General features: G+C 62.7%; 54 protein-coding genes, 1 other RNA gene and 1 pseudogene (2 of these 56 cut by a window edge). 19 read left to right on the top strand and 37 right to left on the bottom strand.

Going from position 1 to position 55,233, the window contains the following annotated elements:
- On the bottom strand, positions 1–324 hold the 5' end (the start) of the coding sequence (locus AC1DZP_RS10825; protein WP_477302179.1) for a potassium transporter Kup. The gene continues 1,590 nt to the left of window position 1, outside the view; 324 of the gene's 1,914 nt are visible here — the first part of the coding sequence; its start codon is at positions 322–324; its stop codon lies beyond the left edge, outside the window.
- A gap of 97 nt (positions 325–421) precedes the next feature.
- A complete protein-coding gene (locus tag AC1DZP_RS10820; protein ID WP_477302177.1) occupies positions 422–1,162 on the bottom strand; it encodes a pyridoxine 5'-phosphate synthase in 741 nt (246 codons plus the stop codon).
- Positions 1,163–1,275: 113 nt separating this feature from the next.
- On the opposite strand from AC1DZP_RS10820, the gene AC1DZP_RS10815 reads away from it, so the two are divergent.
- The gene (locus tag AC1DZP_RS10815) at positions 1,276–1,692 is read left to right on the top strand and encodes a SpoIIAA family protein (protein WP_477302175.1); all 417 of its coding nucleotides are present in this window, start codon (positions 1,276–1,278) and stop codon (positions 1,690–1,692) included.
- Positions 1,693–1,726: 34 nt separating this feature from the next.
- Here AC1DZP_RS10815 and AC1DZP_RS10810 read toward each other — a convergent pair whose 3' ends face one another.
- The 9 genes from AC1DZP_RS10810 to AC1DZP_RS10770 all read right to left on the bottom strand — a co-directional run bounded on the left by AC1DZP_RS10810 (position 1,727) and on the right by AC1DZP_RS10770 (position 12,519).
- On the bottom strand, positions 1,727–2,854 hold the full coding sequence (locus tag AC1DZP_RS10810) for an ATP-dependent DNA helicase (protein ID WP_457151500.1): 1,128 nt from the start codon (positions 2,852–2,854) through the stop codon (positions 1,727–1,729).
- A gap of 143 nt (positions 2,855–2,997) precedes the next feature.
- Positions 2,998–3,387, bottom strand: a complete 390-nt coding sequence (locus AC1DZP_RS10805) for a nitrile hydratase accessory protein (RefSeq protein ID WP_477302173.1) — start codon at positions 3,385–3,387, stop codon at positions 2,998–3,000.
- Positions 3,374–4,033: a nitrile hydratase subunit beta gene (nthB, locus tag AC1DZP_RS10800; RefSeq protein WP_477302171.1), complete on the bottom strand. Its 660-nt coding sequence runs from the start codon at positions 4,031–4,033 to the stop codon at positions 3,374–3,376. Before nthB ends, AC1DZP_RS10805 begins: the two co-directional genes overlap by 14 nt.
- The gene (nthA, locus tag AC1DZP_RS10795; protein ID WP_477302169.1) at positions 4,030–4,635 is read right to left on the bottom strand and encodes a nitrile hydratase subunit alpha; all 606 of its coding nucleotides are present in this window, start codon (positions 4,633–4,635) and stop codon (positions 4,030–4,032) included. Before nthA ends, nthB begins: the two co-directional genes overlap by 4 nt.
- Before the next feature lie 73 nt (positions 4,636–4,708).
- Positions 4,709–7,870 (bottom strand): efflux RND transporter permease subunit, encoded by a 3,162-nt coding sequence (locus AC1DZP_RS10790; RefSeq protein ID WP_477302167.1) that lies wholly within the window; start codon positions 7,868–7,870, stop codon positions 4,709–4,711.
- On the bottom strand, positions 7,867–9,135 hold the full coding sequence (locus tag AC1DZP_RS10785) for an efflux RND transporter periplasmic adaptor subunit (protein WP_477302165.1): 1,269 nt from the start codon (positions 9,133–9,135) through the stop codon (positions 7,867–7,869). Before AC1DZP_RS10785 ends, AC1DZP_RS10790 begins: the two co-directional genes overlap by 4 nt.
- A gap of 241 nt (positions 9,136–9,376) precedes the next feature.
- Positions 9,377–9,973, bottom strand: a complete 597-nt coding sequence (locus tag AC1DZP_RS10780; RefSeq protein ID WP_457151506.1) for a LysE family translocator — start codon at positions 9,971–9,973, stop codon at positions 9,377–9,379.
- Positions 9,974–10,062: 89 nt separating this feature from the next.
- On the bottom strand, positions 10,063–10,638 hold the full coding sequence (gene ilvN / locus AC1DZP_RS10775; protein ID WP_013894763.1) for an acetolactate synthase small subunit: 576 nt from the start codon (positions 10,636–10,638) through the stop codon (positions 10,063–10,065).
- An 84-nt stretch (positions 10,639–10,722) separates the two neighbouring features.
- Complete coding sequence (locus tag AC1DZP_RS10770; protein ID WP_457151508.1) at positions 10,723–12,519, bottom strand: acetolactate synthase 3 large subunit; 1,797 nt, start codon at positions 12,517–12,519, stop codon at positions 10,723–10,725.
- A 441-nt stretch (positions 12,520–12,960) separates the two neighbouring features.
- On the opposite strand from AC1DZP_RS10770, the gene AC1DZP_RS10765 reads away from it, so the two are divergent.
- A complete protein-coding gene (locus AC1DZP_RS10765) occupies positions 12,961–14,763 on the top strand; it encodes an NAD(P)-binding domain-containing protein (protein WP_477302163.1) in 1,803 nt (600 codons plus the stop codon).
- Positions 14,764–14,825: 62 nt separating this feature from the next.
- Here AC1DZP_RS10765 and AC1DZP_RS10760 read toward each other — a convergent pair whose 3' ends face one another.
- The 3 genes from AC1DZP_RS10760 to tmpA all read right to left on the bottom strand — a co-directional run bounded on the left by AC1DZP_RS10760 (position 14,826) and on the right by tmpA (position 18,291).
- Positions 14,826–15,986 carry a PcfJ domain-containing protein gene (locus AC1DZP_RS10760; protein ID WP_477302161.1) on the bottom strand — a complete coding sequence of 387 codons (1,161 nt, stop codon included), beginning with the start codon at positions 15,984–15,986 and terminating at the stop codon, positions 14,826–14,828.
- Positions 15,987–16,558: 572 nt separating this feature from the next.
- Positions 16,559–17,143, bottom strand: a complete 585-nt coding sequence (tmpB, locus tag AC1DZP_RS10755) for a (R)-1-hydroxy-2-trimethylaminoethylphosphonate oxygenase (protein WP_477302159.1) — start codon at positions 17,141–17,143, stop codon at positions 16,559–16,561.
- Complete coding sequence (tmpA, locus tag AC1DZP_RS10750; RefSeq protein ID WP_477302157.1) at positions 17,140–18,291, bottom strand: 2-trimethylaminoethylphosphonate dioxygenase; 1,152 nt, start codon at positions 18,289–18,291, stop codon at positions 17,140–17,142. The genes tmpB and tmpA overlap by 4 nt, the downstream gene beginning before the upstream one ends.
- A 119-nt stretch (positions 18,292–18,410) precedes the next feature.
- Between tmpA and AC1DZP_RS10745 the strand changes: the two genes are divergently transcribed.
- Positions 18,411–19,295 carry a LysR family transcriptional regulator gene (locus tag AC1DZP_RS10745; RefSeq protein WP_477302155.1) on the top strand — a complete coding sequence of 295 codons (885 nt, stop codon included), beginning with the start codon at positions 18,411–18,413 and terminating at the stop codon, positions 19,293–19,295.
- Positions 19,296–19,299: 4 nt separating this feature from the next.
- On the opposite strand, the gene AC1DZP_RS10740 is transcribed toward AC1DZP_RS10745, so the two are convergent.
- From AC1DZP_RS10740 to AC1DZP_RS10730, 3 genes and pseudogenes are all read right to left on the bottom strand, one after another.
- Positions 19,300–19,827 (bottom strand): GNAT family N-acetyltransferase, encoded by a 528-nt coding sequence (locus AC1DZP_RS10740; protein WP_477302154.1) that lies wholly within the window; start codon positions 19,825–19,827, stop codon positions 19,300–19,302.
- Between the two features lie 44 nt (positions 19,828–19,871).
- Positions 19,872–20,179 (bottom strand): annotated as a pseudogene (locus AC1DZP_RS10735) (hypothetical protein).
- A gap of 4 nt (positions 20,180–20,183) precedes the next feature.
- Entirely contained in the window at positions 20,184–20,747 is a 564-nt protein-coding gene (locus tag AC1DZP_RS10730; protein WP_477302152.1) for a helix-turn-helix domain-containing protein, read from the bottom strand.
- A gap of 155 nt (positions 20,748–20,902) precedes the next feature.
- Here AC1DZP_RS10730 and AC1DZP_RS10725 point away from each other — a divergent pair, with 155 nt between their 5' ends.
- On the top strand, positions 20,903–22,735 hold the full coding sequence (locus AC1DZP_RS10725) for an ATP-binding protein (protein ID WP_477302150.1): 1,833 nt from the start codon (positions 20,903–20,905) through the stop codon (positions 22,733–22,735).
- 220 nt (positions 22,736–22,955) lie between these two features.
- Here the strand turns inward: AC1DZP_RS10725 and AC1DZP_RS10720 are convergent, their stop codons facing one another.
- Both AC1DZP_RS10720 and miaA read right to left on the bottom strand, forming a co-directional pair.
- On the bottom strand, positions 22,956–23,747 hold the full coding sequence (locus AC1DZP_RS10720; protein WP_095087133.1) for a GGDEF domain-containing protein: 792 nt from the start codon (positions 23,745–23,747) through the stop codon (positions 22,956–22,958).
- A 129-nt stretch (positions 23,748–23,876) separates the two neighbouring features.
- On the bottom strand, positions 23,877–24,821 hold the full coding sequence (gene miaA / locus AC1DZP_RS10715) for a tRNA (adenosine(37)-N6)-dimethylallyltransferase MiaA (RefSeq protein ID WP_477302147.1): 945 nt from the start codon (positions 24,819–24,821) through the stop codon (positions 23,877–23,879).
- Here miaA and serB point away from each other — a divergent pair.
- The gene (gene serB, locus AC1DZP_RS10710; RefSeq protein ID WP_477302145.1) at positions 24,811–25,698 is read left to right on the top strand and encodes a phosphoserine phosphatase SerB; all 888 of its coding nucleotides are present in this window, start codon (positions 24,811–24,813) and stop codon (positions 25,696–25,698) included. The two genes, miaA and serB, sit on opposite strands and share 11 nt — an antisense overlap.
- On the top strand, positions 25,695–26,267 hold the full coding sequence (locus AC1DZP_RS10705) for a GNAT family N-acetyltransferase (protein ID WP_477302143.1): 573 nt from the start codon (positions 25,695–25,697) through the stop codon (positions 26,265–26,267). The genes serB and AC1DZP_RS10705 overlap by 4 nt, the downstream gene beginning before the upstream one ends.
- Before the next feature lie 47 nt (positions 26,268–26,314).
- Here AC1DZP_RS10705 and AC1DZP_RS10700 read toward each other — a convergent pair whose 3' ends face one another.
- The 6 genes from AC1DZP_RS10700 to AC1DZP_RS10675 all read right to left on the bottom strand — a co-directional run bounded on the left by AC1DZP_RS10700 (position 26,315) and on the right by AC1DZP_RS10675 (position 31,964).
- Positions 26,315–27,832 carry a DegQ family serine endoprotease gene (locus AC1DZP_RS10700; RefSeq protein ID WP_477302141.1) on the bottom strand — a complete coding sequence of 506 codons (1,518 nt, stop codon included), beginning with the start codon at positions 27,830–27,832 and terminating at the stop codon, positions 26,315–26,317.
- 171 nt (positions 27,833–28,003) lie between these two features.
- Entirely contained in the window at positions 28,004–28,192 is a 189-nt protein-coding gene (locus tag AC1DZP_RS10695; protein ID WP_095087125.1) for a DUF2065 domain-containing protein, read from the bottom strand.
- Positions 28,193–28,198: 6 nt separating this feature from the next.
- On the bottom strand, positions 28,199–29,167 hold the full coding sequence (hflC, locus tag AC1DZP_RS10690; RefSeq protein ID WP_095087123.1) for a protease modulator HflC: 969 nt from the start codon (positions 29,165–29,167) through the stop codon (positions 28,199–28,201).
- Entirely contained in the window at positions 29,167–30,279 is a 1,113-nt protein-coding gene (gene hflK, locus AC1DZP_RS10685; protein WP_095087121.1) for an FtsH protease activity modulator HflK, read from the bottom strand. The genes hflC and hflK overlap by 1 nt, the downstream gene beginning before the upstream one ends.
- Before the next feature lie 150 nt (positions 30,280–30,429).
- Complete coding sequence (locus AC1DZP_RS10680; protein ID WP_477302139.1) at positions 30,430–30,948, bottom strand: dihydrofolate reductase; 519 nt, start codon at positions 30,946–30,948, stop codon at positions 30,430–30,432.
- Positions 30,948–31,964 carry a DUF4424 domain-containing protein gene (locus AC1DZP_RS10675; RefSeq protein ID WP_477302137.1) on the bottom strand — a complete coding sequence of 339 codons (1,017 nt, stop codon included), beginning with the start codon at positions 31,962–31,964 and terminating at the stop codon, positions 30,948–30,950. Before AC1DZP_RS10675 ends, AC1DZP_RS10680 begins: the two co-directional genes overlap by 1 nt.
- A 131-nt stretch (positions 31,965–32,095) precedes the next feature.
- On the opposite strand from AC1DZP_RS10675, the gene cobF reads away from it, so the two are divergent.
- Positions 32,096–32,875, top strand: a complete 780-nt coding sequence (gene cobF / locus AC1DZP_RS10670) for a precorrin-6A synthase (deacetylating) (RefSeq protein WP_457153340.1) — start codon at positions 32,096–32,098, stop codon at positions 32,873–32,875.
- A gap of 32 nt (positions 32,876–32,907) precedes the next feature.
- Here the strand turns inward: cobF and AC1DZP_RS10665 are convergent, their stop codons facing one another.
- The 5 genes from AC1DZP_RS10665 to modA form a co-directional block, all read right to left on the bottom strand.
- Positions 32,908–33,660, bottom strand: a complete 753-nt coding sequence (locus AC1DZP_RS10665; protein ID WP_477302135.1) for a methyltransferase domain-containing protein — start codon at positions 33,658–33,660, stop codon at positions 32,908–32,910.
- Between the two features lie 399 nt (positions 33,661–34,059).
- On the bottom strand, positions 34,060–34,401 hold the full coding sequence (locus tag AC1DZP_RS10660) for a winged helix-turn-helix domain-containing protein (RefSeq protein ID WP_095087111.1): 342 nt from the start codon (positions 34,399–34,401) through the stop codon (positions 34,060–34,062).
- A gap of 81 nt (positions 34,402–34,482) precedes the next feature.
- Complete coding sequence (gene modC / locus AC1DZP_RS10655; RefSeq protein ID WP_477302133.1) at positions 34,483–35,595, bottom strand: molybdenum ABC transporter ATP-binding protein; 1,113 nt, start codon at positions 35,593–35,595, stop codon at positions 34,483–34,485.
- Positions 35,592–36,296, bottom strand: coding sequence for a molybdate ABC transporter permease subunit (modB, locus tag AC1DZP_RS10650; protein WP_477286977.1), 705 nt, complete (start codon positions 36,294–36,296; stop codon positions 35,592–35,594). Before modB ends, modC begins: the two co-directional genes overlap by 4 nt.
- 16 nt (positions 36,297–36,312) lie before the next feature.
- Positions 36,313–37,107: a molybdate ABC transporter substrate-binding protein gene (gene modA, locus AC1DZP_RS10645; RefSeq protein WP_477302130.1), complete on the bottom strand. Its 795-nt coding sequence runs from the start codon at positions 37,105–37,107 to the stop codon at positions 36,313–36,315.
- A 149-nt stretch (positions 37,108–37,256) separates the two neighbouring features.
- Between modA and AC1DZP_RS10640 the strand changes: the two genes are divergently transcribed.
- A complete protein-coding gene (locus AC1DZP_RS10640; RefSeq protein WP_095087103.1) occupies positions 37,257–37,463 on the top strand; it encodes a TOBE domain-containing protein in 207 nt (68 codons plus the stop codon).
- Between the two features lie 38 nt (positions 37,464–37,501).
- Here the strand turns inward: AC1DZP_RS10640 and AC1DZP_RS10635 are convergent, their stop codons facing one another.
- Together AC1DZP_RS10635 and AC1DZP_RS10630 are read right to left on the bottom strand one after the other, a co-directional pair.
- Positions 37,502–38,296 carry a thymidylate synthase gene (locus tag AC1DZP_RS10635; RefSeq protein WP_477227035.1) on the bottom strand — a complete coding sequence of 265 codons (795 nt, stop codon included), beginning with the start codon at positions 38,294–38,296 and terminating at the stop codon, positions 37,502–37,504.
- Positions 38,297–38,512: 216 nt separating this feature from the next.
- Entirely contained in the window at positions 38,513–38,824 is a 312-nt protein-coding gene (locus AC1DZP_RS10630; protein WP_095087099.1) for a DUF2853 family protein, read from the bottom strand.
- 169 nt (positions 38,825–38,993) lie between these two features.
- On the opposite strand from AC1DZP_RS10630, the gene ssrA reads away from it, so the two are divergent.
- Both ssrA and AC1DZP_RS10620 read left to right on the top strand, forming a co-directional pair.
- Positions 38,994–39,354, top strand: a transfer-messenger RNA (tmRNA) gene (gene ssrA / locus AC1DZP_RS10625).
- 113 nt (positions 39,355–39,467) lie between these two features.
- The gene (locus AC1DZP_RS10620; protein ID WP_477302128.1) at positions 39,468–40,019 is read left to right on the top strand and encodes an AAA family ATPase; all 552 of its coding nucleotides are present in this window, start codon (positions 39,468–39,470) and stop codon (positions 40,017–40,019) included.
- A gap of 41 nt (positions 40,020–40,060) precedes the next feature.
- On the opposite strand, the gene AC1DZP_RS10615 is transcribed toward AC1DZP_RS10620, so the two are convergent.
- A complete protein-coding gene (locus AC1DZP_RS10615; RefSeq protein WP_477302126.1) occupies positions 40,061–41,266 on the bottom strand; it encodes a multidrug effflux MFS transporter in 1,206 nt (401 codons plus the stop codon).
- 189 nt (positions 41,267–41,455) lie between these two features.
- On the opposite strand from AC1DZP_RS10615, the gene AC1DZP_RS10610 reads away from it, so the two are divergent.
- From AC1DZP_RS10610 to AC1DZP_RS10595, 4 genes are all read left to right on the top strand, one after another.
- Positions 41,456–42,145 carry a TetR/AcrR family transcriptional regulator gene (locus AC1DZP_RS10610; protein WP_095087095.1) on the top strand — a complete coding sequence of 230 codons (690 nt, stop codon included), beginning with the start codon at positions 41,456–41,458 and terminating at the stop codon, positions 42,143–42,145.
- Positions 42,146–42,263: 118 nt separating this feature from the next.
- Positions 42,264–42,806: an SspB family protein gene (locus AC1DZP_RS10605; protein ID WP_477302124.1), complete on the top strand. Its 543-nt coding sequence runs from the start codon at positions 42,264–42,266 to the stop codon at positions 42,804–42,806.
- Positions 42,807–42,821: 15 nt separating this feature from the next.
- Positions 42,822–43,067 (top strand): DUF4169 family protein, encoded by a 246-nt coding sequence (locus AC1DZP_RS10600; RefSeq protein WP_477302122.1) that lies wholly within the window; start codon positions 42,822–42,824, stop codon positions 43,065–43,067.
- Between the two features lie 20 nt (positions 43,068–43,087).
- The gene (locus AC1DZP_RS10595) at positions 43,088–43,309 is read left to right on the top strand and encodes a ribbon-helix-helix domain-containing protein (protein ID WP_477302120.1); all 222 of its coding nucleotides are present in this window, start codon (positions 43,088–43,090) and stop codon (positions 43,307–43,309) included.
- A 127-nt stretch (positions 43,310–43,436) separates the two neighbouring features.
- Here AC1DZP_RS10595 and AC1DZP_RS10590 read toward each other — a convergent pair whose 3' ends face one another.
- Positions 43,437–45,239 carry a chloride channel protein gene (locus tag AC1DZP_RS10590; protein WP_477302118.1) on the bottom strand — a complete coding sequence of 601 codons (1,803 nt, stop codon included), beginning with the start codon at positions 45,237–45,239 and terminating at the stop codon, positions 43,437–43,439.
- A 152-nt stretch (positions 45,240–45,391) separates the two neighbouring features.
- Here AC1DZP_RS10590 and AC1DZP_RS10585 point away from each other — a divergent pair, with 152 nt between their 5' ends.
- From AC1DZP_RS10585 to AC1DZP_RS10575, 3 genes are all read left to right on the top strand, one after another.
- Positions 45,392–45,823 carry a MarR family winged helix-turn-helix transcriptional regulator gene (locus AC1DZP_RS10585; RefSeq protein ID WP_477302116.1) on the top strand — a complete coding sequence of 144 codons (432 nt, stop codon included), beginning with the start codon at positions 45,392–45,394 and terminating at the stop codon, positions 45,821–45,823.
- 123 nt (positions 45,824–45,946) lie between these two features.
- Positions 45,947–46,252, top strand: a complete 306-nt coding sequence (locus tag AC1DZP_RS10580; protein WP_477227026.1) for a hypothetical protein — start codon at positions 45,947–45,949, stop codon at positions 46,250–46,252.
- A gap of 15 nt (positions 46,253–46,267) precedes the next feature.
- On the top strand, positions 46,268–47,149 hold the full coding sequence (locus AC1DZP_RS10575) for a sigma-70 family RNA polymerase sigma factor (protein WP_477302114.1): 882 nt from the start codon (positions 46,268–46,270) through the stop codon (positions 47,147–47,149).
- Positions 47,150–47,180: 31 nt separating this feature from the next.
- Here AC1DZP_RS10575 and AC1DZP_RS10570 read toward each other — a convergent pair whose 3' ends face one another.
- Positions 47,181–51,095 (bottom strand): AsmA family protein, encoded by a 3,915-nt coding sequence (locus tag AC1DZP_RS10570; RefSeq protein ID WP_477302112.1) that lies wholly within the window; start codon positions 51,093–51,095, stop codon positions 47,181–47,183.
- A 178-nt stretch (positions 51,096–51,273) separates the two neighbouring features.
- On the opposite strand from AC1DZP_RS10570, the gene AC1DZP_RS10565 reads away from it, so the two are divergent.
- On the top strand, positions 51,274–52,260 hold the full coding sequence (locus tag AC1DZP_RS10565) for a Dyp-type peroxidase (RefSeq protein ID WP_477302110.1): 987 nt from the start codon (positions 51,274–51,276) through the stop codon (positions 52,258–52,260).
- A gap of 144 nt (positions 52,261–52,404) precedes the next feature.
- On the opposite strand, the gene AC1DZP_RS10560 is transcribed toward AC1DZP_RS10565, so the two are convergent.
- Complete coding sequence (locus AC1DZP_RS10560) at positions 52,405–53,892, bottom strand: winged helix-turn-helix domain-containing tetratricopeptide repeat protein (RefSeq protein WP_477302108.1); 1,488 nt, start codon at positions 53,890–53,892, stop codon at positions 52,405–52,407.
- Between the two features lie 142 nt (positions 53,893–54,034).
- On the opposite strand from AC1DZP_RS10560, the gene AC1DZP_RS10555 reads away from it, so the two are divergent.
- A complete protein-coding gene (locus AC1DZP_RS10555) occupies positions 54,035–54,253 on the top strand; it encodes a hypothetical protein (RefSeq protein ID WP_477302106.1) in 219 nt (72 codons plus the stop codon).
- A 78-nt stretch (positions 54,254–54,331) separates the two neighbouring features.
- Here the strand turns inward: AC1DZP_RS10555 and AC1DZP_RS10550 are convergent, their stop codons facing one another.
- A protein-coding gene (locus AC1DZP_RS10550) for an FAD-binding oxidoreductase (RefSeq protein WP_477302104.1) crosses the window boundary here: on the bottom strand, positions 54,332–55,233 show its 3' portion. Its footprint extends 511 nt past the window's final position; the window shows 902 of its 1,413 coding nt (coding positions 512–1,413); its start codon lies off the right edge, out of view; the stop codon is at positions 54,332–54,334.

The following is a 55,233-nucleotide window of genomic DNA, read 5'->3' as shown; positions in this document are numbered from 1 at the left end:
GCTTCGTGCAAGCGCCATCAGGGATAGCGTGCCGCCCTCGCCCTTGTTGTCTGCACGAAGCACGAAGGCGACATACTTTATGGTGACGATGATCGTCAGCGCCCAGACAATCAGCGACAGAACGCCCAGCACATCGCTACGCGTATCGGTGCCGGGAGAAGCATGGAGCGCTTCTCGGAAGGCGTAGATGGGGCTGGTGCCGATATCGCCATAGACGACACCGAGCGCGCCCAGCATCAGAACCTTGGTGCTGTGCTTTTCGACCTCGGAATGGCTCGATTGTTCGACGGTTCCAGCCTCGCTACCGCTACTGGCAAGGGCCATCGACCACTCTCCGACAAGCGCGCGGCGCTCTATGCATGCTGCGATACGATATCAATTGCACGCGATGGCTGCCATACTTTCAATGCGCGGCTCTACCCTACCACCCGCAGGCCTTCAGGAACCGCCCCACCGTGCCGGCCATGCCATACTCCAACGCGTCGGCTGTCAATCCATGTCCGATCGACACTTCGGCTAATGCCGGAATGCGCTTTGCCAGTGCCGGAAGGTTGCTGACCACCAGATCGTGCCCGGCATTGACCTGAAGACCGGCGGCAAGCGCGGCATCAGCGGTTTTTCCCAGTCTTTCCAATTCCTTGGCCGCTCCGGCGGGATCGGAATGATAACTGCCATAAGGGCCTGTATAAAGCTCTATGCGGTCGGCGCCGATGTCCCGCGCGGCCGTCACGCCCGCAGGATCCGGGTCCGAAAACAGCGACACACGAAAGCCGCCCTTCTTCAGACGCCTGACGATCGGAGTAAGGAACGCGGCCTCGGCGGCAAAGTTCCAGCCATGGTCCGACGTCGCCTGCGCCGGATCGTCCGGCACCAGCGTCACCTGTTCGGGCTGATGCTTTTCCACAAGCACCAGGAAATCCTCGGTCGGATAGCCTTCGATGTTGAATTCCGCGCGCGGAAATTCGTCGTCGATCAGGGACCGTATCTCAGGCAGATCAGAGTGTCTCGTGTGCCGCTCGTCGGGGCGCGGATGCACCGTCAGCCCATGCGCCCCGGCTGCGAGCGCGATGCGGCCGAGGCCCGTCACGCTCGGCCACGGCAGGTCACGCCGGTTGCGCAGCATGGCGACGGCATTGAGGTTGACGGAGAGTTTTGCGGGCATGGAAGCGGCCTCGGAGATCATTCGACGCGCCACCTATAATGCCTTTGGCGGGAACAGACAGGGGGTTTCGAGTGTTCCAAGCGTGATGAAGTGAGTCCGCGAAAGGAAGCGCCATGAATTTTCTCGATGCCGTACCGGCTATCCGTCGCCTCGAGACCAGCCGTGACGATCTTCTCGCCATCGATGTCGTCGGCCACGTCTCGGCGGCCGATGGCGAAAACCTTTTCGGGTTGATGGAGGCAGCCTATGCCCTTCACCCACATATCGACGTGTTGGTGCGCCTTGTCGATCACGATGGCGTCGACTGGGCCAATATTGCCGAAGAGACCCTGACGCAGGGCACCGCCCATGCAATGCAACATGTCGGCCGTTGCGCGACGATCGGCGAGCCGGACTGGACCGCCGACGCGCGACATGTCCTGCGGGATGCTCCGGCAATCGAATTCAAGCATTTCGAGACCGAGGACGAAGCCTCGGCCTGGCAATGGCTTGGAGCCCGGCCGACCGAAGAGCAACAGGGTCGCGGCTGAAACACGACAGCCCCGCAGGGCCGTCGAATGCCTGCTACCTGACGATCGTCAGCCGCTCGGCCGCGCGCGTGATGGCGGTGTAGAGCCAGCGCTGGCGGGTTTCCTTGAAGGCCCAGCTTTCATCGAACAGCACGATCTCGTTCCATTGCGAGCCCTGCGCCTTGTGCACAGTCAGCGCGTAGCCATAGTCGAAATCGTCGAAGCGCTTCTTCTGCTGCCAGGGGATGTCGGCATCCGGATCCTCGAAGGCTGCCTTGAGCAGCTTGATCTTGGCAACGCCGCGATCCGGATCGTCCTCTTCCGGCGACACCAGAAGGTTGATGCCGGGCTTCACCGTCTCGCGCGACGAGGTCATCACCTTCCATAGCGAGCCGTTGAGCAGGCCCTTGGCCGGATCGTTGCGCAGGCAGACGAGCTTGTCGCCGGCCTGCGGATAGTCGGCATTGAAGCCTTTGAGTTCGCGCAGCCGCTGATTGTAGCGCCGCCGCGTGCGGTTGGTGCCGACCAGCACCTGGTCGGCCTTGAGCACCAGTTCCTGGGTGACGTCTTCCTTGCCGATCACCTGGGCCGTGCCATAGTCCCCGCGCATGAACTCGCGGCCCTCGCGAACATCGAGCGCCAGCCGCAGGATCGGATTGTCGCGTGCCTGCCGGTGGATTTCGGTGAGCAGGAAATCCGGCTCGTGGTCGGTGAAGAAGCCGCCGCCCGAAATCGGCGGCAGCTGGCCGGGGTCGCCGAGCACCAGGATCGGCGTGCCGAAGCTCATCAGGTCGCGGCCAAGCTGTTCGTCGACCATCGAACATTCGTCGATGACGACCAGTTTCGCCCGCGAGATCGGGCTTTGCCGGTTGAGCGAAAAGGTCGGTGACATCGAGGTCTTGCCGGTGACCTCGTCCGATACCGATTCCTCGCCCTTCGGCCGATAGATCAGCGAATGGATGGTGCGGGCGTTGATCGCGCCCTTGGAGCGCAGTACCTGTGCGGCCTTGCCGGTGAAGGCGGCGAACTGGACCTGGCCGTCGACATGCTCGGCGAAATAGCGCGCCAGCGTCGTCTTGCCGGTGCCGGCATAGCCGAACAGCCGGAACAGCTGCGGCTTTCCGGTCTTGAGCCAGCGGGCAACCGCTTGCAGCGCCTCGTCCTGTTGGGGAGAGAATTCCATCAGCGCGAGAGACCGGATTCGCAAGGGAAAGACAAGATAGCCGCCACCACCATCGACGTGTCGGGGCGCTTCAGCGCCACGGACGGGTCAGGCTATCAGGCGCAAACAAGAACGTAAAGAGAACAGACGTGGCAACGCCGCGGTTATGGTCGGGCTGCCGCCACGACCTGTCTGGTCGGCCTGGGGTCGTTCTCCAGCAGGATCGGCTTGCCATGCGGAGTGGCGTGCGCGGCGCGCTCCCAGGCTTCAGCCATGGCATCGACATCCGCCTTGGCGGTCAGCCCTTTCGAAACAAGCAAGCTTTCCAGCGCCGCCAGCCAATGTTCGTAATAGTCATGGCCGTCAACCGCGGCACCTGGCTTCTTCACCTGCGCCGACAGTGCCTGTGCCCATTCGCCCCACGAAAACAGGCCCTTGTCATGCAGCGCAACCGTCATGGCGAATGCTTCGGCCTGCCATGGCTCGGCAAAGACCGGGGCATCGACGCCAAGCGGCAAATCGGCGGCGGGTCCGTTTGCCTCACGCCGGCTCAAGATAGCTCTCCCAGGCATCGATCGACACGCTCAGCGTCGGGTCGGCGCCCTCGCCCCAGATTTCCGACCCTTCGAAAACCACCGTGTAGACCCATTGCGGGTTTTCGCCATGGCCATGCGCGTTGCTGTCCGGAAACACGAAGCCATCACGCACCGCCTCGATCGTTCCGTGCTTGCCGCGTGCATAGCGCGGCAGCCTGGTGTGGCCCGTCGGGTTGAAGTTCTTGGTCCGTACGGGGTCGCCGGCCTTGAACCGCGCCGGCTGCGCCACCGGGCGGTCGCAAGGACCGCCGTCGGCCAGCACCGCGGCCACGTTTTCGGCCTTCAGCACCCGTTTCGGCACCGCTGCCGGATCGACTGCGGTGCCTGCCTTAAGATCGCGCTCGCTGACGAACCCATGGCGCTTGAGCAGCACTTCCAGCGCCTTGATCCAGATCTCGTAGTAGCTGGAGGCATAGTAATCGGCGGGATGCAGCGATTCCCGCGCATGCCGGCTCTCGTCGATGTTCCATGCGCCCATCGCGCCTGCGCATAGGGTCACGCCCAGCGCCCGCCTTTCCCAGGCGGCATGGAAATACGGCTCGTCAATTTCCGGCGCGACCGGACCGAAGCCCATCTGCCCGCCAAGGTCCTGCGGCCCGTTCATGCCGGCTGCCTCGCCAAAGCGGTGCCGATCATCGCGTCGCGGCTCACCAGATCTGCCAGCCGCTCCTCGCTCCAGCCCTCGGTGCCGTCGGGACGCATCGGCACGACGAGATAGCGCAGCTCGGCGGTGGAATCGCATACGCGGATCTTTTTGTCGGCCGGCAGCGTCAGCCCGAACTCCTCTAGCAGACCGCGCGGATCGATGACCGCGCGCGAGCGGTAGGGCGGCGCCTTGTACCAGACCGGCGGCAGGCCGAGTACCGACCACGGATAACAGGAGCACAGCGTGCAGACGACGAGGTTGTGCGTCTCCTCGGTGTTGAAGACCGCCTGCATATGCTCGCCCTGGCGGCCGGTGTAGCTGAGCGATTCGATCGCCGCCGTCGCATCGCGCCTCAGCCAGTCGGCATAGGCAGGATCGCTCCAGGCCTTCGCCACCACCCTGGCGCCATTGCGCGGGCCGATCCTGGTCTCGTAGGTGTCGACGATGACGTCGATCGCGGCCGGATCGATCAGCCCCTTGCGGGTGAGGATCGTCTCCAGCGCACGCACCCGCGCGGCAAAGGGATCGAGCTCGTTGTCGTGGTCGTGATCGTGTGACATGACCGCAAATTACGTTTCCGGTGATGCCACCGCAAGCGCAACGCCTTGGGCCAGATGCTGGCGACCTTGAATTCTATTCGGCGGCCGTCTTCTGCGGTTCGAGCTGCTGCTCCTCGTTGACATCGAACAGAGAGGGCTGCCTCACAGGTTCCTTCGGGATCTCTTCAGCCTTGCGCTTCGGCATCAGCCCGACCAGCCAGCCCGAGAAATTCTCCATGTAGACATAGATCACCGGCGTCACGAACAAGGTCAGCGCCTGCGAAGCAAGCAGGCCGCCGACAACGGCAACGCCCAGCGGCTGGCGCAGCTCGGCGCTGGCGCCAGTGCCGAGCGCGATCGGAAACGTGCCCATCAGTGCGGCCAGCGTCGTCATCATGATCGGCCTGAAACGCATGAGGCAGGCCTTGTGGATGGACTCGGTGGCCGACAAGCCGTCTCGTCGCAATTCCAGCGCCACGTCGACCATCATGATGCCGTTCTTCTTGACGATGCCTATCAGCATCAGAATGCCGATCACCGCGATCACCGACAGATCCATGCCGGCGAAGCGCAGCGCAACGACGGCCCCAAGCACCGCCGATGGCAGGCCGGTGAGAATGGTGAGCGGGTGGATGAAGCTTTCGTAGAGGATGCCAAGCACGATGTAGATGGTCAGGATGGCGCCGCCGATCAGCAGGCCCTGGTTGGCCAGCGAATCCTGGAAGGTCTTGGCCGTGCCGGCAAAGGTCGTCGAGATCGCCGTCGGCATGCCGATCTGCTCCTTGAGCGCGTTGATGCGGGTCACGCTGTCGCCGAGCGCCACGCCTTGCGGCAAATTGTAGGAGATGGTCACAGCGGGCAGCTGGCCAAGCTGGTTAACGGTCAAGGCGCCGGCCGTGCGATCGACCCGGGCAAAGGCGCCAAGCGGCACCAGACTGCCGCTCGCCGTCCTCATCTGGATGGCAAGCATCCGTTCGGGCGACCATTCGATCTTGGGATCGAGTTCGGTGATGACTTCGTAACTGTCGGCCGAACCGAAGATTGTCGAAACCTGGTCGGTGCCGAACCCGCCATAGAGAGCGGAGCGCAGCGTGTCGGTATCGATGCCGAGCTGGGCGGCCTTATCGCGATCCACCACCAGCGTCGCCTGCAGCGCATTGTTCTGCAGGTCGCTGGTGACGTCGGCGAAGGTCGCATGGTCGGCCGCCATCGCGTCGTTCATCTTCTGCGCCCAGATATCGGTCTGGCCGGTATCCAGACCCTGAACCACGAGCTGATAGGCGCTGGCCGACGACCGCGAACCCAGCCTCAGGTTCTGCACCGGTTGCATGTAGGTCTCGATACCCGCCACGCCGGCCAGTTGTCGCCTTAGATCCGAAAGGACCTTCTCGATATCGGGACGCTGATCCTTCCCCTTGAGCTGGACGAACAGCTGCCCCTGGTTGAGCGCATTGTTGCCGCTGCCCGCCGACCACGCCACATGGTCGACATAAGGCGAATGCGAGAAGACGTTGGCCACCTGCCCTTGCAGCTTTGCCATGGCGTCAAACGAGATGTCCTGGCGCGCGATGGTCGTCACCGATATCTGGCCGATATCCTCCTGCGGGAAGAAGCCCTTCGGCGAGACCTGGATCAGCCATACCGACGCTGCCGCGGTTCCGATGAAGACGAGGAACACCAGGAAGGTGTGCCGCAGGCAGAAGCTCAAGATCCGGTCGTAGCCGCGTGTGATGAAATCCTGCTTGTGACCGGGGCCATGCTTGTCGCGATCGGCCTTCGTAACCGACAGCAGCCGCGAGCACAGCATCGGCGTCAGCGTCAGCGACACGAACATCGAGGCCAGGATGGCGACCGTCACCACGACGGCGAACTCGTTGAAGATGCGCCCGATCACGCCGCCCATTAGAAGCACGGGGATGAACACGGCGACCAGCGATATCGAGATCGAGATGATGGTGAAGCCGATTTCGCGCGCGCCCTTCAGCGACGCATCGAATGCCGACAACCCATCCTCCTCCATATGGCGGAAGATGTTTTCCAGCATCACAATGGCATCGTCGACGACAAGGCCCACCGCAAGCGTCAGGCCCATCAGCGATATGTTGTCGATGGAAAAGCCGAACAGGAACATCGCGCCAAGCGTGGCGATCAGCGAGATCGGCACCGCCACGGCCGGGATGATGGTCGCCGTCACCCGGCGCAGGAACACGAAGATCACCATGACCACCAGCGCGATGGTCAACAGCAGCGTGAACTGCACGTCATCGACGGCCTGGCGGATCGAGGTCGAACGGTCGTTGAGCAGCTTGATCGAGGCGGCGGCCGGCATCTGGTCCTGGAAGGACGGCAACATCGCCTTGACCTTGTCGACGACGTCGACGGTGTTGGCGTCGGGCTGGCGCTGCACGGCCATGATGATCGCGCGGGTACCATCGTACCAACTTGCGGTGGTGGTCGTCTGCACCGAATCGACGACGCGGGTCACCTCGCCCAGCCGTACCGGGTGACCATTCTTGGTGGCGATGATGAGGTTGGAGAAGCCGGCAGCGTCGGTCAGTTGCGTGTTGGCCGTGATGGTAAGCTGTTGCTTGTCGTTCTGCAGAACGCCGAGCGGCGTGTTGCTGTTTGCAGACGCGATCGCCGCTTGCAGCTGGTCGATCGAGATGCCGCGCGCGGCGAGCGCGGTCGGGTCGATCTGGATGCGCACGGCGTATTTCTGCTGGCCGAAGATCGAGACTTGCGCCACCCCATCGATCGTCGACAGTGACGGCGAGATGACGTTTTCCGCGAAAGCATCGAGGTCGGTCAACGGAACGGTGTCGCTGACCAGCGACATCAGCAGGATCGGCGCATCGGCCGGATTGACCTTGCGATAGCTCGGCGGCGCCGTCATCTGCGGCGGCAATGATTTCTGCGTGCGCGCGATCGCCGCCTGCACGTCGGCCGCTGCCGCATCGATGTCGCGGTTGAGCACGAACTGGATGGCGATCGAAGTCGAACCGAGCGAGTTCGTGGTCGAAATGGAATCGATGCCGGCGATGGTGGCGAACTGCTTGATCAGTGGCGTCGCCACCGATGTGGCCATGGTTTCCGGCGAGGCGCCGGGCAATTGGGCCGAGACATTGACCACCGGGAATTCGGCGCTGGGCAGTGCCGCCACCGGCAGGAACTTGTAGGCGAACAGTCCGCCCAGCACGAGGGCGAACGACATGAGGAGTGTGGCGACCGGCCTGCGAATGCAGAATTCGGAGATCATTGGGCGGCCTCGCCGGCCTTGTCGGCTTGCGCGACCTTGGGAGCGGCTTGACCGCCGCCGGTCGCGGCCTTGCCTTCATGCACGGCAGCGCCGTCCTTCAGCCTAGTCTGGCCTTCGGTGACAACTTTCTCACCGCTTTTCAGCCCTTGGCTAATGGCGCTGTTCTCACCTTCGGTCAGGGCCACCTCCACCGGCCGCATCTCGACCGTGTTGTCCGGCTTGACCACATAGACGAACGGCCCCTTCTGGCTGGGCTGCACCGCAACCGTGGGGACCGATGTCATCTTAGGCATGATGCCGGCATCGAGCACGACATTCACATATTGGCCCGGCCACAACGAGAGATCGGCATTCGGCACGCTCGCCCGCGTCGCAATCGTTCCGGAAGCAGTGTCGACGCTGGAGTCGACGAAATCGAGCGTCCCCTTGCCGATCGGCTTCGGGTCGCCGTCCTTGGTCAGCGTCACGGCATCCTGCTGCGGCGCGGCAAGCGCCTTGTGCAGAAGCGCCAGGTCGCTTTCCGGCAGATTGAAGTTGACCTGCAGCGGATCCATCTGGGTGATGGTCACCAGCGGGGTCGCCGTGCTGCTGTTGTTGCCATTGCTGGTGGTGACGAGGTCGCCGACCGCGACATTGACGGCGCCAAGCCGGCCGGAAATCGGCGCGGTGATCGTGGCAAAGCCAAGCTGGACGTTGTCGGCGTCGATTGTCGCCTTGTCGGCATCCACGGTCGCTGTCGCCGCCTTTTGCGCCGCAACCGCCTGGTCGTAGGTCTGTTGCGTCCCGGCCTGCTTGGCGACCAGGTCCTTGGCGCGCTGGAGATCCGAATTCGAGCTGGCGAGCATCGCCTGGTCCTTGGCGAGCGCCGCCTGGTCCTTGGCCAGTTGCGCCCTCAGTGCGCGATCATCCAGTGAAAACAAAACGTCGCCTGTTTTCACCATCTGCCCGTCCTTGACGTCAATCGATACGATCTGGCTGGACACCCGTGCATTGATGCTGACGACGGCCGGAGACGAGACGAAACCGATCGCATAGCGCCGGATCGGGAAATCGGCCGTCGAAGCGACGGCCGAGAGGATGGAGGCGGAGCGCGCCGCCGTGGCGCCCTTCTTGTCCGAAGCCGCGGCCGGTTGGTCCGCCGCGGCCACCTGCTTTGCGCCGATGATCTGTTCAACCTTGCCCAGCGCGTCCGGCGAAAGATAGAGCCAGCCCGCCGCGCCGAGGCAAGCGACGGCAAGCAACGAAAGAACGACTTTTCCACGCATGGTCAAAAGGCCCTCTCCATCCGACACGCGATGGGCCGATGGTTCGCATTCTAGCGCAAATCACGACCCGTTGCCGCGATTTCGCCGAATAGATAGGACACGCCTTTGGCGGAAAAGGGCCAAAACACGGCATTACGAAGATTTAATGTGCACTGCACAATGGATGTGCAGCCGACCAAGGTGGGCCGGGTTTCAGGTCAGGCCGGCATCACCTGCCCGCATCACTTGAATGTCGACACACCTAGCGGAGCATCGGCCACAACGTCGCCGCCAGCAGCACGCCCATGGCGATGTTGAACCATTTCAGCCGCACGGGGTCCGACAGGAAACCGCGCAGCGCGGTGCCGAAACCCGCCCACACCGAGACGCTCGGCAAATTGACGACGGTGAAGGCCACCGAGATCAACACCACCGACAGGAACGGATGTTCCGGATTGGTGTAGACGGCCATGGCGGTGATCGCCATCACCCATGCCTTGGGGTTGACCCACTGGAATGCCGCCGCATCGATGAAACGCATGGGCTGCCCCTTCGCCTCACCCTTGCCGGCAAGCGAACGCGACATGGCGATCTTCCAGGCGAGATAAAGCAGGTAGGCGCCGCCGGCGACCTTGAGTGCCGTATGCAGGATCGGAAACGCGGTCAGCACCGCACCCAGGCCAAGCCCGACCGCCACCAGCAGCACCAGGAAACCGATGCTGATGCCCAGCATGTGTGGAACCGTCCGGACGATGCCGAAATTCACTCCCGATGCCAGAAGCATGAAATTGTTCGGCCCCGGCGTGATCGACGTCACCAAGGCATAGACGAGCAGGGCAAGGAATGCGTCAAGCGACATGATATCCTCCCAGACACGTCAGCATTATTGTCTCTTTCCGGCGGCCGTAGGCAGAGCCAGACCTACGCTTGTGGAAGGCCCGGCCGTGCCTACATCCCCTGCGGGCCGCGGTTCATCGCCGCCACGCCGGTGCGGCAGATCTCGACCAGGCCGAGCGGCTTCATGATGGCGATGAACTGGTCGAGCTTGGAGCCCTTGCCGGTGATCTCGAAGATGAAATGCTCGGTGTTGGCGTCGATGACGCTGGCGCGGAAGGCGTCCGCCAGCCGCAGCGCCTCGACGCGGGCCTCGCCGGTGCCGGCAACCTTGACCAGCGCCAGCTCCCGCTCGAGCGGCCGCTCCTGGCCGAACTCGTGTGAGCGCACGGTCAGGTCGACGACGCGGTGGACCGGCACGATGCGCTCGAGCTGATGCTTGATCTGCTCCAGCACATGCGGCGTGCCGCGCGTCACGATGGTGATGCGCGACAGGTGCTTCTCATGCTCGGTCTCTGAGACGGTCAGGCTCTCGATGTTGTAGCCGCGCCCGGAGAACAGGCCAATGACCCGGGCAAGCACGCCCGGCTCGTTGTCGACCAGCACGGAAAGCGTGTGGTTCTCCGGCCTCTCCGTCTCCTTGGCGATGAAGTAGGCGGAGCCCGTGGGCTGAAGGTGCTGTGCGTTCATGACATGAATCTCGATTTCAAACTATTGAGCTAATTCTCTGTTTTCGCACGGCTTCTCGCGACAGCCCTGCCTCGGCTGAGCGGACTACACCAGTTCCCTGCCCTTGGCGTCGATGGCGTTGGCCACCGCCTCGTCGGTCGCCTCGTCGGGCAGCAGCATCTCGTTGTGTGCCTTGCCCGACGGGATCATCGGGAAGCAGTTGGCAAGCGTTGCCACGCGGCAATCGAACAGCACCGGCTTCTTCACCGCGATCATCTCCTTGATCGCATCGTCCAACTCGTCCGGCTTCTCGCAGCGGATGCCGTGGCCGCCATAGGCCTCGGCCAGCTTGACGAAGTCCGGCATCGCCTCGGTGTAGGAATGCGACAGCCGGTTGCCGTGCAGCAGCTGCTGCCACTGCCGCACCATGCCCATATATTGGTTGTTGAGGATGAAGATTTTGATCGGCGCGTCGTGCTGCACGGCCGCGCTCATCTCCTGCATCGTCATCTGCACCGAGGCGTCGCCGGCAATGTCGATGACCAGCGCATCGGGATGCGCGATCTGCACGCCCAATGCCGCCGGCAGGCCATAACCCATCGTGCCCAGCCCGCCTGACGTCATCCAGCGGTTCGGCTTCTCGAAATGATAGTGCTGCGCCGCCCACATCTGGTGCTGGCCGACCTCGGTGGTGATGTAGGTGTCCATGCCCTTTGTCAGTTCGTAGAGCCGCTGGATGGCGTATTGCGGCATGATGACGTCGTTGTTCATCTTGTAGGCGAGTGAATCGCGCGCACGCCATTTGGCGATCTGCTCCCACCAGGGGTAGAGCGCCTTCTTGTCGGCCTTGGCGGTGGCCCGCCACAGCCGCACCATATCCTCCAGCACCCGGCCGACATCGCCAATGATCGGCACTTCGGTGTGGACGTTCTTGTTGATCGATGACGGGTCGATGTCGATGTGGATCTTCTTCGAGTTCGGCGAAAACGCGGTCAGCCGCCCGGTGATGCGGTCGTCGAAGCGCGCACCGATGCAGATCATCACGTCGCAATCATGCATGGCCATGTTGGCTTCATAAGTGCCGTGCATGCCCAGCATGCCCATCCAGTTCTTGCCCGATGCCGGATAAGCGCCGAGCCCCATCAGCGTCGAGGTGATCGGGAAGCCGGTGAGATCGACCAGTTCGCGCAGCAGATGGCTTGCTTCCGCACCCGAATTGATGACGCCGCCGCCGCTATAGATGATCGGCTTCTTGGCGCTGGCCATCAATTCGACCGCCGCCTTGATCTTGTCCAGGTCGCCCTGGACCTTCGGCTGATAGCTGGTGCGCGGCGCGATCTGCGGCGACACGTAAAAGCCTCTGGCGAACTGCACGTCCTTCGGAATGTCGACCACGACCGGACCGGGACGGCCGGTGGTCGCGACATGGAAGGCCTCGTGAATGGTCGCGGCGAGCTCGTTGACGTCCTTCACCAGCCAGTTGTGCTTGGTGCAGGGGCGCGTGATGCCGACCGTGTCGCATTCCTGAAAAGCGTCGGAGCCGATCAGCGAGGTCGGCACCTGTCCGGTCAGGCAGACCAGCGGGATCGAATCCATCAGCGCGTCCTGCAGCGGCGTCACCGCATTGGTGGCGCCGGGTCCCGATGTCACCAGCATGACGCCGGCCTTGCCGGTCGAGCGCGCATAGCCTTCGGCCGCATGACCGGCGCCCTGCTCGTGGCGGACCAGGATGTGCTCGACCTCGTCCTGTTGGAAAATCTCGTCGTAGATCGGGAGTACCGCGCCGCCCGGATAGCCGAAGACGTGCTTGACGCCATTGTCCTTCAGCGCCTGCACCACCATTTCGGCGCCCGTCATTTCGGTTCTTGGCATTTCGCGCCGCTCACTCTGTCCGTTGCTCATCGGTCTGGTCCCGTACTGCCGCCATCTGGCGATTGCTGGTCGTTTAGTCGTGTTTCAGGCAATAAAAAAGGCCCCCGAGGGAGCCTGTGTGTGCGCATGGGAGGTTTTCGCCCGGCGGTTACACCGCCTTGCCCACGCGCTTTCCTACGAGAATGAGTGCCGTTTTCATGGTGGCGGACAATAGAATTGGTTTTACGCCGCTGTCAACGGCGAATCTGAGTGACATGAACCCGCAGCAAAGGGGCCGGCTCTCCTCTTCGGCACCGGCAAGCCATCACCGGAAAAATCCCATAGGTTTCCGATAAGGCATTGAAAACACGCCAAACTATTGGAGGGCGTGACGCTGCGGAGCTTTTGAAGAAATACTCAGCTCATCGTGGACAACTCGGTCCGGCCAAATCGCTCGATCGAGAAGCGATCACAATCCAAGGAGGAAAGCTGATGCTCGACAAGGCCCCTAACAAGAAACTGTCCGACCTGCTCGACCAATTCGGCGCCGCCCTGGCCGCCAACGACATCGAGAAAGCGGTCGATTGCTTTCAGGAGGACTGTTATTGGCGTGACCTCGTCACCTTCACCTGGAACATCAAGACCATGGAGGGTCGCGACCAGGTCCGCGACATGCTGAAGAGCCAGTTGTCGAAGACCAAGCCATCCCACTTCGCCATCGCCAAGGGTGAGGACGCGACCGAGAGCGGCGGGGTGATCGACGGCTGGATCAGCTTCGAGACAGAGGTGGCGCGCGGCTTCGGCCATGTCAGGCTGAAGAACGGCAAGATCTGGACGCTGCTGACCACCATGGTCGAATTGAAAGGCCACGAGGAGCCGGCGGGTTTCGCGCGGCCGATGGGTGCCAAACACGGCTCGGGCAAGAACCGTCAGACTTGGAAGGAAGAACGCGAGAAGGAAGCCGCTGAACTCGGCTTCAAGACGCAGCCCTACACGGTGATCATCGGCGGCGGCCAGGGCGGCATCGCGCTCGGCGCGCGCCTGCGGCAGCTCGGCGTTCCCACGATCATCATCGAGAAGAACGAGCGGGCCGGCGACAGCTGGCGCAAGCGCTACAAGTCGCTCTGCCTGCATGACCCGGTCTGGTACGACCATCTGCCCTATATCGATTTCCCGAAGAACTGGCCGGTCTTTTCGCCCAAGGACAAGATCGGCGACTGGCTGGAAATGTACACAAAGGTGATGGAGCTGAATTACTGGTCCTCGACCGAGGCCAAGAGCGCGTCCTATGACGACAAGAAGAAGGAATGGACGGTCGTCGTCCACCGCGACGGCAAGGACATTACGCTAAGGCCGAAGCAGCTGGTGCTTGCTACGGGACAATCCGGCAAGGCCAATATGCCGAAATTCAAAGGCATGGAAAACTTCAAAGGTGATCAGCATCACTCCTCGAAGCATCCCGGTCCGGATGCCTATGCCGGCAAGAAAGCTGTTGTCATCGGCTCGAACAATTCCGCCCACGACATAGCCGCGGCACTTTGGGAAGCAGGCGCCGATGTCACCATGGTGCAACGCTCGACCACGCATATCGTCAAGTCCGACACGTTGATGGAAATCGGGCTGGGGTCCCTCTATTCGGAACAGGCGGTGCAGAGCGGCATGAACACGGCCAAGGCCGACCTCGTCTTTGCCTCCCTGCCCTACAAGATCCTGCACGAATTCCAGATTCCGGCGTACGCCGAGATGAAGAAGCGCGATGCAAAATTCTACACGGGTCTGGAGAAGGCCGGCTTCATGCTCGATTGGGGCGATGACGATTCGGGCCTGTTCATGAAATATCTGCGACGCGGTTCGGGCTACTACATCGATGTCGGCGCTTCCGACCTGATCATCGATGGCTCGATCAAGCTGAAAAGCGGTGTCAACGTTGCCGAGATCAAGGAGCAGTCGGTGCTGCTCAGTGACGGCACCGAGTTGCCCGCCGATGTCATAGTCTACGCCACCGGCTATGGCTCGATGAATGGCTGGGCGGCCGACCTCATCTCCAGGGACGTCGCCGATAAGGTCGGCAAATGCTGGGGTCTCGGTTCGAACACCACCAAGGATCCCGGTCCATGGGAGGGCGAATTGCGGAACATGTGGAAACCGACGCAGCAGGAAGCACTGTGGTTCCATGGCGGCAATCTGCACCAGTCACGCCACTATTCGCAGTTCCTGTCGCTGCAGTTGAAGGCCAGGCACGCAGGCCTGCCGACGCCGGTCTACGGGCTGCAGCAGGTCCATCACAAGGGATAGCGCCTCGCACATCCGCCCTTTTTGAACCCGCGCGGCGATTCCGCCGCGCGGGCTCTTTCTGTTCAGTCCTGCAGCGTCACGCACTTCGCCTTGGCCCAACGCTCGAGGATCTTGCGCTCGTCCGTCGTTGCCAGACGATTGCCGAAACCGCGCACCTGCACCGCCCGATGCTGCGGATCGAGCTCGATCGTCAGCAAGCGTTCAGTCTTGCCGAGCGCCTTGCGCCGCAGCGCCCAGATCGAGGCATTGCCGGCAATGCATTTGGTCGCATAGGACGACACGCAATGATGCATCGCCCGGCTCTCGGCAACGAGGTCCTCTGCGGTCTTCAACTGGCGGATGGAGAACCACTCGCCATGCGCCTTCGCCTCCTTGGGCGGCGGATGCCATTCCCAATCCTGCAGGCGCGAGCCGTCCCAGGCGCTGCAATGCGCGGGTGCGCCGGCGACGGGCTGGGCCCGCGCGGCGACCCGCCGGCGCATCGCCTCGATGCGTTCGATCGCAATAAGATCGCGATGCCAGTCCGACATCTGCCGGTGCAGCGAGGCGAGCGTGCGGCCCTTCAGGCTGTAGGCAGCATCGCGCCGGTGCTTGGCGCCGACATAGTCACAGAGATCGTCGATCTCCTCCTTCGAAGCAGGATGCTCGCAGAAGAAGCGCGCCACCTCGCGCCAGAAGGCCAACTCGCCACGCGGCGTGCGCGCGATCTTCGTGCGTGCAAGTCGTGCAGCCAGCCCCCAATCCTCGGTGTAGGACCGGACGATCGCGAACCAGAACGCCTCGTCGAAGGTGAAATCGCCGGACACGTTCAGGAAGCAGTGCACCTCCTTTCGCGATAGCCACGCATTGGCGCCCGCTTTGTAGAGCGAGCCGCCACCCGCAGCCGTGACGTACCAGGCCAGGCGAAGTGCGATCTCCTGGCCGTCGAGTCCCGACCTATCCAGCCAGATGGCCTCGAGCGCGGCCGAAACCGGATAACGCGCAAAGAGATAGCGGGCGGCAGCCAGCCGCAGCCGCGCCGGGTCGCGCGTCTTCAGCTTTGGACGCCACAACGCGCCGTCGCGTATCGCCATGCCTGCATAGCCGCGGCGTACCTCGTCGAGCGCCCGCTCGAAATCGGGAGCGGGGCGCGGCATAGCGGAAACCCGCCGCAGCGATGCTTGATATGCTTCAATGCGTTCGCGCTCGGCGTCCTGCCTGCGCTGGATCATGGACTTCGCCATGGCCGTTCTTCCTGATTGGAACCCTGTCAGCCGCACGCAATTCCAGCGTCGGCACGGAATGTGTCGATCTGGGTTGGCGTGGCATGGACAGGTCTCCTTTCAGCATGACGTGTTGGGAATGGCGCGGTCTCTAGGCTCACAAGAAACTCGGCGCAAGTGCCATTCCTTCAATGTTTACAATGGCCTGCCGGAGTGTTGCAAAGCAGCATCTTTGATTTTCAGGCAGCCGCGATCATCAGCGGGGAGCTCTAGGCTTCCCGCCGTCTTCATGGACAACGAGGCTTAACGCCGTCGCGGGTTACGCAGCGCGGGTAGACGGCAACGGCGCCGCGCATCGCAGCACGGCGATCCTCAGAGTGTCAGGAAATTGGAACCGCTATGGCGCGGGTCAGCCCGTTCGTCCGCCGCGGAGGCGCAAAATGCGTGAACAAGATCTCATCGTCGCCTCCATCAAAAGCGTGGTCTATACGGTGCGGCCAATGAAAATGCGGGCCGCATGTCGGGCGCGGCTAATACATCGGAACAGGCGCAACGGCAAGACGGCGAGCGTGCTCGGCCTCGAGGGAGTTGCGTCAGGCGCGATCGCGAAAGTCGCGAACGACCCGCTGCAGCAGCGGCACGTAATCGCGGAACGTCCGTGTCTTCATGTTGGCGATCTTGCCGCTCTCATCCCAGATGCGGACCCGGACCGCTTCCTCGTGGAAGGGGTTCTTGCGGAATTCGGCCACCTCGTCCGCGCTCATCGGCCCACCCTGCAGCGACAGCGTATGCACCGATGCCTGCGAGAGCTTGCCGAAATAGGTCGGGTCGGTGGCGCAGAGATAGCGCTTGGCCGAGACATGTAGCCTGACGCATTCGACGATGACAGGCGGAAAGAACGGCGCCAGCACCTCGCCGCCGGCTTCGTCATGATGCTTGTCCTCGACATCCTCCGGCAAATAGGTGCCGAACTCGCTGGTGTAGTGGCCGATGTCGTGCAGCAGGGCCGCCGCCACCAGCTCGTCCGGCGCGCCGTCCTGCTCGGCGAACCATGCGCCCTGCAACATATGCTCCGACATGGTGACGGGCTCACCGAGGTAGGATTCCGCCCCCCTGCGTTCAAAGATGTCGGCGATGAACTCGACGATGTTGTCCGCGTTCAGGTCCTGGCCGCTCATTCCGCAGCCTCCTTGAACCCGTGTTCGATCGCCGCGAGCGTGGACAGCAGGCCGTCCTTGTCGGCGTAGCAACCCTGCAGCCAGCGCTTGCCGGTGCCGGAAAACGCCTTGCGGGCATGCATGACGCGGGTGTTGTCGACGATGAACGCCTGGCCCGCTTCGAGCTTGAAGGTCACTTCGAAGGATGGATCCTCGATCAGCTCGGCAAACCGGCGATAGGCGGCATAGTATGCCTCCATGTCGGCGAACGGCACGTCGACCGTCGGCGCCAGCGAACGGTTGTTGAAGCGGATGCAGATCAGCTCGCCGTCGGGACCGAGTTCGATCATCGGCCGCTTCGCCTGCAGCCGCACGCCGGCCGAGCCGGCATATTCGAACCGCGCAGGGCATGAACTCAACAGCCGAAAGCCTTCGGGGTTCTCAGCCTGCAAGGCGGCAGCCACGGCAAACCCGTCGACGACGCTGGACTCGCCACCCTCCACCGTATTTTCGATGCATGACAGGATCTGCAGCGTCGGCACCGGATCGCGATAGGGATTGTCGGTGTGCGCCTGGAGGCCGAGATTGGTGTAGGCGAGATTGCTGGGATTGACCTCGGCGTGCACTTCGAACCAGCGCCCGTAATTGGTCTCCCTGATATAGCCGAAGAGATCGGACACTTTGCAGAGCGCCCCGGATTCTGCCGGCAGATCGTCCATCACCGCGAAGCCATAGGCTTTCACCGCCGACAACCATTGCCTCAAGACGTTGCGGTCGCGGCTGGCAGCAGGGTAGCCGGCACGCGGCACGGAATTCTGCATCGTCGCCTTGGTCCAGCGCACTGTGTCCTCACCTGTCCAGCCAGCCTGGCGGGCCGCGTCGCGATCATAGGCATTGGCGCTCAGCCACTTTGAAGGAAAGCTCACCGTCTTTCCTTCCGGCACGAAGCTGACCTCGAGGGCGTCGCCCTTGATCGACGCCGCGCCGATCTTCGTCGCGGCTGGAATGTCGAGGATGGTGATGAGCCGCTGGCCGTTGCCCGCACTGCGCGTCTTCTCGTCCAGCGCATTGTCGCGCAGCCACATGGCGTGAAACCGGGTGCGCGTCCCGTCCCTCCAGCCAAGTTCGATGGTTCTGCCTTCATCGCCGATCAGCGCGTGGGTGAGCATGGAGATCCATTCCTGTTCGTATTATTCCCACGGCTCGGCCCTGGGTTTCGATTGCATGTTGACCGCACGAAAGGCATAACTCAAATTATCCTTTTTTGGCCAATGACCTCAATCAACTAATGGCTCGAACAATCCCACCCTTGCCTCCGCTTGACTGGCTGCGCAGTTTCGAGGCCGCGGCGCGGCTGTCGAATTTCACCGCCGCGGCAACCGAGCTTGGCTTGACCCAGGCGGCGGTCAGCCAGCACATCCGGCTTCTCGAAGAACGGCTGAAGACGCGCCTGTTCTTACGGCTGGCACGTGGAGTCGCGCTGGCGCCTGAAGGCGCGGCTTACCTGCCCCACATCCAGTCGGCTTTCGCCACCATCGGCAGCAGCACCGCTGAACTGTTCGAGCCCCGCGCCGTCCAGACCGTGACCGTTCGAGCGCCGATCTCCTTTGCCCTGCTGATGATCGTCCCGGCCCTGCCCGATCTGGCCAAGGCATTGCCGCGCATTCAGCTCGATCTGGTGACGATCCACCGACCGACCGACTACGACCTGCCGGGTTCGGCGCTCGACATCCGTTTCGGTAACGGATCCTTCCCCGGACGTGACGCCGACAGGCTGACCGCCGAGCGGCTCGTGCCGGTGGCTGCCCCGGCCCTGGCCGGCGACGCCGACTGGACCTCCCTGCCGCTGCTTCTGGTCGCCGGCGCACGCGAGATGTGGGCGGAATGGTTCGCGGCCGCAGGGTTGGCCGGCCACCCCCGGCGATCGCATCGCTTCGACAGTTTCGTTGCCGCGATGGAGGCGGCCAGGGCCGGTGCCGGCGTGCTGCTGGGCTCGCGGCCACTGGTCGATGCCGCGCTCAACAGCAGGACCCTGGTCAGGCTTTCCGACTTCGAACTCTCCAGCACCTCGGGGCATTTCCTGACCAAGGCGTCGACCGCGCGCCTGACCAGCGCCGAGCAGGATTTCCGCCGGTGGCTGCTGTCGCGCCTCTCCGGTTACGGTCCTGCGTGACTGGTTACGAGATTGGCCCGATACGCTTCCAGTAGAGGAGCGTACCGGTCAGCCCGCCATGCGGCTTCAAGGCATAGTCCGGTATCTCGCCGGCCAGCGTGAAACCGAGCTTCTCGTAGAGGCCTGAAGCACCCTCCTCCGTCGCCGTGTCGAGAACCAGCAGCGTGCGGCCCTTTTCCACCGCCAGGCTTTCGGCGGCCCGCATCAGGCGCGATCCCACGCCCCTGCCCCGGTAATCGAAACGGGTCATCAGCTTGGCGATCTCGGCCCGGTGGGGCTGGTTGGGCGGGCAGTCAAGCAACAGGGTGACAGTACCGACCAGGACCTCGCCGTCCCAGGCACCAAGCACCGCCCTTTCCCCTCTTGCCGCTGCTGCCAGGGATTTCTGCCAGAATGCACTAGCCGCTTCCGGTGGCAGCGGATGCGTGAAACTGACCGATCCACCGGCCGCTACCGTTGCGACCAGCAATTCGGCCAGCATCTCCTGCGTCGCCGCAGCCGGGGTCAGTGTTCCGATCTCGATCGAGTTCATGCGCGTGATGTCCCGTGATTGCGATGGCACGACTGAAGCGGTCGTCAGTCGAGATGGCGCACGCGGCGGCGCTTTCGTGCCGCCTTGATGGCGCCAATGCGTTCGGTGTCTTCTTCCCTGAGATGCCGCCCGCGCTCCAATATCTCGAGCGTATATTCCTCATAGGTCAGGCCCAGCCGCTCGGCCTTATCCATGCGCAGCAGCATGATCTCGCGGCTTGGCGCCTTCCACGCCTTGGCATGGGCGGCCTGCCAGGCAAGGAAGATATAGGGACGCCCTTGCCCCATGGCGGCCCCTTGTACTCGTCAAGAGGCGGCCCCCCATTGTGGGACCGCTTTGGTCGTCTGGCCATGACTTCAACCCCTGACCAGCGCGACCAGATAGTCGGCACCGGGTTCCAGGGCGTGGAAGGTGCAGTCCGATGGCGCGCCGAGCGCCAGACAATCGCCGGGGTCGAGCCGGTACACCACATCGCCCTCGGCGAACTCGAGCCGCCCCGAAATCAGCCATATCTGCTGCCTGATAAAAGCATAGGACGCGGCGGGAAAACTGACCCTGGCGCCCGCCGGCAACTGAACCCTGATCAGTTCCAGCGGCATGTCCGAGGCGGGTGACAGATGCCGCCTGACATAGCCCGTACCAGGGTCGCGCCACACCGGTTGATCGGCCTCGCGCAGCAGCCCGCCGCCTTGCAATTCGGCGCGCGCGATGAGCGTGGACAGCGTCATGCCGAAGGCCGAGGCTATGCGCACCAGAAGGGCCGCCGTCGGGCTGGTCTTGCCGCGCTCTATCGTGCTCAGCATCGCCTTCGACACGGCGGAGCGCCCCGCAAGCTCGGCCAGCGACCAGTCCCGCATGGTCCTTTCGGCGTGTATTCTTCTGCCGATGGTCGAGGAAATATCGTTCGCTATATCATCCATATATCCATTATAGCGAAATGCGGGCGATGGAGAAGAGCCCCCTCGCGACAATTTTCACGCACCCCTTAATCGTCTCTACACCATCCGACCTCATCCAGCCTTAACCCCGTTCCTGTAGGGTCGATGCTCCAGGGAAAATGGGGGTTGGTCTGTCCATGTATGTCGAACGCGAAGCCTCCGTTGGAGAACCGACATCGCAGGAGCGTCGCAACGCGGAGCAGAACGACAGGCGCATTCTGGGCAACGTCGTGCAATGCGACGGCGCGCGCGCCACCATCGGCGCCTTTGCGGACGATATTGACGGCGCGGTGACCGGCCTGTGGACAGTCGGCAAGATGATTTCCATCAATCTGGGATCCACGCGAACCGTCGGCCTGGTCTACGGGATCGGCAAGTCGGACCGCGCCTGGAGCAATGAAGGTCAAAACCCGATCGAGGTCAGCATCGAGCTGATCGGCGAAGTCCGCGACGGAGCAGAACCTGGCGCCAAGCCGATCTTCGATCGCGGCATCACCACCTATCCGCATATCGGCGCCATCGCCCATCGCATCCGCACCCGTGACCTGCAGGCGGTCTATGATCTGGCCGGGCGTCATTCGATCACCATCGGCACACTCTCACAGGACGAGACGATCGCCGCTAACATCGCCATCGACGATACGTTGGCGCGTCACTTCGCCGTGGTCGGCACCACCGGTGTCGGCAAATCCACCGCCGTCTCGTTGCTGCTGCGCAAGTCGATTGCGGCACGGCCGGACCTGCGCATCCTGATCCTCGATCCGCACAACGAGTTCGCCGCGTCGCTGCCCGAATATTGCGTCAGGGTCGATTCCAAGACGCTCGACCTTCCGTTCTGGATGTTCAGGCTGGAGGAGTTCGCCGAGGTGTTGTTCCGCGGCCGCGAGACGGTGCCGGAAGAGATTGACGCCTTGCGCGACCTCATCCCCGCCGCCAAGAACCTTTACCGCAACCCGAATTCGGGCAGCTACATCAGGCGCGGCAGCGATGCGCTGACCGCCGATACGCCGGTGCCTTACCGCATCGCGGACCTTATCAAGCAGATCGACGAGCGTATGGGCATGCTCGAAAGCAAGACCGATCGCCCGACGCTGAAATCCCTGAAGACGCGCGTCGAGTCGGCGGCGGCCGACCCACGCTACCGCTTCATGTTCAACTCGCGCCTGATCGAGGACACCATCCACGAGACGATCGGCAACCTCTTCCGCGTGCCGCATCATGGCCGCCCGGTGACCTGCTTCGAGATGGCCGGCATGCCGTCCGAAGTGGTCAATTCCGTCTGTTCGGTGCTGGCGCGCCTGGCCTTCGACCTCGCTTTGTGGAGCGAGGGCAAGCTGCAGCTTTTGCTTCTGTGCGAAGAAGCGCACCGCTACATGCCGGCCGATCCGCGTCTCGGCTTTGCGCCGACAAGGCACGCGCTGTCGCGCATCGCCAAGGAAGGCCGCAAATATGGCTGCTATCTTGGCGTCGTCACTCAGCGACCGGGCGAGCTCGACCCGACCATCCTGTCGCAATGTTCGACCTTCTTCGCCATGCGACTTGCCAACGAGCAGGACCAGGCGATCATCCGTTCGGCGATTGCCGACTCCTCGGCCTCGACGCTGGCTTTCCTGTCGTCCATGGGCCAGCGCGAGGCCATTGCCTTTGGCGAAGGCGTGGCGACGACGATGCGGCTGAAATTCGAGAAACTATCCTCGGAATTGATCCCCGGCACCAACAAACGCGAAGAGGCCGAGTCGAAAGCCGGCGAGGATGTCGACCTAGTGGCGATCGTCGAGCGGCTGCGCAACGTGCCGAAATCTACGCAGCAGGGGATGGCCTTCGCCGAAGTCGTCGATTCAAGCCGCCAGGCCGGCGATCCCGACTACCGCAAGCCGCCGGCCACCAGCCGGGTGCAATCGGATGACGATTTCGACATGCGCTACGGCCTCAAGCCCGCGACCTTCGGCCTACGCCCGCAAAACGACTGAGCCGACAGCCTTGCGCCATTCCGCCGACCGACTTGGAAGCCACGTCAGGCTTCCTGCTTCGTTGGTATGCCGGGGGTAAATCCCGAAAGGGAATTCATCAGGCCGAGTTGAATGACGTGGGTTTCGAGAAGCCGGAGCGGAGCGGACATTTAGTCCGTGAGCACCGGAAGTCGAGAAAGCCGCGTCAGGCGACCGGCCTCATGAATTCTTCTTCGGGATTTTAGGCGCAGACGCGGTTGCGGCCTTGCCTCTTCGCCTCGTAGAGCTGGCGATCAGCGCGGCGATAGAACTCCTCCGCGGTTTCCTTGCGGTCCCAGACAGCCAGACCGACGCTGGTGGTGATCTTGAGCCGGACATTGCCGGAGAGCACCGACATGTTGGCGACCGCCTTGCGGATGCGCTCGGCAAACTTGCCCAGCAGTTCGGAGTCCATGTTGGGCGTGACCACGGCGAACTCCTCGCCGCCCAGCCGCGCCACCACGTCGTGATAGCGTGTCATGTCCTTGAGGCAGCTCGCGACGGCCTTGAGCACCTCGTCGCCGACATCATGGCCATGGGTGTCGTTGACCTGCTTGAAATGGTCGAGGTCGAGGATCATCAGCCCGACGGGCTTTTCGATGCGCCGGAACTCCTCGAGATATTCCTTCAGCGCGTCGTCGAAATAGCGCCGGTTCTGCATGCCGGTCAGGCCGTCGGTCAGCGCGGCATGCTCGAGTGTCTCCGAGCGGGCACTGAGCGATACCGTCATGGCGCGCAGCTTGCCTTCCTCCGTCGCCTGTTTGCGGATCAGCGGATAGATGAAGAAAATGCCGAAGAACAGCGCAGTGGCCAAAAGCACGCCTGTCGCGAACAGCAGCTTGTTGAGATAGATGACCTTGTCCATGCCCGAAGCCGTATGAAGCTCGGTGGCGAAGGATTGCAGCAGTCCATAGGCATGCAGCGTCACCAAGCCGGCGGCCAGGATCACGAAGATAAAGACGAAAAATGCTGATTCCGCCTTATGGAAACGCATCTGCTCCCCAATGGAAAAGTGCCCACTGACCTTATGGCATGGGCGGGCTTACGGAGGGTTAATTTGGACAACCGCAACGGGAACCTTACCTTGCAGATAAACTTTTCAGGTTGCAATGGAAACAGGCGATCAAATCGTGGTTTCCAGATCGTCACCGGGCCGCAATCTTTGCCATTCCGAGCCCAATTGATGCCTGAACCAGGTCGTTTGCCGCTTGGCATATTGCCTGGTTGCGATCTTGGCGCGCTCGATCGCCTCGGGAAAGCCAATCTCTCCAGCCATCGCGGCCTGCAGTTCGCGAACACCGATCGCTTTCATCGCCGGCAATTCGGGGTCGAGGCCGAGCGCCGATAGCCGCTTGACCTCGTCCAGTGCCCCCTTGTCCAGCATCTGGTCGAAGCGTTTTTCGATGCGGTCGACCAACGCCGCGCGGTCCGGCTCGATCACGAAGAAACGCGCGCTCTGCCTGTCGATGAGCGGCCGGCCGCGCTCCGCCTGCCATTCACGGATCGAACGGCCCGACGCATCGAGCACCTCCAGTGCCCGCACGATGCGCTGGCTGTCGGTCGGCTTCAGCAGCATGGCAGCCGCAGAATCCTGGCGCAGCAGCACGTTGTGCAGCTTGACGGCGCCCTGCTCCTTCAACTCATAGCGCCAGCGGTCACGAATCCGCTGAGGAATGTTGGGCATTTCCGAAATGCCCTCGGCAAGCGCACGGAAGTAAAGCCCGGTGCCGCCGACAAAAATAACAGGCTGTCCGGAGAGCGTACCTTCATCGATCAGCTTCATCACGTCGCGCAGCCAGGCGCCGGTGGAATAGGCTGTGGCCGGGTGGACATGGCCATAGAGAAAATGCGGCGCGCGGGCGAGGTCGGCCGCCCCCGGCCGGGCGGTCAGCACGTCGAGCACCGAATAGCCCTGCATGGAATCGGTGTTGACGACAACGGCGCCCTTGCGCTCGGCCAGCTCCAAGGCAAGGGCCGACTTGCCGCTGGCGGTCGGCCCGGCTATCAGGATCGCGTCCTTCACGCGGCCTTTGCCCGCCTGTCCGCCGGAATCGTCCATGCCGCTCATCGCCACGCTTGTTTCCCGTCCCGCCGATCGCGCATTGTCGCTTTCGCTTGCGAATATGGCGTCACGGTCGGTCGGCGCAAGCGCTGTTGTCTGGCTTGCCGACAGGATCGCCTGCGATCTTGCCTTGCCGAAAGAGGCTGACGCCGGCGATACAAGTGCCGCCCTTCGTACAGCACTCGCCACCGAACCGGTCGACGTGATCGTCCAGCCGGCGGAAACGCGCCGCAAGAAGATCCTCATCGCCGACATGGATTCGACCATGATCGACCAGGAATGCATCGACGAACTGGCCGACGAGATCGGCGTCAAGGATCATGTCGCCGCCATCACCGCGCGATCGATGAATGGAGAGATCGCGTTTGAACCGGCCTTGCGCGAGCGGGTGGCGTTGTTGAAGGGCCTCGACGCCACCGTGGTCGACCGCATCGTCGCCAATCGCCTGACTCTGGCCTCGGGCGGCGGCGCGCTGGTGCGAACCATGCGGGCCCATGGCGCCTGGACGGCGCTGGTGTCTGGCGGGTTCGAGGTCTTCACGACGCGCATCGCGGCCATGCTTGGCTTCCAGGAGAACCGCGCCAATCGCCTGCTCGAACAGGACGGCCGCTTCACCGGGCAGGTTGGCGAACCGATACTCGGCCGCGCCGCCAAGGCCGATGCGCTGATCGAGATTTCCACACGCCTCGGCCTGACGCCGACTGACGCCATTGCTGTCGGCGATGGCGCCAATGATCTCGACATGATCCGGCTGGCTGGCACCGGTGTCGCCCTCCATGCCAAGCCGACGGTGGCGGCACAGGCAAAGGTTCGCATCGACCACGGCGACTTGACAGCATTGCTCTATATGCAGGGCTACAGACAGGAAGAGTTTGTGCAATGAAACCAATGCGTACCGAGCGCCTGATCCTGCGCAACTGGGAGGATCGCGATCGCGAACTGTTCCACCGGATCAACTCCGACGAACAGGTCATGGAATTCTTTCCGTTCCGCCGCACCCGCGCGCAGGCGGACGCCAAGATGGACGAGGTCCGCGCCTGGGTCGATGAGGACGGCTATGGCTTCGCCGCGGCCGAGATTGCGGCCACCGGAGAGTGCATCGGCTTTGTCGGGATAACCGGGACAGAAGACATCGACGTCCTGCCCGCCGGCACGATCGAGATAGGCTGGCGTCTCGCCCCGGAATTCTGGGGCAAGGGCTACGTCACCGAGGCCGCCGAGGCCTGGCTCGCCTACGGTTTCGAAACGCTCGACCTGAATGAAATCGTCTCGTTCGCGGTTTACGAAAACCATCGCTCCACCGCCGTCATGAAACGCCTCGGCATGAGGTTCGACCCGGCTAGCGACTTCGACCATCCCGACATCCCTGACAGCCACCCGGCGCTCAAGCGGCATGTCCTCTACAGATTGTCGCGCAAGGACTGGCAGGCAAGAAAAAAGGCGGCTCAATAGCCGCCTTTTTTCATCTCAAAATCAGGGCACTAAAGCCTTTCCAGACTTCAGTCCATCCGGATCGTCACGAACCTGAGCTCGCCGGTCTTCGACGCCAGCATCAGCAGCGCGTTCTTGCGCCCTTGCTCCTTCAAGGCGCCAATCCGGTCCATGACGTCTTTGGGCGTGGCGACCGATTCCTGTGCGATCTCGGTGATCACCTCGCCCGGCTGGATACCGCGTTCAGCGGCAGCCGAATCCTTGGTGACATCGGTGATGACGACGCCGGAGACATCGGCGGCAATGCTGAACTTCTTGCGTGTCTCGTCGTTCAGTTCGCCGACGGTCATGCCGAGCACCGAAGCCGTCGAGACCGCCGGAGCCTTGTCGCCCTTGTTCTGGTCGGTGTTGCTGCCGTCCTCGCCGCTGGCAAGCTTTTCGCCATCTTCGAGGCGGCCGAGCGTGACCTTCACGGTCTGCTCGACGCCCTTGCGCACGATCAGCACGTCGACCGCCTTGCCGACCGGGCTTTCGGCGACCACACGCGGCAGGTCGCGCATTTCATGGATGTCCTTGCCGTCGAACTTAAGGATGACATCGCCGGCCTGGATGGTGCCGTTGTCGACCGGGCCGCCCTTGATGACGCCGGCGACCAGCGCGCCCTTGGCGGTGGCCATGCCGAGGCTCTCGRCAATGTCGTCCGTCACGGGCTGGATGCGCACGCCGAGCCAGCCGCGCCGGGTCTCGCCGAACTGGCGCAACTGGTCGACGACGCCGGAGGCGAGTTGCGAGGGGATGGAGAAGCCGATGCCGATAGAACCGCCCGACGGCGAAATGATCGCGGTGTTGATGCCGATAACCTCGCCGGCGCTGTTGAACAGCGGACCGCCGGAATTGCCGCGGTTGATCGCGGCGTCGGTCTGGATGAAATCGTCATAGGGGCCGGAATTGATGTCACGGTTGCGGGCCGAAACGATGCCGACCGTCACCGTGCCGCCGAGGCCGAACGGATTGCCGATCGCCATGACCCAGTCGCCGACGCGCATCTTGGTGGAATCGCCGAACTTCACTGCCGTCAGCTTGTGGCCCTTCGGGTCGACCTTCAGCACCGCGACATCGGTCTTGGTGTCGGTGCCGACCAGCGTCGCCTTCAAGGTGATGCCGTCCGAGAAATTGACCTCAATGTCGTCGGCATCGGCGATCACGTGGTTGTTGGTGACGACGATGCCTTGCTCCGCGTCGATGACGAAGCCGGAACCCAGCGACTGCACTTTCTGCCCGCCATTGTCCTTGTCGCCGCCACGGTTCTTGAAGAAATCGTCGAAGAAATCCTGGAAAGGCGAACCCTCGGGCAACTGCGGCATCGGCACCGCGCCCGGACCTTCCGTACCCTTCACAGTCTGAGAGGTCGAGATGTTGACCACCGCGCCGAGCAGGCCTTGCGCCAGGTCGGCGACCGAAGCAGGGCCGTCGGCGGCCAATGTCGGCGTCACGAAGGACGGGGCAGCGACGGCGCTGACAAGAAGGGCTGCCGCACCGGCGATGAGCGTCCGCCGTGCCGCGCGCAAAAGGGTATTGGATGTCATCGAGAAGCCTCCCGGTATTCTTGAAAAGAAAAGCGCTTCGACGAAAACGCCGCGTCGCGCCATGTTGGCAAAAAATACGGCACGTTTGCGGCTATGACTATCGGCAGAGGATAAATCATCCGTTATCCCGGGATCGAAGCTCGTATCCCCCGGGATCGAAACTCGCCGCCCTCACCCGCTTCGCACCAGCCAGACGATGCCGACACCGATGGCAATCGCCGCCAGCCCGGCGATCCGCAACGCATTCTCGGGCAGCGACAACACTTCAGTGGCGAGCTTCCTGGCAAGGCCTGGAAAGCCGCCATAGACCAGACCTTCTATCACAAGGACAAGGCCCATGGCGGCGAGAAAGTCCTGCACCTGCCGCTACGGGCTGGTGCTGGGCTGTGCCGCCGGCGCGGCAGGTGCCGTCGCCGGCGCGGCAGGTGCCGGTGAAACCGGCTTCGCCGGCGCCTCCTTGCCATCAGGATCGCGGAAGAACCGGAAGAACTCCGAGTTCGGCGACAGCACCATGGTCGTCCCGGTGTTGTCCAGCGCCGTGCCATAGGCGTTCATCGACCGATAGAAATCGAAGAAGGCCGGGTCGCGCTTATACGCTTCCGCGAAGGTGGCGCTGCGCTGGGCTTCGCCCTCGCCTCGCAGGATTTCCGACTCTTTGCGCGCTTCGGCAACGATCTCGACCACTTCGCGATCGGCGCGAGCCGTAATGCGCTGTGCCGCTTCGTTGCCGCGTGCCCTCAGCCGCGCAGCCTCTGCCAGGCGTTCGGCCTTCATGCGGTCGTATGTCTGCTGCGAGACTTCCGCGGTGAGATCGGTACGGCGGATGCGCACATCCTCGATCTGCAGGCCGAGCGACGTGGCGTCGGGCCGGAGCTGATCGCGGACTTCGCGCATCATTACGGCGCGCTGTTCAGAGAGCGCGGCCTCGAAATCGCGCAGACCGTATACGCGGCGCAAGGCAGCATCGAGACGCGTCCTGAGCCGGGCTTCGGCCAGTTCGATCTGACCGGACACGGCGGCACGGAAGACGCGCGGATCCGAGATGCGATAGGCGATGAAGGCATCGACCTCATAGAACTTGCCGCCCGACACCTGGACGCGGATGTTGTCGAGGTCGAAGCGCAGCACACGGTTCTCGATCAGCTGCACCGTATCGGCGTCGAAGAACGAGAACGGCGCCTTGAAGTAGATGCCGGGTTCGCTCTTGACGTCGACGATCTCGCCGAACCTGAGCACCAGCGCCTGCTGGCGCGCATTGACCACGAAGACCGACGAATAGAGCAGGAACAGGATGATCGCCACGGCGACGACGATGATGGGGAGACGATTGGCCATTACTGGTTACCTCCCGTGACGGCAGCAGGGGCGGCCGGTGCCGGCGCCTTCGGCTGCAATGCCGGCAGCGGCAGATAGGGAACGACCCCTTGCCCGTTGCCCTGTTCGACGATCACCTTGTTCGAATCCTTCAGAACTCTCTCCATGGTTTCCAGATAGAGGCGCTTGCGTGTCACATCCGGCGCCTTGGCATATTCGTCATAGACGGAGATGAAGCGCTGCGCCTCACCTTCGGCTTCCTGCACGACCCGGTTCTTGTAGGCGGCCGCGTCTTCGCGAACCTGTGCGGCCTCGCCGCGCGCCTGGCCGAGCTTCTGGTTGGAGTACTGGTTGGCCTGCTCGACGAACTTGTCCTCGTCCTGCTCGGCACGCTGCACCTCGTCGAACGCATCGGCCACCTCGCGTGGCGGTGCTGCATCCTCGATCGAGACGGCATTGACGTTGAGGCCCGCCTTGTAGCCATCCAGAGTGGTCTGAATGATCTCGCGAACCGAGGCAGCGATGCCCTGGCGGTCATCGCGGAAGATGTCTTGCGCCGGCCGGCGACCGACGGCTTCGCGCATGGCGCTTTCGGCAACCTGCCGCAGCATGCCGTCAGGATCGGAGACGTCGAACAGATAGGCCCGGGGGTCGGAGACCTGATAGGCTACGGAGAACTGGACATTGACGATGTTCTGGTCGCCCGAAAGCATCAGGCCGTTGCCGCTGGTGTTGCCGCCGCCAATGTCGACGAGTTGTTCGGAAATCTTGGCCGTTTCGACGGTTTCGAGCGGCCACCAATGGAAATGCAGGCCGGGTTGCGAGAGTTCGGCCTTCGGCTTGCCGAAGCGCAGTTCAACCGCGACCTCATCGGGCTGCACGGTGTAAACCGCCTGGAACGCCCACAGCACCACTAATGCTGCCGCAATCAGCGCGAAAATAGCCGGGCTTGCGCCACCGCCACCCGGCAGTGCGCGCCGTAGCCTGTCCTGGCCGCGGCGGATGATGTCTTCGAGATCGGGAGGCGAGCCCTGCGGGCCGCTCGGTCCCTTTGGTCCCTGCCCCCAGGGTCCCTGATTATTGCCGCCGCCGCCCCATGGGCCGCCGCCGCCGCTTTTATCGTTCCAGGGCATGAATGTCCTTTCGCATGGAATTCCCTCAAGCGCCGGTATTATGGCGCGAAATCCAGTATCGTTCTTCTATAGGGACGCCACGAGACGCTTTCAACGCGATGCGCTGCCGACTTCGTCCGATTTGGCCCGGTCGCGACCCTTTGTCGTCTTTCAATGCACGTCGCGGCGTCGCTCGTAAACCGAATAGCGCGTCGCGTGGCTGTCCTTTTCCCCCGCCGGAATCTCCTGTGAGCTGACCATACGCCAGGAATTGGGATCGATCGGCGGGAAATGCGCATCGCCGTCGACGGCTGCCAGCACATGGGTGACGTGCAGCCGGTCGGCCAGCGGCAGCGCCTGGGCGTAGATTTCGCCGCCCCCGATGACGCAGACCTCGTCCACACCGACCATGCAGCGCCCGCGCACCGTTGCCAGCTGGATCGCGGCTTCGAGTGAATGCGCCACCTCGATACCCTCGGCGCGCCAGGCCTTGTCGCGGGTGACCACGATGTTCAGTCTGCCCGGCAGTGRCCGGCCGATGCCTTCAAAGGTCTTGCGGCCCATGATGATCGGCTTGCCCATCGTGTCGGCCTTGAAGCGCTTGAGATCGGTGGACAGCCGCCAGGGCAGCCCGCCATCCCGCCCGATCAGGCCGTTCTCGGCAATGGCAACATAAATCGCGACATGCATCAGTTGGCCTCCCCGCCATTGCTGGCCGTCGGATCGAGAAGCAGGATGTCGATGTCGTGCTCGGGATAGAAATCGTCTGCCGTCATCTCGAACGTCGTCGGCCCGACCTTTTTGACATTGTCGCCGCAGAACGAAACCAGCGCTTTCGGATTAACCTTGTCGACGGTCAGCTTGAACTTGCCGATAGTGCCCGCCGCCCAGTTGCCGCCGGTGGTCAGGATATAGGCAATGCGGCTTTCGTTGTACTGGGGATAGCCGTCTGGACCATCCTTCGCCGCCTTGCGCACCGCGTTCTCGAAGGTGTCGTCCATGCAGTAACGGGTCTTGTAGCTGGCGTATTGGCCCTGGAACTTGCCGTCGAAGAAAAAGCTGACCGAAGACGTGCCGCCGACGCTCGGCTTGTAATGGTGCGAGACATGAACGTCCTTGTTGGCCGGAAAGGTCGAGCGCCACCAGTAGGTCGACCGCAATTGCCAGAACGGCGCGTAGTTGGGTTTCGCGCCGGGGCTGTCGTCAATCGTGTCCTCAATGATGATGCCGCGGTTGACCCAATCGTCGGCCACCGCTTGCGGCAGCTTTGCCAATGCGGCCTTCGCCTCGTCGCCGAACGGGTTGAACGGCACATTCTGAGCCTTCAGATCGGCACCGATGTCGATGCCGAGCGCGAACACCTTCTGCTCGAGCTGGGGCTTGGCGGCGACTCCGTCGATCGTCACCTCGAAGCCGAGAAAATTGTCGCTCTGATTTTCAGGGATCGCCGGCATCTCCTCGGGATCGCCAGAAATGTCGGGCATCGGGAAAGCGACGATCGCGTCGACATCCTTGTCGGTGTTGTTGTGGAAGACGTAGTCGACCGTCACCTTTTGCGGCGAGATGAAGAGGTCCTCGCTTTGCATCGACACGGCATCGCTGCGCGACAGGATCAGGCCGCCGGTGCCGAGCTCGGCAACCGAATCATTGGCGAATGCAGGCGCGGCTGAAAGCGCCAGCACGGCGGTCAGGACGTATCGCAACATGGAAGCCCCCTCGGCTAGAATGCCGACACGACCCTAGCCGTTTCAATGTGGCGTTTCAAAGCCCTTCCGCATCCGCGGGCGCGCCATGACGCTCTGGACTAACAGGTTTCGATCGGGCAGGAGATCGTTCCATGCGCAAGCTTCTCGTCATCGGCATCGGCGCCGGCAATCCAGACCACATGACCGTTCAGGCCATAAACGGCCTCAACCGCGCCGACGTGCTGTTCATCCCCGACAAGGGCGCGAAAAAGAACGACCTTGCCGACCTGCGCCGCCAGATCTGCGATCGCTTCGTCACCAACCCGAAGTCGCGCCGCGTCGAATTCGACGTGCCGGTGCGCGCCGAGCCGGCGCCCTCCTACCGCTCGACGGTCGACGACTGGCACGAGGCCATTGCCGCCATCTACGAAGCCCTGATCCGCGACGAGATTGCGCAGGATGGCTGCGGCGCCTTTCTGATCTGGGGCGATCCCTCGCTCTACGACAGCGCGCTGCGAATCCTCGAGCGCGTGCGCCTGAGAGGCAATGTCGCGTTCGAACTGGAGGTCATTCCAGGCATCACCGCTATCCAGGCGCTTGCCGCCAGCCACAAAATGGCGCTGAACCGCATTGGCGATTCCGTCCTCGTCACCACCGGCCGCCGCCTCTCCCAGGAGGGCCTGGCCGACAATGCCGGCAGCACCGTCGTCATGCTGGATGGAAAATGCGCGTTCAACACGCTTGCCGACAAGGATGTCGCTATCTATTGGGGCGCCTATCTCGGCACAGCGGACGAGATTATTCTCTCGGGCCGGATCGGCGATGTCGGCCCGGAGATCGAAAGGGTCCGCGAGGAAGCCCGTCTGCAAAAGGGCTGGATCATGGATACGTATCTGCTGCGCAAGCCTGGTGAGCCGCAGGACGATCGGTAATTTTCAGGAACCGAAGGTCCAAACCTAACGACCTACGCCTGCCGTCGTTTCAAAATTGCGCAGAATTCAAAGTTGTTGTGCGGCGTGGCATAGACTTGCTCGACATCCAGCCCGATGAGACCGAGATTGGAAAGTGCCTCTATGCCGTCGCGGAAGCTGTGCGGCGTAAATTGCCACGCGTGAACATCGACGTATGCCCCGCCGGAATTGTCATATTCGCTCATGGCCACGGAGACGGCAGCAATATTCTGCCGATAAACCGGCAGCCCATGATCTCCGGCCCAATGACGGGCAGCGTCATTGTGCGTGATCAGTGCTCTGTGTTCGATGACGCTCTTTAGGCAGTGAACGCTGTTGCCCCGAGCGTTGATGAAATCTGCAATTGAGCTCTCTGGAATGAAGTGATCGAAGCAATAGCGCTTGTCCGGTACAATCAGGAGGTATCTGCCTGTCGGCACGAGAATCCTCTCGACCTGTCTCAGATGGTGGATCAGATCCGGCTGATGCTCGATGCAGTGACTGCTCAGGCAGAAGTCAAACGTCTCGGCGACGATACCCAAATCGCCGGTGCTGGAGACATAGTCGATATCCACAGGGGCGGTGGAGTATGGGTAGCCGACCGCATCCGCCCTCTTGATCAGGCCCTGCTTGTCCAAGACGTCGAGATATCTGACGTTTGGACCCCGAAGCGTTGGGTTGGTGAAAGGCCCGATCTCAAGGGCTGATTTGCGTCCGACAAGGGCAGTCAGGTCGTTTCGGTGAAACTCTGTGGGGCCGGCGTCCATTCGAATTAGCCCGCGCCTGAGCAGCGGCAGCAGTCTTCTCAACAGGGGAAGCGAGGCAAGCCGAGCCCGCATTGCGCGAGGCAATAGCCGCCAGACATAGGTAAGCCGAAGCAGTACCCTCATCGCGCAGCGCCTCTTCGTGTTGAGTTGTTGCTAGTGCTGCGCTGTTTCCAAGATCATGGCCTCAGTTTCCTCGATGTATGGAGTGCTCAGGGGGCCGATCTGCTGTGCATCAACGTGTCGTCTAACCAAGAGGTGCCAATTCTAACCAAGAATCCGGAGCCGGACAACTGGCCCGCGAGCGCACAAAGCAACCGTTGCGATGATGTTGTTGGCACCGCGCTGTCGGCCTCTGGTTGGCGCCGTGAACTGGGCGTCCCATCTTCCGCTCGGCAGCTCTCACCCGGCGTCGATTTCAGCCTGCAATGCCTCCATATGCGTCGCAGCCGCAGCCGCAGCCGCGCGCTCGATGGCGCGAAAGCGGCTGACAACCGCAAGCCCCACCGCCGTCAGTTGCGCGCCGCCGCCCTTGCGACCGCCGGTCTGCGCCGCGACCAGCGGCTTGCCGAACACCCGGTTCATGTCCTCGACCAGGTCCCAGGCATGCTTGTAGGACATTTCCATGCCACGCGCGGCCGCAGAGATCGACCCGAAGGCGGCGATCTGCTCGAGAAGCTCGATTTTGCCCGGTCCGATGCGCCCGTCGGGGTCTAGATTTATCCGCAAGCTCAGCGACGGCATTTTGGCTCCTCCGCGATCACGCCCGATCCCATACTAGAAGCTCTTTAGTGATACCGCTATTCCAAAAAAACATAGCGATGGTCAGCCGTCCACTTCGACGGGCAGGCCGGCGCCGGTGTTTGCCCGGTCGAAACTCACCGTCTTGACCACCGCGAAAACCTTGCCGCCGAGCCGAAGCTTCAGCCCCTGCCGCGACTGCTCGGTGATGCGGGCAAGCACGGTTGCGCCGTTGCAGTCGATGCCGACCTCGACTGTCGCGCCCTCGCCCGGATTGATGGCGACAATGGTGCCCGGCAGAATGTTGAGCGCGCTGAGGCCTGTCGGTTTCTCCGTTGCGATCATCACGTCGCGGGCGCGGATGCGGACGCGCACCCGCGCCCCWGTCTTCATCGCCAGCCGCGGCACCCGGATCTCGCCGGCGGCCGAGCCGAGCACGGTCATGCCGAAAATCTCGTCATGGTGCAGCACCTTCGTGTCCAGCACGGCGCCGCCCTCGGCGCGCTCCTCCGCCGGCAGCAGGTCGAGCCTTTGCATCACCGCCTCTGTTGGTCCGCTGGCGATGACATGGCCTTGCGCCAGCGTCACCACGTCGGTGGCCAGCCGAGCCACCTCGGCAACCGAATGGCTGACATAGACGATCGGAATTTTCGTCTCGTCGCGCAGCCGCTCGACATAGGGCAGGATCTCGGCCTTGCGCGCCTCGTCGAGCGAGGCCAGCGGTTCGTCCATGAGCAGCAATCTGGGGCTGGCCAGCAACGCCCGGCCGATCGCCACGCGCTGCTTCTCGCCGCCCGAGAGCCTTGCCGGCCGCCTGTCCAGCAGCGGTCCAATGCCGAGCAATTCGACAACGGCATCCATCTCAGCGTAGCGCTCCGCTGCCGGCGTGAACCAGCGGCCATAGCGCAAATTGCTGGCCACGCTCATATGCGGAAACAGGCGCGCATCCTGAAACACCATGCCGATGCGGCGCTTGTGCTTTGGCACGAAAATGCTAGCGCCGGTGTCGACCAGCACCCGGCCATCGACCTCGATGCGCCCTTTGTCGGGCCGGATCAGTCCGGCGATCATATCGATCAGCGTCGTCTTGCCAGACCCGGAGGGTCCGAACAACGCCGTCAGCCGCCCGGCGCTCTCAAAGCGAACATCGAGGCTGAAATCGCCGAGGCGATGGCTGATGTCGACGAGGACGGTCATTCAATGTCCATCCGCCGTCCGACACGCCGTGCCAGCACCTCCGAAGCGACCAGTGCGGCCATCGAGATGACAATGGAGATCAGCGTCAGCCTGAGCGCGCCTTCGTCACCGCCCGGCACTTGCGTGAAGGTATAGATCGCCGACGGCAGTGTCTGCGTCTCGTTGGGGATGTTGGACACGAAGGTGATGGTCGCGCCGAACTCGCCCATCGCCTTGGCAAAAGCCAGGATGGCGCCGGCGATCAATCCGGGCAGGATCAGCGGCAGCGTGATGGTGGCGAACACCCAGTAGGGATTTGCGCCGAGCGTTCCCGCCGCCGCTTCCATCTTGCGGTCAACCGCCTCGATCGACAGCCGGATCGCGCGCACCATCAGGGGAAAGCCCATGACGCCGCAAGCGAGCGCCGCACCCGTCCAGCGAAACGAGAAGACGATGCCAAAATGCTCGGCCAGGAAGGCGCCGGCCGGCCCTCGCTTGCCGAAGGTCAGCAGCAGCAGATAGCCCGTCACCACCGGCGGCAGAATCAGCGGCAGATGGACCAGGCCATTGAGCAGCGTCTTGCCCCAGAATTGTCCTCGGGCAAGCAGCAGCGCGATCAGTATGCCCGGCGGCAGGCTGGCGAGCATCGCCACCGTCGCCACCTTGATCGACAGCCGGACCGCATTCCATTCGTCGGGAGTGAGGTCCAGCAGCCAGTTCATGCGTTGGTTTCGTACCTCAATTGCTCGGCGTCAGGACAGTAAATCCCTGCTCCTTGAACAGCGCACCAGCCTTGCCCGACTGCAGGCATTTCAGGAAAGCCGGCGTATCCTTGTCCTTCGAATCGGCGGTCTGGGCAACCGGATAGATGATCGGCGGATGCGAATCCTCCGGGAAGGTGCCGACCACCTTGACGCCCTTCTCGGCATGCGCGTCGGTGGCGTAGACGATGCCGAGGGCGGCTTCGCCGGTCGAAACCAGCTTCAGCGCCGCGCGCACATTCTCGGCCTGCGCCACCTTGCCTTCGACCGACGACCAGACACCGAGCGATTCAAGCGCGGCCTTGCCGTATTTGCCGGCCGGCACAGCCTTGAAGTCGCCCATGGCAAGCTTGCCGTCGCCAATCAGCTTGGCAAGGTCAAAACCCTTCTCGATCTTGGTTTCAACCGTCGAGTCCTTCGGCGCCACCAGCACGATCTCGTTGCCGAGCAACTTCACTTCGGTGTCCGGCTTGGTCAGCTTCTTGTCGGAGAGATATTTCATCCAGTCGAGGTCGGCCGAAATAAAGACGTCGGCAGGTGCGCCGCCCTCGATCTGCCTGGCCAGCGCCGAGCTTGCGGCGTAGGAGACGGTCGCGGCCTCGCCGACATCGGCCTCGCATGCCTTGTTCACCGCGTCGAGCGCGTCCTTGAGGCTGGCCGCGGCAAACACCACCACCTTGTCTTCGGCATGCGCGGCCGGCACTGCCGCCATCAGCGTCGCGGCAAAACCGCCAATGGCGATCGCTCCCAATCCGAAACCTTTGCGCGTCATGGAAAACTCCCCTGGGTTTGAAATCCGATCGGCTCGAAGCCTGCCAACCGATATATCCGCATGAATATAACAAGGGAAGGCCCCGTACCCCTATGCGACACCGATTGGTCTGGTAAGACGGGCAAAGAAACCCTGGAAAGGAAACTCCGATGAAAATCAGCGCCCGCAATATCCTCAAGGGAACGATCACCGAGATCGTCAAGGGAGCCACCACCTCGCATGTCAGGATCGACATTGGCGGCGCCGTCGTCACCGCTTCGATCACCAACGAGGCCGTCGCCGATCTTAAGCTCGAAAAGGGCAAGCAGGCCTATGCCGTGATCAAGGCTTCGGACGTGATGGTCGGCATCGACTGATCGGTACCTGATTTCGAGGGTGAGCCGATCGGCGGGACTTAGACCGCGATCGGCGCCTTGATGGTCGCATCGGCGACGTAGTTTTCCAGCCGGAAATCCTCGAAGCGGAAGGCGAACAGGTCCTTCACCTCGGGATTGATCCACATTGTCGGCAGCGCCCTTGGCGTGCGCTGCAATTGTTCGCGCGCCTGTTCGAAATGGTTCGCGTAGAGATGCGCGTCACCGAGCGTATGGACGAAATCACCTGGCTTCAGCCCGGTCACCTGCGCCACCATCAAAGTCAGCAGCGCGTAGGAAGCGATGTTGAACGGCACGCCGAGGAAGATATCGGCGGAGCGCTGGTAGAGCTGGCAAGAAAGCCGGCCCTCGGAAACATAGAACTGGAACAGGCAGTGGCATGGCGGCAGCGCCATGGCTTCCACTTCGGCCGGGTTCCAGGCTGAAACGATCAGCCGCCGCGATTGAGGATTGCGGCGTATCTCTTTCAAGAGATTTGCTATCTGGTCGATGGAACCGCCATGGCCATCCGGCCACGAGCGCCATTGCTTGCCGTAGACCGGGCCGAGATCACCATTCTCGTCGGCCCATTCGTCCCAGATCGAAACGCCATGGTCGGTGAGGTATTTGATGTTGGTGTCGCCGGCCAGGAACCACAGCAGTTCATGGATGATCGACTTCAAGTGCAGCTTCTTGGTGGTGGTGACGGGAAAGCCGCGCGCCAGATCGAAACGCATCTGGTAGCCAAACACGGAGCGCGTACCAGTGCCGGTGCGGTCGCCGCGATCGGCGCCGTTGTCCAGCACATGCTGCAAGAGGTCAAGATATTGGCGCATCGGTTCCGGCTCGATTCGGTTGTCCTGCCATCATAGCCGACGGACAGGAGGCCGAACACTACAAAGCGGCGCAAGCGTTGCTTGCTCCATCACTCTTTTGCAGGCGTCTGCGCCGCCCCTCATTGCCCTGCCGGGCATTTCTCCCCGTATAGCGACGGGGAGAAAGAAGCCGGCAGCAACGTCGGCGCCCTTCTTGCAACGTCGGTCGCGCGACCGTCAGAGGGAGCCGAGTTTGCCCAGGTCCTTGGCGACCAGATAGTAGAAAGTCACCCGGTTCTTGGTGTTGTCGGCGGCCATCGCCTTGCAGACCTTTTCGATCGACGCATCAGCCTTCTTGTCGTCTGATATGCCAAGCTTTTTTGACACCCAGCCGGCCTTGACGCGGTCGAGCTCCTTCGGGTCGGTGCAGGACACCAGCGAGGAATCGCGGTTCCTGAGCGCAATGCCCAGATGCTTCACGATCTTGTCGACCACGTCGGCGCTTGCCGCGGCGTCGTATTTCTTCACGTCTGCAAGATAGTCGGCCATCAGAATTCCCCTCGTCGGCGCCACGAATCTGATCGATGAGGGCTGTGGCGCGCTGCTGCAACCTGTGCGCTAGGTCGGTAACTCCTCACCGTTGCAAAGCTTCGGTTGAGACCGCGCCCAAGTCAACCCTTGGCAATGCGGTTTTGGCATGGGGACAAAGTGCCATTGCGGCCTTTCATTTTCCACCATCGGCCCCTATATTCGTTTTGTCGGCTTGACCGACTATGGCGATAAATGGGCGATGAAATAAGCCGTTCGGACCCGGGGGCGGTACCCGGCGCCTCCACCAAAAGCCGCTGCTGAGAACAGAGCGGTTTTTGCTGGGGGCGAAATAGGATCGACGAAGGTGTAAAGATCGTACTTTTGCCCGGCATTGTACCACCGTCATCGGGCTAAACTTATAGTTGCCAACGACAACTATGCGGAAGCACGTCTCGCTGCTTAATGCGGTGCGATAGCTTCAATTCAAGTCCTAGAGGTTCGCACTTCTAGGCGGGGTTCGGAGGTACCTGGCAACAGAAACCTCCACTTCTCCCCCCTTCAATACGCTTCACGCGCAACGGCAGCTTCGGCTGATCAGCCCCTTTGCACCGCCATGGCCGCGAAGGGCGCAGCCCCGCGTGCCCGTCTCCATGGACAAAAGATGCAAAACGATTCAGATCGATTCTTCGTGCTGACCGGTGGTCCCGGCTCCGGCAAGACCACCTTGATCGAAGCCTTGCGCCAGGCAGGCTTTGCCACCTCGGTCGAAGCCGGCCGCGGCATCATCCGCGACCAGTCCGCCATAGGCGGGACTGCCCTGCCCTGGCATGATCGCGCGCTGTTTGCCGAGTTGATGCTGTCGTGGGAGATGCGCTCCCATCAGGTCGCGTGCGAACCCTCAGGCCCGGTCTTTTTTGATCGCGGCGTACCGGACACGCTTGGTTATCTGCGCCTGACCGACCTGCCCGTTCCCGAGCACGTCATGCATGCCGCCGAACGCTTCCGCTATGCCAAGCGCGTCTTCATTGCTCCGCCATGGCCTGACATCTTCACGCAGGATGCCGAGAGAAAGCAGACGCTCGACGAGGCCGAGCGCACCTATCATGCGCTGGTCGGCGTCTATACGGAACTGGGTTATGAGCTGGTCCCGCTGCCATTGGCGCCGATCGAGGTCCGGCTGCGATTTGTGCTGGCCGAGGCAGGATTGAGATAAAAAAGGCCGGGCGAGCCCGGCCTTTTCGTGGATTGTAATTGTTATTCCGCCGGCGCCTCAACAGCTTCGCGCGAGCGGCCGAGCGTGACCTTGGCCAGCGTGAAGGAGATCACCGCACAGAGCGTGATGCCGGCCACCATCGGCAGCGGCGTACCGTCGAAGAACACCCCGGCGACGCCCATGGCCACCGCACCGATGGCGAAGTGCAGCGTGCCCATCAATGCCGAAGCCGTGCCGGCGATCTCGCCATGCTCTTCCATGGCCAGCACCGAGGTGGTCGGGATGACCAGGCCGAGGAAGCCGTAGCCGACGAACAGCAATGCCGCCATCACGTCGAGCCGGTCGATACCTGTGGCCATCACCGCGAACAGCATCACCATCGTCGTGGCGTAGCCAGTCACCGCGACACGCACCACGCGCCGCAGCCCGAAGCGCTCGGCCAGCAGACCCGTCAGCTGCGACATGCCGATGAAGGCGACCGCATTGATCGAGAAGAACACGCTGTAGACCGAAGGCGAAAGCCCGTAGTGGTCGATCAGGATGAACGACGAGCTCGACAGATAGACGAAGAAGCTCGCAATGCCGAAACCGGCGATCGCCACCAGACCGAGGAAGTTGCGATCACCCATCAGGAAGCGGTAGCCGGAAAGCGCGGTTGCAAAGGAGGAACCGGCGCGGTCTTCCACCGGCCGCGTCTCCTTGAGCGAAGTCGCCAACAGGATGGTGGCAAGCACTGCCGCACCCGTCACCGTCCAGAACACCGCGCGCCAGCCGAAATTCTCGATGATCTGGCTGCCGGTCAGCGGCGCCAGGATCGGCGACACCGAAAACACCAGCATCAGCAGCGACATCAGCTTGGCAGCCTCATTGCCTGTGTGCAGGTCACGCACGATGGCTCGTGGAATGGCCATGCCGGCGCTGGCGCCAAGGCCCTGCAGAAAGCGGAAAGCGATCAGCCATTCGATGGTCGGCGCCATTGCCGAACCAATGCCGCCGATCATGAACAGCGCAAGGCCGCCATAGAGCGGCAGCTTGCGGCCGACCATGTCGGAGATCGGCCCAACGACGATTTGGCCAAAACCCATCGACAGGAAGAAGATCAACAGGCTCATCTGCACGGCAGCGGTGCCGGCGTGCAGATCCGCGCCGATCGAAGGCAGCGCCGGAAGATACATGTCGATGGCGAACGGGCCGATGGCGGACAACAAGCCGAGCACGACCGCAATGCGGAGGAATTTGGGACTCATGATAAAGGCTTCTTTCGAATCTGGTTGCCGCCGCGGGCCGGCGGGTAACCCAAGGACGTTCCATCCCCTGAAATTCCGACTCTCCAAGAGCGAATTCTCTTCGTCTCTCCGGAGCGAAATCTCTTCGTATTGTGTCCACAAATTTAGACACTCTTGTCTAATTCGTCAATCACCTCTATATAGATTTCTATGAAGCTGCACGTTTCTCCTGACACTTTCCCGCCACGTGGCCATGAGGCCAAGCGCATATCGATCGTCGACGCCGCAGCTGGAGTCTTCTGTCGCGAAGGTTATGCCGGCGCCAACATCGACCTGATCGCGGTCGAGGCCGGCGTCTCACGCCAGACCGTCTATAACCATCATGGCGACAAGGAAAAATTGTTCGTCGCCGTGGTGCGCGATCTGACCGAGCGCTGCAATACCGGCATTTTCGCCACCATCGCCACCTTCCCCGATCAGCCCAAGGACCTCGAAGCCGATCTGATCGGCTTTGCCGTACGCTTGAACCAGAACTGCATCTGCAACCGCGACGGAAAATTCCTGCGCAAGCTGATCCAGACCGAAGGCGAGCGCTATCCCGAACTGTTTGCAGAATGGCTGGAACAGGGCCCAGGCCGGACCTGGCCGGCAATCGCCGCCCGCTTCGCGCGGCTGGCTTATGGCGGTTACCTCGCGATCGAGGATCCCGATGTAGCGGCACGCCAGTTTCTCGGCCTCGTCAATGCCGAGCTGCAAACGACCTTCATGCTCGGCGGCACGCCGCGCGAGGACGAGGTGCTCCAGTCGGCGACCAATGGCGTGCGCACCTTCCTGCGTGCGTTTGGCAAGCGCCGGTCCGTCGCATCGGTTGAAAAGCAGGCCGCGCTGGCCAGCGCCTGAGCGATCAAATCGTCGGCAATAGTCCTCGTCTCGGTGCGGAGGTGATCTATATGCGGTTTACGCCGCGCTCAAGCTTGATTACAGCTATGCGGACGATTCAACGGAACCCGACCGCCACATGGCCGACGACCACATCCGCTACGACATTCTCGCCCAGGAGGCGTTGCGCGGCGTCATGCGCAAGGTCCTGGCCGAAGTCGCGCGCACCGGCCTCCCCGGCAACCACCACTTTTTCATCACATTCCTGACCGGCGCGCCGGGCGTGCGCGTGTCGTCGCGGCTGCGCGAGCGCTATCCCGAGCAGATGACCATCGTCATCCAGTTCCAGTATTGGGACCTGAAGGTGACCGACACCGGCTTCGAGGTCGGCCTGTCCTTCTCCGACGTGCCGGAGAAACTCGAAATCCCCTTCTCGGCCGTGCGCGGCTTCTATGATCCTTCGGTCAATTTCGAACTCGAATTCGACGTCAAGACGGACGGTGTGGCAGCCGAGGAACTAGCCGCTGAAGCCTCGCCCGAGCCGCTGACCATCGTCTCCGAGAAAAAGCCGAAGGCCGAGAAGAAGGCCGCCGCCGCCGAGTCGGAGAAGAAGCCCGCCGCTGCCGACGCCGCCACCAAGGGCGCCGAAGTGGTCTCGCTCGACGCCTTCCGCAAGAAATAGTCCWCGCCTCGCGCCATGGCCGACATCGTCAACCTCCGCCAGGCCCGCAAGCAGAAGGCGCGGGACGAGAAACTGCGCGTCGCCGAACAGAACCGGGCGCTGCACGGTCGTTCCAAGGTCGAAAAGGAACGCGACCGCATGATCGCCGACAAGAGCGACAAATTCGTCGCTGGCCACCGTCGCGAACCCTTTGGCGATAAAGACAACCAGAGCATCGGACTGAAAAGCGCGCGGCGGCTTCGGGATGAATCCGATGCTTAGAGCAAAATGAGCACTCCGCCGTGAGCGCCGTCGAAAAGCGCTCGGTGACCATTCGCGGTCACCGCACCAGCTATTCGCTGGAAAAGCCCTTCTATGACGATCTCGTCGGGATCGCGGCGACCAGGAAGCTGACGCTCGCCGCTCTTGTCGCCGAAGTCGACGAGACGCGGCCCCGCGACACCAACCTGTCCTCGGCGCTCCGGCTCGTTGTCCTGGAGTGGGCAAAGCGCGGCGCCGGCTAAATCTTTGTCTTTACGCACTTCCGGACGGAAACCGCTAGACACTTCCCGGAAACGGCGAACCGCTCTAACTCGTTGTTTGAAGCACTTTCGGACGGAAAACCGCTAAACCCTTTTCCTGGAATTGCTCCTAGAGGCTCTCGACCGCGTCCGCCTTTTTCCTGCGTCTGGTGCCGAAACCAAGCAGGGTCGAGCGATCGCGTTCCTCGGCCTGTTTCCTCGACCGCACGCGCATCAGATCCTTCCAGCCGACATAACCGACCAGCTGCAGGCCCTCTCGGGTGACGACGGGCAGATGGGACACGTTGGCCAGCAGCAGCTTGTCGGAGAGACCCTCCAGATATTCATCCGGATAGGCCAGCGTGATCTTGCTGCCGGCCAGCAGCTCGCCAAGCGTCGTGGTACGGTGCCTGCCGGCGCGTCTCCAGCGCAGGATTGCCGGCGGATCGATGAGACCGATCACATGCCCGTTCTCGTCGACGACGGGAAAGCTCGGATGCCGCGTTTCCGGCGCCGTCAGGAACGCCGCCGCGCCATGCAGCGTCATCGTCGCCGGCACGCTCTCGACCTGAGAGGTCATCACCTCGCGCACCCTGGTCAGGGCGAAGGGATCGACACGGTATTCGCGAACCAGATGGTGTCCCCTTCTGGCGATCTTCTCGGTCAGGATCGAACGCTTCATCAAAAGGACGGTGACGGCATGTGCCGCCGCGCAGGCCGCGATCAGCGGCACCAGCATGTGCGTGTTGCCGGTCAGCTCGACGGCAAAGAAGGTTGCGGTCAGCGGCGCCCGCATCGTGCCGCCCATGGTGGCGGCCATGGCAAGCAGCGCCCAGAAGCCCGGATCGGCCGCAGGCAGAATGCCGGCGAGCACCGCTCCCATCGCACCGCCCATGATCAGCAGCGGTGCCAGCACGCCCCCGGACGTTCCCGAACCGAGCGCCACCGACCAGATGATGGCTTTCACCACAAGGAGGATAAGTGCCGCGGTGGCGACCGTGCGGCCATCCAGCATGTCGGTGATGTTGTCATAGCCGACGCCGAGCGCCTGCGGCTCGATCAGTCCGCCTATGCCGACCACCAGGCCACCCAGCATCGGCCACCACATCCAGTGAATGGGCAGCTTCTGGAAGCCGTCCTCGCAGGCATAGACCATCTGCGTCAGCAGCCCCGACAACAGGCCGGCCGCCACTCCGATCGAGACCCAGCCGGCAAGGCCGATAAAGGACACCTCCATGCCGCCCTGAAACGGAAAGATCGGGCCCGGCAGATGCAGCATGGTGCGCTCGACCTCGGCAATGATTGCCGCGACCGCCACGGGAATGAAGCTGCGCGGAGTCCATTCGAAAAGCAGCAGTTCGACCGCCAGCATGATGGCCGCGATCGGTGTGCCGAAGACCGTGGTCATGCCGGCCGCCGCACCTGCCACCAGCAGCGTCTTGCGCTCATTGTCGCTGACCGGCAGCATTTGTGCGATCAGCGAGCCGATCGCGCCGCCCGTCATGATGATCGGGCCCTCGGCCCCGAACGGGCCGCCCGAGCCGATCGAAATCGCCGACGACAGCGGCTTCAGGATCGCAACCTTGGCGTCGAGCCTCGAGCGCCCGAGCAGGATCGCCTCGATGGCCTCCGGAATACCGTGGCCGCGGATCTTCTCGCTGCCGAAGCGCGCCATCACGCCGATGATCAGCGCGCCGATCACCGGGACGACAACAGAGGCATAACCCAAAGGCGTGTCCTGCAGCTTCATATCGGCAAGCGTGAACTGGCCAAAATAGGCAATGTTGGTGGCAAGACGGATCAGTTTCAAAAGCGCGATGCCGGCAAACAGCCCCGCAGTCGCCACCACCACGGCGATGGCGGCGACCAGCAGCACCCTGGCATCGGTGGTGAAATCCCTGAGATCACCGGGATTGGAGTGATTGGGCTTCATGACGGACTTTGCTTTCTGGCGGCGAGCCGTATCTCGCGGCATGGTCGAGGCGGCCAGCCGGCTTTGTCGGCTGGCTATGTATCGTAAGACGATATAAATATTCAAGCCGGTTTTGCGCGAAATCCGTTTGAGCTTTCCTGGAAAACGAACAAATGTCTGGTATGACGCAGCCGCAGAAACCACGCCCCGCCATCAAGCAGTCCGACTACCAGCGGCTGTCCGAATTTCGCTACCTGATCCGCCGCTTCCTCGAATTCAGCCAGATCCAGGCGGAAGACGCCGGCCTGACGCCGCGCCAGCATCAGGCGTTGCTTGCAATCAAGGGATTCCCGGGCGGCGGACCGGTGACGGTTGGCGATCTGGCGGAGCGCCTGCGCATTCGTCATCACAGCGCCGTCGAGCTGGTCAACCGCCTTTGCGAGGCAGGACTGGTGGCAAGGGATCAGGACAAGGATGACCATCGCCGCGTGCTGCTGCGGCTGACCGAGCGCGCCGACGATTGCCTGGCCGAGCTGTCGGCAGCACATCTCGACGAGCTGTCACGCATCGAACCCATGCTCAAGCGCCTGCTCGTCCGTGAGTGACGCACCGGTGTCGTGGCGGCACGGCACCGAATAATTCCTGGCACCCCGAATCCTCGGGCTTCCCGGGAACGTCTCGACAGGAGTGGGCCGGCAAGGCGAAACACGATTCAAGGAACAACCACGATGAAACGCCACCTGATACGCTACAAGACCAAGCCGGAGCTGGCCGATGAGAACGAGCGCCTGATCAAGGCCGTATTCCAGGAACTGAGCGATAAATCTCCGGACGGCGTTCGCTATATGACCTTGCGGGCCGGCGACGGGACCTTTGTCCATCTGGTCGAAACGGAAACTGATGCCCATGCCGAACTCATCACCGGGCTTGCGGCATTCGAGGCCTTTCAGAACGGCATCCGGGACCGTTGCGTTGAGCGCCCCCAACGTGACGAAATGACCGTCGTAGGCAGCTATCGGATGCTGGGCGAGTAGTCGGGATAGAGGCGCATGAACATCCCTGGCGATATCCGCGATCCCTTCGATCGCTTGTTCGGGGAATTGCGGCCCAAGCTGCACCGCTACTGCGCCCGCATGACGGGCTCGGCCATCGACGGTGAAGACGTGCTGCAGGAAGCCCTGGCCAAGGCGTTCGAAGCGCTGCCCGACACCGGCCCGATAGCGAATCCGGAAGGCTGGCTGTTCCGCATCGCCCACAATGCGGCGCTTGATTTCCTGCGCCGTCGCGCCCGTGAAAAGGCCTTTTCCGATGAGTATCCGGACATGATCGTCGACCCGGCCAATCCCACCGTCGATCGTCAGGCCGCGGCCGCCGGCCTGCACACCTTCATGCGCCTTCCCGTCGCACAGCGAAGCAGCATCATCATGATGGATGTCCTGGGCTATTCGCTGCAGGAGATCAGCGCCATGCTCGACACCAGCATTCCGGCCATCAAGGCGGCGCTGCATCGTGGCCGCGGCCGCCTGCGCCAGCTCGCCGATGAACCCGAGGATCGCCCTTCCCCCAGGCTGAGTGCGTCCGAACGCCTGCTCCTCGACGCCTACATCGATCGCTTCAACGCCCGCGATTTCGATGCGGTGCGCGACATGCTGGCGGACGAGGTGCGGCTGGAACTGGTGGCCAGGGCGCGGCTGAATGGCCGCGGGCAAGTGGGCACCTATTTCCGCAATTATTCGTCGGTCCAGGATTGGCGTTTCGTGCCGGGCTTCGTCGAAGGCAGGCCGGCAGTCCTTGTCTGCGATCCAAATGACCTGACGGTGCGGCCTTCCTACTTCGTGCTGCTGGGATGGCAGGCGGGCAGGCTTGCCGCCATTCGCGATTTTCGTCACGCTCGCTACGTTGCGGACAGCGCCGAGATGTCCGTCCTCTGAGGCAATTGTTCAGCGCCGGCGGTAGTTTCCGCTACTGCAACGACTTCAGCAGATTGTCGATGGTGAACGGATTGGACTTCGGCTTGGCCGGCGGCGGGCTGTCGTTGGCCTCCGGCAGCGGCGCACGCTCCACCTTCGGGGCCTGCTGCGCGGCCTTGCGTTCGGCCTCGAGCCTTGCCTTTTCCTGCGAGGCGATGCGTCTTGCCTCCTCCGCCTTCTGCCGTTCCTGCTCGTCGGCCTGCGCCTTGGCTGCCTCGTCGGCGGCCTGCTGCTGGGCCGCGGCCTCGGCATCTGCCTGGGCTTTCGCTTCGGCATCGGCTTTCGCCTTTGCATCCGCTTCAGCTTGGGCCTGCGCATCTGCTTGCGCCTTTGCCCTGGCGTCGGCCTCGGCTTTCAGCCGCGCCGCTTCCTCCTGTTGGCGCAGTTCCTCGGCCGCCCTGTCGCGTTCGTCCTGCAACGCCGCGTAGTAGCGCACCTCGCGCCGCAGCCGCTGCTTTTCGAGCAGCGCCGCCTGCATCGCCTCGACGCGCCGCTGTTCCCTTTCCAGCGCGCGCTGGGTCAGGAACTGTGCCAGCGGCTCGCTGTCGAACTGCCGTTTCACGGCGCCGAACGGCCCCTCGGCGGTGAAGTTCACGACCGGCTCGGAGCCGACCAGCGCGTCGTCGCCGGGCCTATAGGTGATCGCCCCCTTGGCGGAAACCATGGATGCGTTGAGGTCCGCAATAATGTCGGCGGACAAGGTCGCCGCCGGATTCTCCAGGCTGATCGGCGGTGCCCGCACCGTGCCGCCGGCAACCGTGAAGGCGACAGATGTATCCTTGGCGGCAAAACTGCCATCGGCGGCGATTTGCGGCGCGAAGGCGGCGGTCTTGGCCGCGTCGATGTCGCGCCCTATCACATCCGCCTTGGCAAGAAGCGCGTTGAACGCATCGGGATTGACGCCGGCGACCTGCAAGCCCTTCAGCGCCGCCGTGCCGGAGCCGGACAGAGCGGCCACCATCGCATCGACCGACTTGCCGCTGGTCGACAGCGCCGTCGAAAAGTCGCCATTGCCGCTGATGCCGGCATTCGGCAGCACGGTCGCCAGATCGGCGCCGGCCAGTTTCATCTGGCCGCTGAAAAGTCCGGTGCCGTCATTGTTCTTCAATTCGAACAGTCCTGTCAGCGCACCATTGAGGAATTTCGCCTTGAGGTCCGAAACCCGGATGCCTTCCTGGTCGAGTTTGAGCGAGAAGCCGGCGTCATAGGCGGTGGCGAACGGCCCGGCGGCAAGTGCCGCCGTCGTCAGGTCGAGATCGGCGGTGAACGGCAGACTGGATTTCTGGCTGAACGGAGCAGCCGGCCAGCCACCATTCTTGTCGCCCCCACTCTTATTGGCAAGGAAAGCGGAATCGCCGAACAGCGCCACCGCCATCGGATCGAGATCAAGTTCGTCGAGCACCAGCGCGCCGGCCAGATGCGGCACGCCGTCCTTGACCTCGACATTGACGTCGCCGGACACCGCCGCCTCGTTTAGGGCACCGCTGAGATTATCCAGCACCAACAGGCCGTTGCCATAGTCGCCCTGCGCCGCGAGTGACGCCGACATGCCAGCGCCCATGCCCGGCAGGCCGATGCCGGTCGTCATCAGCCACGGCTCGATGTCGGCGGCATCGAGGCTGAGCTTGCCTTTGACGGTAGCCCCTTGCGGCGTGTCCGCAACGGTTCCCACGAAACCAGCCTTGAAGTCGTTGCCGGCGAGGCTGAAAGTCGTCGCCAGGCCGCCGCCAAGCGTGCCCTTGGCCTGAACGTCCGTGCTCGCCTCGCCCAGCATGCCGAGCGGCAGCGCCGGCAGGCCGTAGAGCGCCAGCAGGGCGGTGGCGTCAGGGTTCCTGGCGTTGAAGGTCAGCGTCACCGGCGCTTCGAGCAACTTCTCCGCGGCTCCCTTCCCCGACAGCGACGCCGAAAAGGCCGAGCCGCCGGCCTTGCCTTGGCCGCTCACCGCCAGCCCCGTGGTGCCATCGCCATTGTCGGCGGCACTTGCCACAAGGTCGACGCGCGCATCCTGGAACAGCTCGGGATAGGCCGCCGCACGGCTCGCAAGCCCCTTCAGCACGGCATTGTCGGGATAGTGCTGTGCGGCGACGTCGACCAGCGGCTTGAGATCGACGGCAACCACCGAAGCGTCGAGCTTTCCGGTCGGACTTGCCGGAAAATCCTTGATCCGGCCGGTGGCGCTGATCGAGGCGCCGGCCAACCCGCCCAACGACAGTCGGTCGATTTCAAGCAACCCGTCGCGTAGCCTCAGCGCCGTGTCGACCGTGTCGGCGGTCAGGCCGCCGGCGCTGACCGGCCCGGCCTTGATCTGGAAATCCAGGTCGCGGTCGGCAAAGCGGTTGGCGCCCTTGTCGCTGACGAAGATCGAGGCGAAGGCCGCCAGCCCGTCGACATCGAGCTCACCGCCTTCGAGCCGCATCAGCACCGACGGTTTGGCATCGTCAGGCTGGCTGGAATCGATACTGCCGGAAAACTTCGCCTTGCCCAGGATCAATTCGAGATCGCTGAAGGCCTGGCGCTTTTCCGTGAGATCGACCGTGGCCTTGAAACCGGCGGCCGGCAGACGGCGGATCGCCTCGTCGACATCCTTCGACAGCCAGGCGGCAAAGCCTGAAGGTTGCGCCACGGCCAGCAGCAGCGAGCCGGTGAAGCCGAAATGATTCTCGACGCTGAGCATGCCATTGGCTTCCAGCGTGGTGCGGCCAGGCAGTGTCGCGGCGAGCGATTCCACCAACCAGCCGCCATCGGTCGGCTCGGCGGAAAGATGGACGTCGCGCACCGTGGTATCGCCGGCGACCACCGCCGGCAGCTTGACCTCGACGGTGCCGGGCATGGTTGGCTTCGGCAGCTCGTGCAACGCTTGCTCAAGCGCCGCGATGCGCTGATCGAGCGTCGCACCGGCGTCGGCCTCGGCGCCCACCGCCTCGTCGAACTGCACCTGCGCGCCACTGGCCTCGATGGCGAAGCTCGGCTTCAGGCCGAGATCGACAGAAGCCTTGCCGTCGGCGGTGTACGGGTTGTCGAGAGGCCCCGTCTCGAAGCGGAATTCGTCGACACCGAGCTTCTGGTGGTCGAGCGAAAACTTGCCGTTCAGCCGAAAGCCCGGATCGGGCTTGCCAGCACTGACCTTCACCGTCTCGCCGTCGTTGCCGCGCAGCGCGGCGCTGTTCTTGTCGGCACCGGAGATCTTGAACTGGCCGGAGTAGACGGCGGCACCCTTGACGATGCCGGCATTGCCGTCGGTTTCGATGACCAGCGGATAGGCATCGGGATCGGCCTTCAGCCGAAGCCGCATCTGCCCGGTGCCTTCGACCTTGCCGGTGGACGCCACGACCGTGGTGCGAAGGCCGTCGAGCCGCAGCGTGCCGTCCATGCGCCATGGCCCGGCCAGCGACTTGGCCGAGATCGTCGAATTGATCTCGGAAATGAGATGGCTGCGTCCGCCGGCGGCATGGCTGAGTTTGATCTGCCCTTCGGTCACCGTCAGCTTTTCGATGGAAATCTGGTTGAGGTCGAAGGGCGAGGACGGTCGCATCGCCCAGTCGACGGTACCGTTGCTGGCAATATCGATGGTCGCTTGCGGCCGCACCAGCCGCATGTCGAAGATCAGCACCTCGCCACGCAGGAAGGGCGCCAGCTCCGCATCCATCGAAAACGTCTCGACGGTCATGGCCGGCTGGCCATTCGGGCCACCGGCGACGGTAACGTTGGAAAAGGTCACCGAGGGAAACGGCAACAGCCGCGCCGTGGCATCGCCCTGCACCGTCACCTTGCGGCCGAGGATGGCGCTGGCCTCGCGCTCGAATTCGGCGCGGTAGCCGGTCCAGTCGACAAAATACGGCACCACTAGCGCCGCACAGAGCACCAGCACGAACAGGCCACCGAAGATCACGAACAGGCGTGCGAGCATCAGCTCCAAACGGGTTGATTGAAATTCTGCCGCACTCTACCTGCATCCGCGTGTCGATAAAGAGGCAATTCGTCCAGCGTTGCGTGATGCCTCATCCGCAGGTTGCGTGATGTCTCATCCGCAGTTGCGTGAAGCCGGATGATCTGAAACAAATCCTGGAAAAGCGGAGATTTTTCGGATGTCAGGGAAGAACTGGGACCGCGTGCCGATCGATGCGCAGAGCGTCGATGCTCCACTGTCGTTGTCGGCGGTCTTTCTTGTCGTCACCGTCGCCAGCGAGCAAAGCGCTCTGGCCAAGGTCGCGGCCGTGCTCGGCGGGCTTGACGATCTCGTCAAGACTGTCGGATTCCGTGACCTGTCCGGCCACCTGTCCTGCATCGCCGGCGTCGGCCGCGAGCTCTGGGATCGTCTCTCTCCAGACCGGCGGCCGCTGGAGCTGAGATCGTTTGCGCCGATCAAGGGCGCGGTTCATTCGGCGCCGTCGACAGCGGGCGACCTTCTCTTCCACATCCGGTCCGAACGCCCCGACATGTGCTTCGAGTTCGAGCGCATCCTGCTCGACAGCCTTGGCGACGGCGTGACGGTCGTCGACGAGGTCTCGGGCTTCCGCTATTTCGATGCGCGTGACCTGCTCGGCTTTGTCGACGGCACGGCCAACCCGACCGGTCTCGATCTGCCCGCCTCGGCGCTCGTCGGCGACGAAGATGCCGACTTCGCCGGCGGCAGCTATGTCGTCGTTCAGAAATATCTGCACGATCTCAATGCGTGGGCGCGAACGCCAACGCCCCTCCAGGAAGAGATCATCGGCCGCACCAAGATCGACAACATCGAAATCGATGATGACGCCGCGCCGCGCAAATCGCACAAGTCGTTGGCCACCATCGAGGATGCCGATGGCAACGAATATGACATCTTGCGCGACAACATGCCCTTCGGCCAGCCGGGGCGACGAGAATTCGGAACCTATTTTATCGGCTACACCAGGTATCTCTGGGTGATCGAGAAGATGCTGCAGAGAATGTACATCGGTGACCCGCCGGGCGCTTACGACCGGTTGCTCGATTTCTCCACGCCGCACACCGGCGCGACGTTCTTCGCGCCAACCCGCCCCATGCTGCAAAAGCTTGTTCAGGGCGCGCAGGAGAAGCCTGCGGCCGCACGGTAGTCCGCCGTCCTCTGGTTTGCCACCGACCGCATGCCCTTGCGCGAGGTGCGCAAGTTGAAGGCAGGGCCGTCCGACGCGGCGCGTTGTCTTGAGACGGGTCGATGGGCAATCACAGCTCACAGCGGGCTGCGGCTTGGGAGACGCTTATTCTTGCCGGTCGACACTGGCCAGGATCGCGCGGTAACGGCTGCACACAGCGGGATCCTCAAAGAAATCCAATTCCGCATCGACGATCTCGTCAAGGCCTAGTCCAGGGTAATGTGCCTTGACTTTTGCCAGGACGTCTTGCGCTTGCTCGATTTCGCCGAGTTCGCAATGGCAGACGACAAGACGAACGAGCGACCACCGCGGTACGCTCGCCATTTTCGCGTAGCAGGCCGTTGCCTCGCGATATCGTCCAGCAGTGGTCAGTATGATGCCGCGAAAGTCCTCATACCATCCCACAGCGTAAGGGTCGCGGCGCTGGGCTTGGTTTATTTCAACAAGCGCCTCATCCGGCCTGTCCGTGTAATTGAGGAAAAGGGCACGGATACTGAGGATGAACGGGTCGTTGGGATTCAGGGCAACCGCACGGTCAAGACTGATTTCAGCCTGCCTGAATTGGCGCAAGTACAAGAGAGCAAAGCCGGTCGCGAGATGGCCATACGCCCCGTCGGGGTCGAGTTGCAACGCGGTTTTTGCCATCTCCAGCGCGGAATGCAGATAATCTGAATTATAGTAGACCCAGAAGAATTTGAGGGTCTCGACAACGCCGAGCATGGCGTGGGCAGCAGCAAACCGCGGATCGAGCTTTACCGCCTGGCGCAGAAACGGTTCCGCTTCGTGCGCGGCGTCATAGACGGCCGCCAATTGCAGCGCCCGGAGGTAAAACTCATAGGCCGACATGTTGTCCGTCGGCCGGGCCCTGGCGCGCGATGCAATCGCGGTTCTGGCCTGGCGGGCCAGGCGGGCTGCAATCATCTGGGTGATTTCATCCTGGATGGCGAAAATATCATCGAGTTCGCGGTCGTAGTGCTCGCCCCAGATGTGAGCTGTTGAAGATGCGTCGATCAGCTGCACGGTGACCCGCACCCGGTTGCCGATCTTCCGCACGCTGCCTTCGACGACATACTGGACGCCAAGTCTCTTCGCCACCTCGGCCACGTCATTCGCCTTGCCGCGGAACTGGAAGGAAGAGTTCCGCGCAATGACCAGGAACTCCCTGAACTTGCCAAGCTCGGTGATGATGTCTTCGGTTATCCCGTCGCTGAAATAGCCCTGCTCCCGGTCGCCGCTCATGTTGTCGAAGGGAAGAACAGCGATGGACGCTCTGGCCGGCGCTGTAGCCTCTGCGATAGCCACAAAGGGCTTGGGACCAGCATATTTATAGCCGCGACCATGGACGGTTACGATCATTTCAGCGGGCAGCAGTTTTCGCAGCGCCGAAATGTGGACCTGCAGCGTGTTCTCCTCCACCACCACGCCGGGCCAGACAGCATCGAAGAGTTCGGTCTTGCCGATCACCTCGTCCGGCCTCTCCAGCAACGTGGCGAGGATGTCGAAGGATCGCGTCGACAGCTCCATCGGCCCCTTGGGACCCAGCAGCAGCCGTTCGGCGCGTTTCAGACGATAATTCCCAAACTCCAAGTCCATTTGCAAAAGAACCCGTCCCTCGAGGCAACGATAACCCAAGACGGTCCTGAAGGCGAACTTCAGGGTAGTTCAGAACCTTTCAGGTCCGAGCCAAGGACCTGAGTGGGACACGGTGTCATTCTCACCGTCACTGGAGGACACCATGGCCGACATCTCCACCACCGTCCTGATTAACATCCGACGCCTTAAACTGCCTCGGCTAGGCTTTCCGAGGCTTGCAATCGGCGCAACTCTCAACGCCATATGCGGTGTGATGGGCGACGCATTCAAAATGGCCTACCTGGACCCATACACCGGTCTTCGTCGCCAACCGCCGATCGTCCCGGACGAAGATCTTGAAGGCCGAGATCCCAACTGGTGACCTGCAAGTCCTCGCCGAGTGGTTCAGCGCAAGCTTCGCGATTGGGTCGAGCCAACTACGCGCTAACAAGTCCGCGCCCTAATTTCCAGGCAATATCTTGCCCGGGTTCATGATATCAAGCGGATCGAGCGCCTGCTTGATGGTGCGCATGATGTCGACGCCGTGGCCGAGTTCATGGCGCAGGAAGCCGATCTTGCCCTGGCCGATGCCGTGCTCGCCGGTGCAGGTGCCATCCATGGCGATCGCCCGCATGTTGAGCCGCGCGACGAATTTTTCCGACAGCGCGATCTCCTTGGGGTCGTCGACGTCCATCAGCACCAGCACGTGAAAATTACCGTCGCCGGCATGGCCTACGATCGGCGCGATCAGCCCCATCTCCGCGATATCGGCTTCGGTCTCCGTGACGCATTCGGCAAAGCGCGAGATCGGCACGCAGACATCGGTCGACAGTCCCTTGGCGCCCGGCCGCAGCGTCAGCGACGACCAGTAGGCGTCGTGCCTCGCCTTCCACAATTTCGTCCGCTCCTCGACGACACTGGTCCACAGGAACGGCCCGCCGCCATTCTCCTCGGCGATCATGCCGAAGGTCTCGGCCTGCTCGGCAACGCCGGCGTCGCTGCCGTGGAATTCGACGAAAAGGCACGGGCTCTCGGGATAATCGAGTTTCGAATAGTTCTTCATCGCCCGCATCTGCAGTGCATTGACCAGTTCGATGCGCGCCACCGGAATGCCCATCTGGATCGTCGCGATGACCGCGTTGCAGGCCGCCTCGACACTCGGGAAGGGACAAACGCCGCCGGAGATCGCTTGCGGAATGCCTTGCAGCTTCAGTGTCAGCGATGTGATGATGCCAAGCGTGCCCTCCGAGCCGACCAGCAATCGCGTCAAATCGTAGCCGGCCGAGCTCTTTTTCGCGCGCTTGCCGGTCGTCACCGTCTCGCCGTCGGCCATGACGGCGGTAAGCGACAGCACGTTCTCGC

This window comes from Mesorhizobium sp. P2_F8, from assembly GCF_056403655.1.
The sequence above is the reverse complement of the archived record's forward strand: the minus strand, read 5'-3'. Positions and strand labels throughout refer to the sequence as shown.

Excerpts from the sequence above, each read along its gene's own strand:
- AC1DZP_RS10740 (WP_477302154.1), bottom strand. The coding sequence starts at position 19,827 with ATGAACTCGATCGAGATCGGAACACTGACCCCGGCTGCGGCGACGCAG.
- AC1DZP_RS10640 (WP_095087103.1), top strand. The coding sequence starts at position 37,257 with ATGAAAATCAGCGCCCGCAATATCCTCAAGGGAACGATCACCGAGATC.
- AC1DZP_RS10580 (WP_477227026.1), top strand. The coding sequence starts at position 45,947 with ATGAAACGCCACCTGATACGCTACAAGACCAAGCCGGAGCTGGCCGAT.
- AC1DZP_RS10555 (WP_477302106.1), top strand. The coding sequence starts at position 54,035 with ATGGCCGACATCTCCACCACCGTCCTGATTAACATCCGACGCCTTAAA.
- AC1DZP_RS10815 (WP_477302175.1), top strand. The coding sequence starts at position 1,276 with ATGAATTTTCTCGATGCCGTACCGGCTATCCGTCGCCTCGAGACCAGC.
- AC1DZP_RS10810 (WP_457151500.1), bottom strand. The coding sequence starts at position 2,854 with ATGGAATTCTCTCCCCAACAGGACGAGGCGCTGCAAGCGGTTGCCCGC.
- AC1DZP_RS10665 (WP_477302135.1), bottom strand. The coding sequence starts at position 33,660 with ATGGACGCCGGCCCCACAGAGTTTCACCGAAACGACCTGACTGCCCTT.
- AC1DZP_RS10560 (WP_477302108.1), bottom strand. The coding sequence starts at position 53,892 with ATGGACTTGGAGTTTGGGAATTATCGTCTGAAACGCGCCGAACGGCTG.
- nthA (WP_477302169.1), bottom strand. The coding sequence starts at position 4,635 with ATGTCACACGATCACGACCACGACAACGAGCTCGATCCCTTTGCCGCG.
- AC1DZP_RS10635 (WP_477227035.1), bottom strand. The coding sequence starts at position 38,296 with ATGCGCCAATATCTTGACCTCTTGCAGCATGTGCTGGACAACGGCGCC.
- AC1DZP_RS10660 (WP_095087111.1), bottom strand. The coding sequence starts at position 34,401 with ATGCCGTCGCTGAGCTTGCGGATAAATCTAGACCCCGACGGGCGCATC.
- AC1DZP_RS10590 (WP_477302118.1), bottom strand. The coding sequence starts at position 45,239 with ATGAAGCCCAATCACTCCAATCCCGGTGATCTCAGGGATTTCACCACC.
- tmpA (WP_477302157.1), bottom strand. The coding sequence starts at position 18,291 with ATGCTCACCCACGCGCTGATCGGCGATGAAGGCAGAACCATCGAACTT.
- serB (WP_477302145.1), top strand. The coding sequence starts at position 24,811 with ATGCCGCTCATCGCCACGCTTGTTTCCCGTCCCGCCGATCGCGCATTG.
- AC1DZP_RS10730 (WP_477302152.1), bottom strand. The coding sequence starts at position 20,747 with ATGGATGATATAGCGAACGATATTTCCTCGACCATCGGCAGAAGAATA.
- AC1DZP_RS10610 (WP_095087095.1), top strand. The coding sequence starts at position 41,456 with ATGAAGCTGCACGTTTCTCCTGACACTTTCCCGCCACGTGGCCATGAG.
- AC1DZP_RS10570 (WP_477302112.1), bottom strand. The coding sequence starts at position 51,095 with ATGCTCGCACGCCTGTTCGTGATCTTCGGTGGCCTGTTCGTGCTGGTG.
- AC1DZP_RS10605 (WP_477302124.1), top strand. The coding sequence starts at position 42,264 with ATGGCCGACGACCACATCCGCTACGACATTCTCGCCCAGGAGGCGTTG.
- modA (WP_477302130.1), bottom strand. The coding sequence starts at position 37,107 with ATGACGCGCAAAGGTTTCGGATTGGGAGCGATCGCCATTGGCGGTTTT.
- miaA (WP_477302147.1), bottom strand. The coding sequence starts at position 24,821 with ATGAGCGGCATGGACGATTCCGGCGGACAGGCGGGCAAAGGCCGCGTG.
- AC1DZP_RS10630 (WP_095087099.1), bottom strand. The coding sequence starts at position 38,824 with ATGGCCGACTATCTTGCAGACGTGAAGAAATACGACGCCGCGGCAAGC.
- AC1DZP_RS10780 (WP_457151506.1), bottom strand. The coding sequence starts at position 9,973 with ATGTCGCTTGACGCATTCCTTGCCCTGCTCGTCTATGCCTTGGTGACG.
- AC1DZP_RS10620 (WP_477302128.1), top strand. The coding sequence starts at position 39,468 with ATGCAAAACGATTCAGATCGATTCTTCGTGCTGACCGGTGGTCCCGGC.
- nthB (WP_477302171.1), bottom strand. The coding sequence starts at position 4,033 with ATGAACGGGCCGCAGGACCTTGGCGGGCAGATGGGCTTCGGTCCGGTC.
- AC1DZP_RS10615 (WP_477302126.1), bottom strand. The coding sequence starts at position 41,266 with ATGAGTCCCAAATTCCTCCGCATTGCGGTCGTGCTCGGCTTGTTGTCC.
- hflC (WP_095087123.1), bottom strand. The coding sequence starts at position 29,167 with ATGGCCAATCGTCTCCCCATCATCGTCGTCGCCGTGGCGATCATCCTG.
- AC1DZP_RS10565 (WP_477302110.1), top strand. The coding sequence starts at position 51,274 with ATGTCAGGGAAGAACTGGGACCGCGTGCCGATCGATGCGCAGAGCGTC.
- AC1DZP_RS10770 (WP_457151508.1), bottom strand. The coding sequence starts at position 12,519 with ATGAGCAACGGACAGAGTGAGCGGCGCGAAATGCCAAGAACCGAAATG.
- AC1DZP_RS10765 (WP_477302163.1), top strand. The coding sequence starts at position 12,961 with ATGCTCGACAAGGCCCCTAACAAGAAACTGTCCGACCTGCTCGACCAA.
- modB (WP_477286977.1), bottom strand. The coding sequence starts at position 36,296 with ATGAACTGGCTGCTGGACCTCACTCCCGACGAATGGAATGCGGTCCGG.
- AC1DZP_RS10720 (WP_095087133.1), bottom strand. The coding sequence starts at position 23,747 with ATGCGTTTCCATAAGGCGGAATCAGCATTTTTCGTCTTTATCTTCGTG.
- cobF (WP_457153340.1), top strand. The coding sequence starts at position 32,096 with ATGCGCAAGCTTCTCGTCATCGGCATCGGCGCCGGCAATCCAGACCAC.
- AC1DZP_RS10585 (WP_477302116.1), top strand. The coding sequence starts at position 45,392 with ATGTCTGGTATGACGCAGCCGCAGAAACCACGCCCCGCCATCAAGCAG.
- AC1DZP_RS10705 (WP_477302143.1), top strand. The coding sequence starts at position 25,695 with ATGAAACCAATGCGTACCGAGCGCCTGATCCTGCGCAACTGGGAGGAT.
- AC1DZP_RS10675 (WP_477302137.1), bottom strand. The coding sequence starts at position 31,964 with ATGTTGCGATACGTCCTGACCGCCGTGCTGGCGCTTTCAGCCGCGCCT.
- AC1DZP_RS10760 (WP_477302161.1), bottom strand. The coding sequence starts at position 15,986 with ATGGCGAAGTCCATGATCCAGCGCAGGCAGGACGCCGAGCGCGAACGC.
- AC1DZP_RS10745 (WP_477302155.1), top strand. The coding sequence starts at position 18,411 with ATGGCTCGAACAATCCCACCCTTGCCTCCGCTTGACTGGCTGCGCAGT.
- hflK (WP_095087121.1), bottom strand. The coding sequence starts at position 30,279 with ATGCCCTGGAACGATAAAAGCGGCGGCGGCGGCCCATGGGGCGGCGGC.
- AC1DZP_RS10725 (WP_477302150.1), top strand. The coding sequence starts at position 20,903 with ATGTATGTCGAACGCGAAGCCTCCGTTGGAGAACCGACATCGCAGGAG.
- ilvN (WP_013894763.1), bottom strand. The coding sequence starts at position 10,638 with ATGAACGCACAGCACCTTCAGCCCACGGGCTCCGCCTACTTCATCGCC.
- AC1DZP_RS10600 (WP_477302122.1), top strand. The coding sequence starts at position 42,822 with ATGGCCGACATCGTCAACCTCCGCCAGGCCCGCAAGCAGAAGGCGCGG.
- AC1DZP_RS10820 (WP_477302177.1), bottom strand. The coding sequence starts at position 1,162 with ATGCCCGCAAAACTCTCCGTCAACCTCAATGCCGTCGCCATGCTGCGC.
- AC1DZP_RS10790 (WP_477302167.1), bottom strand. The coding sequence starts at position 7,870 with ATGATCTCCGAATTCTGCATTCGCAGGCCGGTCGCCACACTCCTCATG.
- AC1DZP_RS10785 (WP_477302165.1), bottom strand. The coding sequence starts at position 9,135 with ATGCGTGGAAAAGTCGTTCTTTCGTTGCTTGCCGTCGCTTGCCTCGGC.
- AC1DZP_RS10575 (WP_477302114.1), top strand. The coding sequence starts at position 46,268 with ATGAACATCCCTGGCGATATCCGCGATCCCTTCGATCGCTTGTTCGGG.
- tmpB (WP_477302159.1), bottom strand. The coding sequence starts at position 17,143 with ATGAGCGGCCAGGACCTGAACGCGGACAACATCGTCGAGTTCATCGCC.